Raw genomic sequence first — 57,671 nt, 5'->3', positions numbered from 1 at the left:
ATTTCTTCAGACTGCGAATCATCAAGCTGAACTGGCACATTTTTGATCATATGACCAGAAATCTGGATGTCTTTTTTAACGATCTCAGATTTATTAGGCATGTTGTTTGTGTCAAATGCAGGAACACGTCTAAATTTAACCATGGTATTCTAAACCCTCCTTGAAAAATTACTTATCATTTTACACATAGTAAATCACGAATGCAAGGAGATTTTCAGAAAATCAATGTTAAACAAATCTTAATAACTGTCAAAAATACAACGTTTTCAAGGGTTGGAAGCGGGTGTATCAAAGTTAATGAATGTTACCCACTAGTTTAATCTTTTAAGATATGCTAAGTTGAAAATTATGGAGTGATGCTAATCATTTCCAATAGCGGTCCCTACTTGGGCAGAAAGGTTACGCCAATAGAGAATATCGTTATTTTCGAGATCAGCCTCGAATGAATCAAACCCTTTGCGCGGATATACTTTGGCGACTGTTTCGCCTGTAGCACCGGTGATCGCTAGAACTTGACCTACTTTTTCCCAACCAGTCCCCCAATATGGACCTTCAAGTGCGGTATCGAGCATATCTTGTACGCCGTCTTTAGTCATATCATTGATGACGCTTGTACGGGTAGAGTTTTCATAGCCGTTTGCTTGAAGCCAAGCTAATTTTTCGGATACTTGAGCTAGATTATCTGGAATCAAATGAAACATGAAATCAGACCTCCTAAATATGATTTAGTTTCATTATAAGCAAGGATAGACAGATTTAATAGAGAAAGATTAATCTTTGGAGGTAATAACTATGAGTAACATTCAGACTACCCCCATGCCAGTTAAATTGGATTTAGTAAATGTGATCTGGTGCTATGAGCGCAAGACCGCAAGTGTTAAGATCTTACTCTTAAAGGATAATGGGTGGACGTTACCTAAAACAGAATTGTTAACTGAAGGTGATGCACCCAAGGCCATTATTCAATTAACTGAAAAACTAACAGGACAAAAAGTTGCACGGGAAAATGTTGAACAATTATATACTTTAACGCATCCAGAACGTCAAATTGATGGCGAAAGAACCATTACTTTGGCGTATATGACATACCTACCTGAATTTCCTGAGTTATCAAGAAAAGGAATGGACTTTTTTACCTTAGAATCAGCAGCCGAAGACTACTACTTCAAAAAAGATGATGAACGACTTACTTTGCCACGAACGACGAATGAGTCAAAATATCATCAATACGGCTTATCTGAACAAGCGTTATTCTTAGATGATGATTTGATCTTACAGCGAGCTTGTTTGCAAGTAAAAAAGAGTCTCCATTGTCGCCCTGAGATCCTAAAGATTTTAGGACCGGTTTTTACTTTACGTGAAGCGCGCAGTGTTTATGCGCCGTTTTTGATGTTGCATCTCAATCAAATCGATAATTCAAACTTTAAAAAGACACATCAAAAGCTATTTGAGGATGTGGGTCAAGCCATGCAAAAGTCACCCGGACGACCAGCACGGCTATACCGCTTAAGAGATAATTGATAAAGAAAAGCGTCTTTGCATTTTTGCAAAGACGCTTTTTGTGATTATTTTTGGAGTACTTGATAAATGGCGTCTGTTAAAGAACGACGCGTAAAGTAGCCATTTTGTAATAATTTAGCAAATTTTTTCGTATCAGCTTTCATCTGAGCATAATCTGCGGGGGATTGTTCAGCGATTTTTTGAATCGCTTCATCGATCGTCTCAACTACAAAACCCAGGTTATTTTTCAAAATCAACTCTTCATTTGAGATACCCTTAGGAACGATCACAGGAAGGCCAGCTGCCAAGTAAGTTCCTAATTTAAAAGCAATATATTTTGAAGTGTATTCAAACGTATAACCACCGTCATTCCAAACCAGACCAAAGCCCCCATTTTTAGAAAGTTGAGTTAGTAACTCTTGTGAGTTTTTCCAGCCTTCATGGATCAAGTTAGCCGGTTTAGGATCGGGAGCATCTTTAGCAAATAAATGAAGCGGTAAGTCGTAGTTCCAGTCATTAACAAAGGTGAATTTTTGGGGATCACCGGCAAAATTCAACACTTTTTGTGTAGGACTATCATATAAGGTTAAAGGATCAACTGGTTGATCCCACAGATGTTGTACGAGATATTTTTTGACCGTTAACCCATGCTCACATAAAAAGTCGTACATATTTTGTGAGGGTACGATCAAGAAATCTGCCCGGTTATAAAAAGCAATCGTTTCCTCTAAAAGGTAGCGATTCGTTTCAAACATTAAGGCACGAACATCGTGGATGATCGTGATAACTTTGACTTCGGGATACAATCTGATACGAGAAAGTAAAGCCTGGTCAAATTTAAGTGAATTCCAAGATGGAGATTGGAAAAATACGATATCGCCTGCTTCAAGCGCTGCAATGATCCCATCGAGCCGACCACTCAATTGCTCAGGCGTATCGGTAGAATCGCGATAACAGTAGATCCCCATTTCGTTAAAATCTAACTCTTTGCCGATTTGTGCGACCATGTTTTGGGCGATTCGGGCAGTCGAGTTTTTGGCCATACCATATATATTAGTAATGTGAATTTGCATTTTAATATCCCCCTAATAATTTAGCTTAATTATAAAACATTAATTATTAGTATGTCGAGCATGTGAATCGGCGGTCGGGGTATAGTTTAGGGCAACTTTCTTTAATAATCTAGCGAAAGTCTCGGCTTCTTCAGGGGTCAAGCTGGCTAAAACTTCATCACTTATTTGCGTTGAAAGTAATTGTAAGGTCGGTAAAATATCTTCACCTTTTTTAGTTAAATACAACTCGGAATTACGGTGATCATTTTTAGCCTTAGTCTTTTTGATCCAACCTTTAGCGACGAGCTTATTGATCTGACGTGTCACGACGCTTTGTTCACGGTGAAGCGAGTTGATGAAATAAGCCTGATTGAGCCCTGGTTTTTCGGCTAAAATTTCAAGATAAAAGAAATTTGCTTCACTTAACCCGAGTTTTTCAAAGTAAAAATTCAATTCGCGCCGTAGTTTATTATTTAAAATAGAAGCTACTTTGTCGATCCGAGGCATAGATTACGCATCCTTTCGTGGACTTTGGCGTAAGTAAAGAATGAAGAAAAACATCATCAAGCAAACTAATAAGACCGTGGTCCACATCGAAAGTCTCATCCCAGAAACAAAGCTTGCTGGTAGATCAGCTAAAACAACTAAAATCGTAATCGATGAAGCCCCAAACGATTGACGTAAGCTGTTGTTTAAGGCAGTTGCGTGGCTGACTTCATCTGGTTTGACATCAATAAAGGCTTCAGACATTGCAGGTGAAAAGACGAGTGCATTGCCGACCATCCGTAACATATAAGCCACGGTGATCAACCAGACTGGTGTTTGTTTGGAGATCATGACAAATGGAATGGCAGCAATCAACATCAAGATCCCACCAGAGATGATCAAATATTTTGGACCGTGTTTGTCGTAGAGACGTCCAACTAAAGCGGCACATAAAGCGTTAGCAATCGCACCAGGTAAGAGGATCATCCCAGAAACCATACTATTTAAATGTAAAACATTTTGTGTAAAGATTGGTAACATTTGTTCCGTCCCAATAAGCACCATAAAGGCACAGATCCCAACTAAAGTCATTAATCTAAAGGAACGGTTCTTAAAGAGTTGCACTTTAAGCATTGGTTGTTTGAGTTTTAATTGCCGTTTGACAAAAACAGTCAAGATTCCTAAACCAACAAGTAACATGACCCAACCAATCATTGGTGTTGTTTCAAAGAAGGTCAAACTGGCCAAGGTCAAAGTTGCCCCAACTAATGAAAGACTGACTGAGGTTAAGTCGATCTTGATATCTTTTGGTTGCGTGAAGTTAGGAAAGACGAAATAACCGATCAACCAAACGATGATCATCATTGGTAAAACAAAGATAAAGATATAACGCCAGCTAAAGGCATTGATGATCCAACCAGAAAGTGTTGGTCCGATCGCAGGTCCAAAGGCGATAACTAAACTAGACATTCCTAGGATCGTGCCCCGTTTTTGGAGAGGATAGATCGAGATCATCGTGGTCATTTGAAATGACATCAAGATCCCACCAGCACAAGCTTGGATCAAGCGAGCTAATAGCAAGATCCAAAAGTTTGTGGCAAAGCATCCGATCAAAGTCCCGACAATAAAGGTTGCGATCGTACTTAAAAAGATCGTTCGATTCTTGAATTTTTCATACATATTAGATGAAAGGGGCGTAATGATCCCGATCATCAAGGTATAACCGGTTGTGAGCCATTGAACGAGATTTAACGAAGTATTCATTTCATGCTCGATCACGGGTAAAGCCGTAACCATCATTGTTTGACTAGCTAAGCTGACAAAACATGAAAATAAAAGCAGAATAGTAACGATCGTCCGAATCTTAGGATCGATCGTTTTTGAAATGTTAGACATTGATATCATATCCTCCAACTAAATAATTGTATGCATTTGCATCTAATTTCATAATACATGCATTTACATGTAAATGCAATAGATTTTTTTCAATCTTATTGCGCAATCAAAAAGTTAATTATATATTATATGTAACGTTGATAAAAAGAGTCATATTTGTAGTTGCTTATGGTTTGAAAATTTAGAGGTGTATACATATGAAAGCAATTTTAACAGTTGTAGGCCAAGATAAAGTCGGGATCGTCGCTGAGGTCAGCCGCTTTTTAGCCGAAGAACAAATCAATATTTTAGATATCAGCCAAACGATCTTAGATGGTTACTTCACGATGATGATGGCGGTAATGGTACCTGAAAATAGTGACGTTAAGCAGATCGCTACTAAGTTAGCCGAGTTAGGTCAAGCATTAAAAGTTGATATTAACTTGAAAAATGAAGAAATCTATCGGGCAATGCATCAATTGTAGGAGGAAGTTAAATGGAGTTTGATAAAATTTTAGAAACGATCCATATGATTTCCGACCAGAATTTGGATGTCCGGACCGTTACCATGGGAATCTCACTGTTGGATTGTATTGATAGTGACAGTGATGTGGCTTGCCAAAAAATTTACGACAAGATCACGACCAAAGCAAAAAATCTTGTTAAAGTTGCTGAACAAATCGAAATGGAATATGGGATCCCGATTGTCAATAAGCGCGTTTCGGTGACCCCGATTTCCTTAGTCGCGGGAGCATCAAATGACCGTGACTATGTGAAATACGCTAAGACGCTTGATAAAGCAGCCCAAACATTAGGTATTGATTTTATCGGGGGCTTTTCTGCGCTAGTGCAAAAAGGGATGACTAAAGGCGATGAGATCTTGATCGCTTCATTGCCACAAGCCTTGACTCAAACAAACCTAGTGTGTGCCTCAGTTAATGTTGGTTCTAGTAAGAGTGGGATCAATATGGATGCAGTCAAGCAAATGGGTCAGGTGATCAAAGACGCTGCCGAGCTTGATTACATGAATAATGCCAAATTGGTCGTCTTTTGTAACGCCGTTGAAGATAATCCGTTTATGGCTGGAGGCTTTCATGGTGTCAGTGAACCTGATATCGTGATCAATGTAGGGGTCTCAGGTCCAGGCGTGGTTAAAACAGCCCTTGAAAAAGTTAAGGGTAAACCACTAGATGAAGTAGCTGAAACGATCAAGCAAACGGCCTTTAAGGTTACACGCATGGGACAATTAGTTGGTTCGATCGCTGCCAAACGCTTAGGTGTACCTTTTGGGATCGTGGATCTTTCCTTAGCCCCAACACCAGCTGTTGGTGATTCGGTAGCACAGATCTTAGAAGAGATCGGGTTAGACCAAGTTGGAACGCATGGGACCACGGCTGCTTTAGCGATGTTAAATGATGCGGTCAAAAAGGGTGGTATCATGGCATGTAGTCATGTTGGTGGCTTGTCAGGTGCATTTATTCCGGTGTCAGAAGATGCGGGAATGATCGATGCCGTCAATGCCGGAACGCTTAACTTAGCTAAGTTAGAAGCGATGACAGCGGTATGTTCCGTTGGTTTAGATATGATTGCTTTACCTGGTGATGTTCCCGCTGAAACCCTTGGAGCAATGATCGCTGATGAAGCTGCAATCGGGATGATCAACAATAAGACAACTGCTGTGCGTGTTATTCCAGTGCCTGGTAAAAAAGTTGGAGATACGGTTGAATTTGGTGGCTTATTAGGTCACGCACCGATCATGGACTATACGCATGTTTCGAGTGCAGCCATGATCCAACGAGGTGGTACGATCCCTGCGCCGATCCACAGTTTTAAAAATTAAAAGGTTTGCAGTAAAAACACCAAAATCGGTCACGGTTTTGGTGTTTTTACTGCATTTTAAAGGTCTGGATAACTAAAAATGACTGAATTCGCGTGAAATGTTTGGCTATTTTTGACGTTTTTTGACAATTTTTGATTGATTTTTTCAAAGGTAGATGATAATATAATTTAGGAGGTGTAATGAAAGTGCTTGCAGAAGAGAGGCAACAACTGATCATCCAGTTATTAAAAGAGAATAGTGTCGTAAAACTCCAAGAGATCTGTGAACAGACTGATTGTTCAGAATCATCGGCTAGACGTGATCTTCAATTATTGGAAGAACGTGGCTTGTTAGTTCGGGTACATGGTGGCGCCAAGGTCAAACACTCGTTGCAACGTGAACTTGATATGAGTGGTAAGGCTGCTAAAAATGTTACTGAAAAAGAAATAATCGCTAAAGCAGCAGCCGCTTTAGTCGCAAATGATGATGTGATCTATTTAGATGCGGGAACAACAACTTTAGCCATGATCCCGTATTTAAAGGGTAAAGAACAATTAACGGTCGTAACTAATGGTGTCTTGCATGCTTCACGGTTGGCCGATCAAAGGATCAAAACGATTTTGATCGGAGGCGAGTTGAAAGCAACGACTAAGGCGATCATTGGAGTCAAAGCGGTCAAAGAACTGCAAGAGTTGCGCTTTAACAAAGCCTTTTTAGGAACCAATGGCATTCATCAAAAGTATGGGTTTACGACCCCAGATCCAAATGAAGCTGCCATTAAAAAGGTGGCGTTGGAACAAAGCGAAGCAACTTATGTTTTAGCCGACCCTAGCAAATTTGACGCTGTTTCTTTTGTGAAGATCGCTCGTCTCGCTGAAGCCACGATCATTACCAGCAGTCTAAAAACGCAAGTAAGTACGCGTTACCGTCGACAAACGACAATTCAGGAGGAAGCAAAATGATTTATACTGTGACTGTTAATCCTTCGATCGACTATATCGTTCAATTAGAACAATTGAACTTAGGTGAAGTCAATCGGATGGACTATGATAATAAATTGCCAGGTGGTAAAGGGATCAATGTTTCCCGCATTTTAAAAGAACTTGGCTTAGATAATACTGCGTTAGGTTTTCTTGGTGGTTTTACCGGTGAATTTGTCAAACAAGAGCTTGAAAAGACAGGCTTAAAGACAAACTTTACTAAAATCAAAGATGATACGCGGATCAATGTAAAGATCAAAGCTCAAGTTGAAACTGAGATCAATGGGCGTGGACCTAAATTATCTCTCGCTGAAATCGAAAGTTTTACCGCACAATTTGAAAAATTAACGGCAGATGATGTCGTGATCTTTGCTGGTAGTTTAGTTCCGAGCTTAAGTGATGATTTCTACTTTGATTTGATCAAGATCATTCGCCAAAAAGGTGCTCAATTTGTGATCGATACTACAGGTGAAAGTTTGCTTAAGACTTTGCCAGAAAAACCATTAGTTGTGAAACCTAACAACCACGAATTAGCTGAATTGTTTGGTGTCGAATTAAATAGCATGGACGATATCGTTAAATATGGTAAGAAATTATTAGATATGGGTGCCCAACACGTGTTGATTTCAATGGCCGGTGATGGTGGTTTGATGATCACAAACGACAAAGCTTACCGTTCATATGCGCCTAAAGGTACGGTGGTAAACTCCGTTGGTGCTGGTGATTCCATGATTGGTGGCTTTACGGGGACTTTTGCCAAAACAAAAGATCCACTTGAAGCTTTCCGCTATGGTTTAGCTTGTGGTTCAGCCACAGCTTTCTCAGAAGATCTAGCTGATAAAGCTAAAATTGATGAGATCTTACCAATGATCGAAATTGAAGAATATAAATAAGAAAAAGGATAGAATAGAAAAGGAAGTGTAATCATGGATATTCGCGATTTATTGATGACTGACATCATGATCATGGATCTTGATGCAACTACTAAAAATGAAGTTATCAATGAAATGGTACACAACTTCTACGAACATGGCATCATTGACGACGAAGACATGTACCGCAAAGATATTTTAAAACGTGAAGCAGAAGGCTCAACTGGGATGGGTGATGGGATCGCGATCCCTCACGCACATGATGCTGCGGTCAAGAAACCAGCTGTAATGTTTGCGCGCAGTGTTGATGGGGTTGACTATAACTCAATGGACGGCCAACCAGCGCACTTATTCTTTATGATCGCTGCGCCAGAAGGTGGGGATAACACCCACTTACAAGCTTTAGCTGCTCTTTCCCAAGTGTTGATGAATCCAGATGTAGTGAAAGCTTTGAAGGCTGCCGATACACCTGAAAAAGTGCAAGACATCTTTGCTCAAGCCGTGGCTAAAAAAGCAGCTGAAAACAAGGCACAAGAAGAAAAAGAAAAGGCACAAGCAAACCAACCAATTGACGAATCTCGTCCTTACATCGTTGCAGTTACAGCTTGTCCTAATGGGATCGCTCACACTTACATGGCGGAAGAAAACTTGAAAAAACAAGCCGAAAAGATGGGCGTTGATATCAAAGTTGAAACAAACGGTTCTGAAGGTATCAAGCACCGTTTAACACCAGAAGAAATCAAACGTGCTAAAGGTGTTATTGTGGCTGCCGATAAAAAGGTCGAAATGGCACGTTTTGATGGTAAAAACTTGGTCAATAAACCAGTTACAAATGCGATCAAAGACCCAGAAGCTTTGATCGATGAAGTTTTAGATGGTAAGGCTCCAGTTTACCATGCAAGTGCAAGCGATTCTGCCGACGAAGGTCAAGAATCAAGTGGCTCTGTTTGGGGCGACATCTATAAGCAATTAATGAACGGGATCTCCCACATGTTACCATTCGTTATCGGTGGTGGGATCTTAATGGCCCTTTCCTTCTTAGTGGAACAATATATGGGCGGTTCTAATTCACAAGCATTTATTTTCTTAAATAATGCTGGTAATATGGCATTTGCCTTCATGGTTCCTGTGTTAGCTGCTTACATTGCCGAAGCTATCGGTGATCGTCCAGCCTTGATGCCTGGTTTTGTTGGTGGTTTCATGGCAACAGTGTATAGCGGTTCATTTGGGGGCGCTTATACAGCTAACGTAATGTCTGATGCTAAATCCGCTGCTGGTTTCTTAGGTGGGATGGCAGCTGGTTTCATCGCTGGTTACTTGATGGTCGGCTTAAAGAAACTTTGCGCTCACTTACCTAAGAGTGTCGAAGGGATGAAGCCAATGTTGATCTACCCAATTTTAGGGCTCCTGTTCATCGCTTTGATCATGTACTACATCATCAACCCGATTTTCTCCACGATCAACATTTGGATCACAAACTTCTTGAACCACTTGGGTACAGGTAACTTAGTGGTTTTGACCCTTGTGTTGGCCGGAATGATGGCAGTCGATATGGGTGGCCCATTCAACAAGGCGGCTTATGTCTTTGCTTCAGGTGCATTTGCGAACGATCCTAAGTCTGTTGTCGCTGCAACCTTGATGGCAGCTGTTATGGTCGGCGGGATGATCCCACCATTTGCAACAGCGATCGCTACCGCATTCTTCCCTAACAAGTTCCCAGAACAAGAACGTCGTGCTGGTGTTTCTAACTGGGTCTTAGGGTTCTCATTTATCACAGAAGGTGCAATTCCATTTGCAACAGCTGATCCTGGTCGTGTGATCCCATCATGTGTGATCGGTTCTGCGATCGGTGGTGCTTTAGTTGGGCTTTGGCACGTATCTGTTCCAGCGCCACACGGTGGTTTCTGGGTAACACCTTTAGCAACTAACCCATTTGGTTACATTGCAGCCGTTGTGATCGGTTCGATCATCGCTGGTGTGATCTTAGGATTCTGGAAAAAAGAATACAAAGGTGAATAATTAAATATAAATAATAAAGCAGCCTCTCCAGTGTGGGGAGGCTGCTTTTTTGTGGGAAAATTGCGAATATAACCAGGGAAATTATATTGTAGCAGAGATATTTTATGAAGTTTGGTAATAAAAAGAAGTTAAAATGTAACATAGTATATAGCTTTTTTATAGTATAATTTGATTCAAAGCGCAATTAATATAATTAAATAGACCTTAAATTTATTAGGTCAAAATTACTATTTCAAAATTTCTTTAACAGGAAGAAGGCTAGAAATTGAAAGAGAAAAGTGAGAGCTTTGGAATAAAGCTGTATTTGATTGGAGTAAGTTATTTTTTTATGATGCTTACTCTTTTGAATAGCTTTTATTGGCAAAAAGAGCCTGCGATATTATCAAGTGAGACAGCGAACTTAAAATTAGCACTTGCAAACATTATTCATGGAGCCACCTTAACTGGAATAAATGTATTATTACTCTTATTTGGCTACCTATTAGCTCGGCATAAAAAACTTGGTGGCGCCCAACTTTGGAGCTATTTATTTATTTTTGGATGGGTAATAGTATTAAGTTTATATTTTATCAAAGATTCAATTGAAATAAGTGTATTATACAATGCATTTTTCCCCATGTTGCGTAATGCCTACCCTTTAATAACGGGGATTATTTTTGGGTGGTTGACAGTTGAACCCTTTCAAAAATTATTTGAACGTTCAAAAATAAGTTATTATGCATTTATTGTGATTGCAATTGTTGTACCAAGTATTTTTGATAAAGATATTTTTTATTATGATAGTGGAGCAACGATTAGTTATGCATGGGTTCTTTTTATTTTAGGAGCTACACTAACGACTAATGTTACTAAAAAAAGAGCATGGTGTGAATTTACTATTTTAGGAATACTTGCTATTCTTGCTCTAGGTTTAATGCCTTCGATTTCACAGGCAAGTCATGGAAGTTTAACAACTGCTTATCGTTTAACTAGTGCTGCAAATGCTGTGATTATTTTACCTAGTTTGGCTTTAGTTAGACTATTGGTCAGCAATCCTAAATTAGCGAAGATGAAGATAAAAACACAATTTTTGTTGAGCTTTTTAGGTGTGGTCATGGTCGCATCTTTTCCAACTATTAGTGAAGCATTAAATGAGTTGAATGATAAGTCGGCATGGGGGACGCGTTATCTAGAAGCGTTTCAAGCGGTTAGTTTACCAGGGATTATATTTTTTGTTACATACCTATTGTATCTATTACCTGTATTTAAGCATGCTAAAGCTTTAGATGTTAAATTTATCCCAAGGAAACTATTAAAAATTCATCCTAAGCAGCTAGTTTTATCCTTAAAGAAATGGGGAACTAACCATAAAGTTGCATTATTGGTAGGGGGAACTTTACTATTTTTATCATATTTATCATTTGTGGCTACAAATGTTGATTGGCGTGTTGCCAATACGATTGAAGGTAATAAGTCATATAACGCTTTTATTTATTGCATCTTACAACGTCCACAGCTAATAGTAGTAAATGCATTGTTACTTGCTTGCTTATATTGGATTTTACGAGCTTTAACAAATAATTTTTGGTTTTCATTTTTGACGAGTGATTTTTTGATTTTAATTTGGGTGATTGCAACGCATTTAAAAATTGCTAGTCGAAACGAACCAATTTTACCTTCTGAAGTTGTTATGGTTGGTGCGTATACTAATTTATTAAGCATGGTTCCTCATTGGATCTTGATAGTCGCAGTTATTGTGTTAGTTGTGTTGGTTGGCTTGATTATCTGGTTGAATTTAAAAAAGCCGATTGCCAAGTTGTCTTGGAAGAGACGTTTATTTTACTTAGTAATCCCTTGTGTAGTAGTTGGAAGTAGCTTTTATTGGAATCACGACGCTTTTCCTTTGAAAAAACCAATGCAAACTTTGGGAAATGATCCAGCATTTTACAATCAATTATACGCAGCTCAACTTAATGGTCCAACATTACAATTTATGAATAATTTGGATGTAGTTATTATGAAAGAACCGTCTAACTACTCCAAAGCAAAAGTTGAAGAAATTGTTGCAAAATATACGGCATTAGCTAAGGAAATCAATCAAACACGCACTAATAATTTAAGTGAACAAACGATTATTTTTAATTTAAGCGAAAGTTTTAGTGACCCGAACCATGTAACTGGAACCAAGCTTAAATCTGACCCGATTCCGTATATCAACAGCTTAATGAAAAAGACTACTTCAGGCTATATGATCAGCCCAGGATATGGTGGTGGGACAGCTAATATTGAATATATGACTTTAACTGGCTTTAGTTTAGGAAACTTCTCGCCAACGCTAAGTATTCCGTACACGCAACTTGTTTCAAGTTCAACTTACTCACCTTCGATTGCTAATTATTTTCCAAGTTCAGTTGCGATTCATCCGTATGTTGGCACTTTCTATAGTAGAACAGAAGTATATAAGAAGTTTGGTTTTGATGATTTCATTTATGATGGCAGTAAAACACCGCTTAAACATAAAGAGAAGATTCAAAACAGTCCTTATTATTCCGATCGTACGGCTTATGCTAATACGTTAGATATGATCAACAGTAATAAAAAATCTGGTCAATTTATTAATTTAGTTACGATGCAAAATCATATGCCTTATGATCAAGATACGTATGCAAGTAATGCTAAAATCAGCGTCAAAAAGGCAGTTGGTTTAGATGATTATGTGGCTAAAATGATCAATAACTTTACGATTGGAATTAATTATACTGATAAGTACGTAGCCGAATTTATCGCTAAGATCGATAAGATAAATAAGCCAATTACGATTGTCTTTTATGGAGATCACCTTCCGGGAATTTATTCTAATGATATGAATAAGGATTCACTGAACTTGCATGAAACTGATTATTTTATTTATTCTAATAAGTATGCTCGTAAACATGGTGCTACGAATAAATTGACCAATTCAAGTTACGTTTCACCAAGTGAATTTCCCGCAATGGTAGCTGAACAAACAAATTCTAAAGTTTCACCATACTATGCTTTATTGACCAAGATATATCAAACTACGCCAGCTGAATTTTTAGGTGGAGAGTCTTCAAGTAGCACTGAACGTAAAGTTGACTATGTTAACAGTGAAGGAAAACTGATTTCTTCCAAACAGTTGACTAAAGAACAAAAAGAGGTTTTAGAAGATTTGAAAATCATTCAATACGATATTACCGCTGGAAAGCATTATGTAAAGAATACTAATTTCATGAAAATGTTACAGTAAAAGATAGAAAGACCATCTGGCTTATATGACGAGTCAGATGGTCTTTTTTAGGTCTATTTTCTATTTTTTGTTTTTTACAAAGAAGATTACGCTCAATAAAATCAAGAAGATCGCCCCGACCGAAACGGAAACACGAGTATCAGGATTGATAAACATAAAGATCGTGATCACGATCAACGAGATGATCGCAAAGTAGTTTGAGAAAGGATAGAGCGGCATTGTAAACGGATGTCCTTGTAATTCATGTTTATTTTGACGACGGAAGCGTAATTCCGAGATCAAGATCACAAACCATGGCACCATTCCTGGTAAAACACTAGAGCTATAAACTACCACGAAAAGATTAGCTGTACTCTTGCTAAAGGCAGTTAAAAGTGTGTTTAAGATAAAACCAAGTAAGATCCCACCAGAAATCGTTAAGATCGCAACGTTAGGAACAACGTGTTTTGAAAGCTTGCTAAAGATCGTAGGAGCTTCATGGTCGATCGAAAGCTTAAAGAGCATCCGACTGGAACTATAGATCCCTGAGTTAGCCCCTGACATGGCAGCTGTTAAGACAACAAAGTTAATGATTCCAGCAGCACCAGTAATACCGACTTTGGAGAATGTTTCAACGAATGGAGAACCAAGTGAAGCAAGTTGATTCCAAGGGTAAATTGTGACGATTACAAAAATTGCTCCAATATAGAAGATCAAGATCCGCCATACGATCGATTTAACGGCTGCTACGATTGCATGTTTTGGGTTCGCCGCTTCCCCAGCTGTGATCCCTAACAATTCGATCCCTTGATAAGAACCGACGATGATCGATAAGGAGAACATAAAGCCTTTAAAACCACCAGGGAAAAAGCCACCGTGAGACCAGAGATTAGATAAGCCAAGTGGTTGCCAGTTATTACCAAAACCAAGGAAGATAACCATTAAACCGACAATGATCATTAAGATGATCGTGACAACTTTGATCAAAGCAAAGTAAAATTCTAAAGTCCCGTAAGCTTTAGCCGAGGCCAAGTTAGCTAAGGTCAAGGTGATCACGACAACTAGGCCAGAGACCCAATCAGGGAGATTAGGCCACCAGTAATTTAAATACTGCGTCACGGCAATAACTTCACTGATCCCAACTACAATATATTGGAAAATGTTGCTCCATTTTGTAAGGTAACCAGCAAGAGGGTGGATATAATCGGTCGCATAGTCAGCAAAAGATCCAGTCCCAGGTTTGATGTAAATCATTTCCCCCAAGGCGCGCATGACAGTGTATAAAACAATTCCGACAAAGGCGTAGGCGAGTAAAACGGAAGGCCCAGTCCATTTGATGGTGGAAGTTGACCCCATAAAAAGTCCGACCCCGATCGTGCCCCCGAGGGCGATCATTTCCATTTGACCTGATGTGAGCGAGCGGTTTAAATGATTTTTCGGCTGCTCTTGCTTATCCTTGCTCATAAAAAATTCTCCTTTTCCTGTCTAATGCAAAAAAGCTAACTGCCAGAGATATCTTGATAACTTAATGTTAAGTGATATTGTACTGGTCAGTTAGCTTTATTAATTGACATTTGTTATTGTTCTCAAATAGCCCCAACCAGCTTAAATAGTAGTGGTTGAGGTGGTGGTTGTAGTAGCTTCAATAGAAATGATAATAGCTGTTTTCATTGTGACAACCTCCGTGAGAATTTATAAAGTTAGAATACCATTAAATCTTTTATTGTGCAAGGTCAAATAATATTTTAAGCCAAAAGAAAGTAAGTAAAATAAAAAAATAGTAGTTTCTATGAATGAGAAATTAAGCTTAATTTGTTTATTTTTTAATAAAAATTTTAAAGATTGCAATAAGTGCTTAAATAGGTTATATATAATTTAGCGTGTAATGGTTTCACGTGAAACTATTACGGTCAAAAATATAATGGAGTGGGTAGTGTGAAAAAAAGAATCGAGTGGATCGATCTAGTTCGAGCTGTGGGGATGTTCATGATTGTTATGGGACATACCTTAGAAGCATATACATATAGTTGGATTGCGAGATTGATCTTTGCAGTACATGTCCCAGTATTTTTTATTTTATCAGGGTATTTATTTAGAGAAAAATCAATGGGACAAGTAATCAAAAACGGAGCACGAAACTTATTACTGCCATATTTAGCAACAGTTGTTCTTTTAATGCTAGGGACACGCTTAGCAGTTTTTTTCCCAAATATAATAAACAATGTTAATTTACATGATTTAGCAATCAGTGCCTTATACGGCAGTGGGACAACAATTTCGTTTTTTTTGAATAAAGCAATTACAATTAATGCTATTGGGGCTATTTGGTTCTTACTAGCAATGTTTTTAGGAAATATTATTTTTAATGCATTAATGAGCTATACCAAGCAACATCTAGCTATTCGTTATGTTGGAATAATATTATTGACAGTGTTAGGCTTTGCTTTAAGTGCTGAAGGTATCATTTTACCATGGTCTTTGAATGCTGCCTTGGCTAGTCAAGCTTTTTATTTAGCAGGGTATGAAATAAAATATTTTGCCATGGTTGAAAAGAGAGGCTGGTTTTATTTTATTTTAGGGCTTTTACTTTGGGGAATATCAGCTCAGAGTGGGTTCTTCTATCTAAACATTGCGTATGCAAATGTTCCGTTACTTGCCGTTTTAGGCGGTATCGGTGGTAGTTTTGTGCTGATGTTTTTAGCAGCTGAGATTACAAAATTTGCGTTTAATTTCAAATATGTTGAATACTTTGGTCAAATGTCTTTGATTGTTTTATGTATCCATTTATTAGATCTTAGTGGTTTAAGCCTTGCTGGAAAAGTTTATGGAAGTGTTTTACAGAGCACAGGTAACGTAATGCTTGCAGTTAGTTTGGAAATATTGTATCGTCTAGTGGTTACTGTGATAGGGATAATTGTGATTCCTAAAATTCCATATCTCAGATCTTTTTATCTTAATCGAAAGTATCCATTTTTTAGACAAGCATAATAATTATTCTATCGTTTTTATTTTGTGAAAAATGCAAATAAAAACGATATTTTTTATTTTAGTAAATTTTGTGAGATACTGTAGCTTGCTAAAAGATAAAATAAAACCGATAATAGGTAAGAAACATCGATAGAGATAAATATGATGATAGACATATTTTAGGTTAAAGTTAATACATACATCTGGGTGTTACATAGAATTGTGAGAGGATTAGTTATAAAAATGAAAGAAATTAAACAAAAAAAGTGGTTCACTGATTTTGGGGTACTAGTAGCATTTATAATCCTTAGTGTACTGTTTACTAGTTTTTTTATATCAAGTGGACGAATCGCTTTAGCTTCCGATGGAAGTTTTCATTTTTCTAGGGCAGAAGAATTATATCAAAATTTAAAGTCAGGTAGTTTTTTCACCTTTATCGCAACACATACCTTCCATGGTAGTGGCGTAGGAACTTTTCTTTTCTATCCCGCAGTTTTTATATATCCATGGGCATTTTTACGCTTTTTATTTAATCCAATAACGGCTTTTTATATTTGGTATGGCGTATTTATGTTTTTAACATTGGTCATTTCGTACTATGTTATGGTTAAGTTTTCACAAAATCGCCTACGTGGTTTTGTATTTGCATTATTTTATACAGTTGGTAGTTATCATTTATATTTAGGAATTAAGAATTACGTTCTTGGCGAATTTATTGCATATACATTTGTTCCCATAGCAATGTACGGTTTTTATGAAGTTGTTTGGGGAAATTCTAAAAAATGGCCATTTTTAGCGGTAGGCTGTATTTTATTACTTTATAGCCATTTGTTAAGTGTTGTTATTGCGGTAGGTATAATGGTAATAATATTTATTATCACCCTTATTTTAGGAAAACGTTTAGAACAAGCAAGGTGGTTTGCACTATTAAAGAGTATTGGGTTAGCTACGTTATTAGGATCATGGGTAGTATATCCTTTTATTAGCGATTATTTAAAGGATGAATTAGGTGGTCCAACACCTGGCTTTACTTGGATAAGGAGTGCTTCAGTAGTTTTTGATGCATCTTTAAAAAATGTTGCAAGTAATAAGGGTGTGGGGTTAGCTTTACTAGTGGCTGCACTTATCGGTTGGTATTTTGTAAAATCAAAGACGCAAGAAAAAATATTCTACATTTTAGGGATTTTTTTCTTATTAGCGGTAACTAATATCTTTCCTTATGTTATTTTATGGAAGTACAATATTTTTCCAGCGTTACAAGTTATTCAATTTCCATATCGCTTTTTGACCTACGCTTCATTTTTCTTAGCAATCGTAGTATCGGAAATAGTTGTAAAGCTAAGCAGTAATTTATATAAATACCATGAAATATTGTTGGCAATGGCAATGCTACTACTATCATTTTGTTTATATTGTAGTGCAGTGACTCCGGTACTTGAGCGAATTTGGAATCAAAATCCGCAAGCTAAGTTGCAAAATGTACATGATTATTACGCTTCAGTGCCTAGTGGAGGAATTATAGATAAAGAAAATTATCAGTCGTTATTTAGTTATGTTATTTTATATGGGGAAACAGACTATTATCCTAAGGAATCTTTTAGTAATAATGATATTTTAAGTAACCAAGGAGCAAAGAGTATTATTTCACACGAAGCTAAGGTTGGAAATCAAACTGAACAGCTACAAGCGATATCTTTGCCTAATGCGTTATTATTTAACATAAAAGTTACAAGGGCAACTACTATTGATTTACCAGTAGTTAGCTATGCAAGCGATGTGGTTTATGTTGATAATAAAAAAGTATCTTTTAAAACTAGTGATCGTGGAACTATTAAGATAAATGTAAAGAAAGGAACGCATCAAATTAAAGTTCAATATCAGATGAGCTCACTGTTTTATGTTCTTTTTGGCGTATCATTGTTAGGCTGGATAAGTATTTTTCTAGTATGGGTACTTAGAAAAGTTAAACTTTATTGCAGAGAAGGAACGGTTAGCTAGAATTTGTTTACATTGAATATTATAATGAATAATAAATGTTTTTAGAGAGGAGGCCGCGTGAGAAACCAATATTTCTCACCATAAATATTGAAAAAATTATCGATTATTGTGCCTTGTTATTTTGAAGAAGAATCTGTGCCGTTATTTTATAAAGCCGTTGAGAAGATAAAGCCGCAATTAAATGATGTAGAGTTGGAATATTGCTTTATTAATGACGGCTCAACAGATAATACACTAAAAGAAATGCAAAAACTACAAGCTGAGGATCCTGAACATGTGCATTACGTATCTTTTTCACGTAATTTTGGGAAAGAAGCTGCGCTTTATTGTGGCCTTAGAGAAGCAACGGGGGATTACGTGACGGTGATGGATGTTGATCTTCAAGACCCGCCAGATATGTTACCCGAAATGTTAAAAATCGTTGAAACAACTGACTATGATTGTGTGGGTACAAGACGGATCGACCGTGCCGGTGAGCCGCCAATTCGTTCATTTTTCTCACGAATGTTTTATAAATTGATCAATCAGATTTCGGATACGGAAATTGTGGATGGTGCTCGTGACTTTCGCTTAATGACTCGACAAATGACCGATGCGATCCTCTCCATGAGTGAATACAATCGTTTTTCCAAGGGAATTTTTAGTTGGGTCGGCTTTAAGACTAAGTATTTAAATTATGAAAACCAAGAACGAGTTGCTGGCAAGACAAGTTGGAATTTCTGGAGTCTTTTTCGCTATTCCATTGATGGAATCGTTAATTTCTCCCAGTTTCCATTAGATATTGCCGCTTTTATTGGTTTTATCTCTTCGTTGGTCTCAGGTTTAGGAATTCTATTTATTATTGCACGCTACTTGATTCAAGGAGATCCAACTAGTGGTTGGGCTTCTACGATTTGTATCATGCTTTTTATTGGTGGGATTCAGCTCTTCTGCTTAGGAATCGTTGGTAAATATATTGGTAAGATATTTACTGAAGTTAAGCAACGACCGGTTTATATTATTAAAGAAAAGAAATAGGGGATAAAATGGCAGAAAAAAAGAAACGACTATACTATATTGATGCATTAAATTGCATTGCGATTTTCTTTGTTTTAGTATTACATTCCGCACAACTATCTCACTTTGGGGATGAGAGTTATACAAACTTGCAACTAGCCAATGTATTGCAGGCACTCTGTATTCCAGCTGTATATATTTTTTTCATGAATTCAGGAGCAACATTGTTAAATTATCGAGCACGTCAAACAACTAAAGAGTTCTTTAGACGACGGACTCAGCGAGTTTTAGTGCCCTTTATTTTTTGGTCTATTTGTTATTACCTATTTGATATATGGTTTCGGGCTTTTCCAGGACCAATAGATCATTCTACAGATGCAAGCTTTAAAGGTTTTATAAATGCATTTCTCAATAATAATATCAATAATCTTTTTTGGTTTTTCTATACGATTATTGCGTTGTATTTAGTTGCACCAATTTTATCTGTTTTAGCAGATAAGCATAAAGATGTTTTGGGATATGTCGTGATCATATATTTCATTGTTAATGATGTATTAAATTATCTAGGAAATATTTTAGGAAAAGATTTAACTACAGAATTTATTTCCCAGCCACTACTAACGTCATCTTTTGTAGGTTTCTTTATCATGGGATATTTAATTAAAGAAAATTATTTTTCCATCAAAGTTCAAAATTGGTTGATTATTTTAGGTATGGTAACGTTACTGGCTTCGCTCATAAATATTTTTACAGCAGGAAAATATAGCTTTCTTAGTGGCTATAGTCCTTTTCTTTATTCGGTCTCGTTATACTTAATAGTGAAACGGATAACTGAACACGTAAAGAAAGAAAAAGTTTTACAATTTTTTGCACTTTGTTCTGGGGCAAGTTTAGGAATATATATCCTTCATCCATTATTTTATGCTTTATTTGATAAAATTGTTTATCGGACAACGATCAACGATTGGACCGCTTACCTAGATGTATTAAATGATCCAATTCATATTTTGATTTTACCGATTGTAGCATATATTATCTTAGTAGCAGGAGTTTTATTACTCAAACGAATAAAACTAATTGCCAAAATTTTACCGTAGTAAAAAGTCAATTCTAAGTCCTAACTTGGAATTGACTTTTTGATTAAGTGGACTATTAGACTATTTTAGGCTAAAATTATTCCATAAAATCATGTTAGGGACTGATAAAGATTATTAATAAATTTAAAAATTTATTTGATGCGACTATGCTCAAGTTTATTTTAGTCGGGATCGTTAATACGATTTTTGGGATGGGAGTCATGTTTATTTTTTATAACTTTTTCCATTTCAGTTATTGGATATCTTCAGCATCAAATTATATTTTTGGGAGTATTTTGAGCTACTTTTTAAACAAGTACTTTACTTTCCAAAATAAATCTAAGAGTTGGATAACGATTATTAAGTTTACAGTCAATATTACGGTTTGCTATTTGATTGCATATGGCGTTGCCAAGCCACTCGCAATTTGGGTATTTAGTGGCTTTAATACGCATGTCCAAAATAATATTGCGATGCTAGCCGGCTCAGTCTTTTTTGTTGGTTTAAATTATTTGGGGCAACGCTTTTGGGCTTTTAAAGAATAGGAGGATAAGGTGTGCTTGAAAAAATAAATTGGCAACGAGATAACCTGGGAAATTATCTGTATATGTATAGTCTCACGTTATATCTAATTGTTAATTTTGCGGCAGGAACTACTTTATCAAAGACATTAGGTTTAGGAACGATGGTTGTTTTGTTGCGTCTTTCGCAACTTGCAACTTTAATTGTGTTTTTAAAAATCATTTTTTTAGACAAGCATAAATTTAATACATTATTAGCGTTTATTGCCGGTGCGGGCTTTTTATTAGTAGCTTGTAAGCAGGCACGCGAATTAGAACCACTGTTTATGTTTGTTTTTATGGTTGGTGCTTATAACATAAATTTTAAGGAAATCTTAGATAAGTACATCTTGGTTATTTTGACCATGTTTTTACTGACGTATGTTGCTACATTGATTGGTCTAGTGCCTAATAATGTTATTTGGCGTGCAAATGGTGGGCCGATTCGTGCTGGTCTTGGGTTATCCACCTCTTCGGATATGGCGGCCCATTCCTTTTATTTGATGTTAGCTTACGCTTTAGTGCACAATTTTTCATTAAAGCGCCAACAAATCGGCTTTTTAGGTTTAATAGCAGTTTTGATCTTTGCGCTGACTAATAGTCGCTTAGATGGGATCTTGATGGCACTGCTATTATTGTGCCTTTATTTTAGACGCCAAGTTTTTCAATTTATGCGTTTTATTGGAAAAAAAGGTGTCACACTTTTCGTAGTTCTTTATGCGCTAGGTGATTTAGCATTGACGTATTGTTTTGATGTCAATAATCGCTTTTATGCGTTATTGGATACATTTTTATCGCATCGATTGCTATTTGGAAAAATTGCCTTTGAAAAATATCCTTTGCGCTTTTTAGGACAATATATTTATCAAAATGGTAATGGCGATCCACGAGGGTATGTGAAGTATTACTTTATCGATTCAGCCTTCGTCCAAGCGTGGATAATGTTTGGCATCTTATTTTTCATTTTTATGATGTGTGTGCTTTGTTTTTTGATTTTTAAAGCATATAAGCATATGTACTATGGGTTGATTTTAGCGGTCATTTTGATCGTTATCAGTATGGCGATCAACCATCATTTTTGGAACATTTCGTATAACGTAATTTTATTGGCTACTTTAGCTAAAATGCCACGGTATGAGAGTGATTAGGCGAAGTTTTTCATCTGTGGTATAATGCAAGGGGGATTACCGTCAAAAAGACGGCTTTTTATTTAATATTAGAGAATAAATGAATTTTATTTGGAGGATGTACATTATGTCTAAGTATTTAGTTGTTGGTGCGGGACTCTTTGGTGCAGTCTTTGCAAACGAAGCTGCTAAGCGCGGTCATGAGGTAACTGTGATCGAGAAACGCGATCATTTAGCAGGAAATATTTATACTAAGGAAGTTGATGGAATTCAAGTTCACCAATATGGGGCACATATTTTCCATACTTCAAATAAGCGTGTTTGGGACTATGTTAACCAATTTGCGGAATTTAATCGTTACACTAACGAACCGGTCGCAAATTACAAAGGTGAAATCTACAACTTACCATTTAACATGAATACTTTTAGTAAACTTTGGGGTGTAGTCACACCACAAGAAGCACAAGCTAAAATCGAAGAACAACGTACAGTTTTAAATGGTAAAAAGCCAGAAAACTTGGAAGAACAAGCTATTTCTTTGATCGGGACAGATATTTATGAAAAATTGATCAAGGGCTACACTGAAAAGCAATGGGGCCGTAAAGCGACTGAATTACCAGCTTTCATCATCCGTCGCTTACCAGTGCGTTTGACATACGATAACAACTACTTCAACGATACATATCAAGGTATTCCGATTGGTGGTTATACTCAAATCGTCGAAAAGATGTTAGATCATGAAAATATCACAGTTAAAACAAATACTGATTTCTTTGACAACAAGGAACAATATTTGAATGATTACGATAAAGTTCTCTTTACCGGGATGATCGACCAATTCTTTGACTACCAATTGGGTGAATTGGAATACCGGAGCTTACGCTTTGAAACAGAAAAATTAGCTGTTGATAATTACCAAGGAAATGCTGTGGTTAACTATACTGACGCTGAAACACCATATACGCGAATCATTGAACACAAGCACTTTGAATTTGGTAAAGGTGATAAGAATAAGACGGTTATCACGCGTGAATATCCAGCTGATTGGAAACGTGGCGATGAACCATATTACCCAGTCAATGACCAGAAGAATAATGCTTTATATACTAAATATCAAGATCTTGCTAAACAAAAAGCTGATAACGTGATTTTTGGTGGTCGCTTAGGCCAATATCGTTACTACAACATGGATCAAGTTATTTCAGCCGCTTTAACAACGGTAGAGCAGGAGTTTGGTGATTATAAATGAAAGTTATCCGCAACTATTTATATAATGCGGGTTATCAGGTGTTAGCCATTATTGTCCCCCTGATAACAAGTCCATATATCAGTCGTGTTTTGCATGCTTCTGGGGTTGGTGATAATGCATACACGAATTCGATTATTCAATATTTTGTTATGTTTGCGGCACTAGGGGTTGGCTATTACGGAAATCGAGAAATTGCGTATGTCCGTGAAAATCGTCAGAAGATGTCTGAGACTTTTTGGGAAATCCAAATTTTAAAAACTTTGACAACTTTGGGAGCTTATTTAGCTTTTGTGATCTTTGTCCAAATATATACTGATTATAGTTGGTATTTATGGGTTCAATCGATCAATGTGATAGCGGTAGCTTTCGATATTTCATGGCTATTTATGGGGTTAGAAGATTTCAAGCGTACTGTAATTAGAAATACGATCGTTAAAATTTCTTCGTTGATTTGTATTTTTGCATTTGTACGAGACGCTAATGATGTAGCTTTGTACATTTTCATTGTTGGGGCTTCAACTCTTTTTGGTAACTTAATTTTATGGCCATATTTAAAAGGCATTTTAGTACCAGTGAAATGGCGTAGTTTACACCCATTAAAGCACTTTAATCCAACAGTTTCTCTTTTTATTCCGCAAGTTGCGACCTCAGTATATTTGCAACTTAACAAAACAATGTTAGGTGCAATGATTGGGGCGGACTACTCAGGATTCTATTACAATGCTGACCAAATTGTAAAAATGGTGCTAACATTAGCGACTTCGTTAGGGACTGTTATGTTACCTCATATGGCTTCAGCTTTTGCTAAGGGGGATCATAAGCGAGTAAATGAAATGCTCTATACTTCGTTTGATTTCATTTCGTTGCTATCAGTGGCGATGAGTTTTGGACTAGCAGCTGTTTCACTACACTTGGGACCATATTTCTTTGGTAAAGGTTTCGGTCCTGTTGGTCCTGCGATGCTGATCGAATCGGTCGTTATTTTACTGATTGCCTGGAGTAACACGGTTGGAGCACAATACTTATTACCAACAAATAAGGTCAAAGCTTTCACGACTTCAGTTGTGTTAGGGGCTATTGTTAATGCAATCGCCAACTTGCCATTTATTTATTTCTGGGGATTAAATGGTGCAATGTATGCAACAGTTTTATCAGAACTTGTTGTGACTGGTTACCAATTATGGTATGTTCGTAAATTAGTAAGTATGAAAAAATTATTTACAAATGTATACAAATACCTATTCGCGGGAATTGTGATGTTTATTCCAGTATTTCTCATTGATAATGCTGTCAAAACGAGTGTCATATCTCTTGCCTTAGAAGTTATCTTGGGAATTGTTATTTACGTAGTGATGATTCTTATTTTACGTCCAACATCATTATTGCAGGTCAAGGAAATGATCGGTGGCCGTCTCAAGGGAAATAAATAATTTTTAGCGTGGTAGGGTAGTTTATATATTGAATTACCATACCATGCTTTTTATATATTGTGACAGGAGAGTTAGGTATAATATAATTACGGAAGCTAGTTATAATAGGTGAAAGGAAAATAATGAATGAAAAATTACGTGTTATTATGGCATGATAGTGCACGGGCGACAGGTGGTATCAAAGCTAAAGAAGACACGAATGCCTTTTTTAAGCAAGAAAATTATCAAATCATTGATACACCAACTGGAAAAATAGCAAAAGTTTTATACGTATTTTGTGTATTGCCATTTATTTTTTTAAGTATTAGAAGTGGTAATATTATTGTACAATTTCCTTCAGGTAAGCCATTTCTACAAAAAATGATGCTTAGAAGCATAAAATATCTTTCGGGTGCTAATCTATTATTGATTATTCATGATATTGAAGCATTAAGGATTCATGTTGGCACTGAGTATACTAAGGAAAATAAAACTGAATTACAGCTTTTAAAGTTAGCGGATGGCTTAGTGTCATTAAATAAAGTGATGACAAAGTGGCTTAGACAAAATGAGATTAACGTTCCAATCACAGAGCTTAGAGTGTGGGATTACATCAACCCAGCACCAATTCATACACAGAAAAAGTATGCGGGAAGTGTTTGTTTTGCTGGAAACTTAGATAAATCAGAATTTCTTTATAAATATGATTTAAAGCATACTTTGACAGTGTTTGGTAAAAAAACGGTCGAGCGTTCTTTTCCAAATTCAATCAACTATGCGGGGGTATTTACCCCTGAAGAATTACCTAGTAAATTAAATGCTAATTTTGGCTTGATTTGGGATGGTAATGAATTAACAACTTGTGCTGGTAATTATGGCACTTATTTACGTTACAATGCCCCACATAAGACATCATTGTATCTTAGCTCTGGTCTACCAGTTATTGTTTGGAAAGAAGCAGCTGTTGCAAGTGTGATCGAGCAGTATAAATGTGGTTTGACGATTGAAAGCTTAACTGACTTGGATCGAATTTTGGATGAACTTACGCCAAGTAAATATGAGCAATTGTATAAAAATACAGTTAAAGTTGCTGAAATGATGCGTCAAGGTACGTTTATGAAAACTGCAATTGAAAGTTTGATCGGTAAAATTGAAGGGAAGAATAATGGGTAAATATATTTTAACAATTGAGGACTTACATAAGAATAATGCGGGTCCAAAAGCTAAAGAAGATGTATTACGTTTCTTAAAGGAAGAAGGCTATCAGGATTTACCGCTAAAATTAAAGCTGGATCCGGAAGATCATAGTTTAGCTGCAAAATTACGAAAAATTTATGATACTAAGGTCGTTATTCCTCGAGCATTAAAACATATTGATGCAGATGTGATTATTTTGCAGTACCCTATTTATTCAACATTTTTAACTTCGAATATTATTAAAGCTATTCGTAAATACACTAACGCTAAATTATATTTTGTGATTCATGATGTTGAGACTTTGCGTCTTTTTAGTGATGATGAAAATTTTGTAAAAGCAGAACGTGAAATATTTAACAGTGTTGATGGTTTAGTTGATCATAATAAAAAAATGCATGGATGGTTGAAACAACAAGGAATTACAACTCCTTGTGTAGATTTGGAAATTTTTGATTACTATAATCCAACTGAATTGGTGGAAACATACCAATATGATAAATCCTTAGTATTCGCAGGGAACTTATCTAAGTCGAAGTTTTTATTGCATGAAGATTTTGCTAAATTACATTTTGATTTAGAACTTTATGGTCCTAATCCAGCTGAAAATTATGCTGATAATATTAAATATCGCGGTGTTTACCCACCAGATGAATTACCAACTCATTTAAAACAAAATTTCGGTCTTGTTTGGGATGGGAATAGTATTACAGAATGTGATGGTATTTTTGGTGAATATACTAAATATAACAATCCACATAAAGCCTCACTCTACTTAAGTAGTGGCTTGCCGATCATTGTGTGGAAACAAGCGGCATTAGCTGATTTTGTGACAGAAAGAAATGTAGGGTTTGCAGTTGAAAGCTTGACTGAAGTGGAACGATATCTCACTCAAATGCCACAGGAACAATATTCTGTTATGAAGAAAAATACTTTGGAGCTTGCCCATGAATTACGCCAAGGTAAATTTGTTAAAGTGGCAGTTTCAAAACTAGAACATGCAAAGGATGAACAATGAAAAATATAGTACTTTTTAGAGAAAATATTCGCACTAAAATAGTGACATGCTTTCCCAATTTAGGTGAATGGGTTTATCTTAGTGCTTTTGCACTGTACTTATTAGCAATGGCACTAAAAGGCACGATGTTAGTCAATTTTTTGATTACAGAACGTGGAATTTTCTATCTTTCTGCAGTTCCTGCATTATTTGTTATGGGAAAGATTTTGTTTTTAGATGATTATGACTGGAAAGAGTTAGTTATTTATCTATTATTAGAAACACTTTTATTTGCTGTGGGAACGAATGCGAATGAATACATGATTTTTTACTTACTCTTCTTTATAGTAGGAGCTAAGGGGATTAATGTCGATCGCATCTTACAAGTTTACTTAATTGTCAATCTTAGCGTAATTGCTTTGGCATTTATTTTTTCTTCTAGTGGTTTTGTAAAAAATGTGACAGTAACACGTACAGATTCACCAGCCGTACGCTTTGCCTTAGGAGCCGTTTATCCAACTGACCTAGCTTCTCGTGTCTTCTTTATGATGATTGCTTATGCAGCTTTGAAGCGCTTTAGTTTTTCATTGGCGGAATATTGTTCATATGTAGCATTGACTGCGTTGACATATATTGTGACGGATACACGAATTGATTTAATGCTCATGGTTTTATTATTACTTTGCATTGCTTTGTATCGTCCAATTGAAAAACTCTTAAATCATCTTAGCGCTTGGATGCTTACAGCTATTTCAACTTTTTACGTCTTTCTGATAATTATTATGGGATATTTATATAGTCCACATATTGGTATTTTAGAAAAAATCAATCATTTCTTATCAGGACGCCTTTTTTATGAACGGCTAGCTTTTACTAATTACAATGTTACACCATTTGGACAATTTATTTATCAGAATGGTTTTGGCGGTGGATTTAAAGTTGTAGACTATTTCTACATTGACGCTTCATATGTACGAACTTTAATGATGCATGGTGTGTTGGTCTTTATGTTGATGTTAATACTATTTTATTTGTTGTTTGCACGTTTTAAAACAGAAAAACTAAATTATTGGATTATTTGTTTAGCATTGGTCTTATTAACATCAGGAATTGATCAGCACCTTTGGGATATTTCATATAACTTTATTTTCTTAGCATTAATGGCCACTCTTGTTCCAATTAAAACTAAAAAAGCTAAATAAAAAAAACTTCACTTGTGAAATTATATTTAAACGATTGACAATATAATTTCATTTAAGTGAAGTTTTTTATTAGCCTACATAGTAAGTTGATGTAAGGCATTAGCGAATTTTTTAAAGTAGTTTTGCGGATAAAATTTAGTAATACTTTCTTTTACTGACGCAGTTGGAAGGGGATTAGTAGCAATTTTTTTCATTTGAGTAGCTAAGCTATTAACGTCTTTTTGTGGGTAACTAAAACCATTTACTCCTTCAATAAGCACATCTTGATAACCATTGAATTGACTGGAAATAACGGGTACTCCGTGTGCAATGGTTTCTAACATGATCATCGGTAAGCCTTCATATTTTGAGGTCAATAAAAGCGCGGTTGGTCGTGTATCAATCTGGGACCAAAGATTTTTTGTAAAGCCATGCCATGTAATACGCGCATTAATGCCTAATTTTTCGGCATAAGATTGACATAACGCTAAATCATTCCCCGTACCATAAACATCCAAGGTTGCATTAGGAACTAAGCTTAATCCATCAAGCATTTCTTTTAAATTTTTTTGTCCTTCAAATATAATTCGACCAGCGTAGAAAAAGTTAGTCGTATCTGTTGCGGAGAGTTCAGTAGTTACAGGTTCAATTGGATTGAAAATTAGAAAGATTTTTTCTTCAGGTATACCGTAACTACAAAGCTGATTTTTGATAACAGAGCTGATTGCTAAATGACCATCAGCGTAAGGAAGATCCGCTTTGGCATCGAACATATCTTGATCATCTAAAGAAAAGTGGATCCAAGAAATAAGGCGATATTTGCGTTGGAGACTTGCACGGATCTTAGCTCCCAATTTGATCATCTTGGGACTAAGGGAGATAAAGCAAGTATCATTTGTAGCTGTTAAAAAACGACGTGAGATATTAAATAAGCGATTGTATTTTCCGGCATAAATCGTTACTTTTACTTTAGGATCAAATTTTTCAATAAAAGCTGGTTGTTCAGGTTGGCTAGTAAGAATCAACTCAATATCATGTTCACGGCAAAGATAGTTCAACACTTTTACCAGAACTGTCTCCGTTCCTCCAATTCCAGAAAGTTCCATACATAAAAATTTTAACTTCATTAATTCGTATTCTCCCGAATTTGATTTTGTCTACTTCTAATTTTAAATAATAAAATAGCAAATTGTGGCAATTTGAGTTTTAAAAATAACCCAGGAAGTAGATGTGGGGTTAAGCAAGCTTTGAGTGGTAAACCATTCAAAGCTTGCTTAATGATAGGATCTTGGCAAACTTCAAGTAATGTTTGCTTTTTTTGCTTCATGGAAGCCGGATTAGTGGCTACATAAATAAATCTGACCGCAATAATATTTAGTTGAATCAAAGTGAATTTAAAAAAACTTACTTGAAGTTCTTTAGGTTGTGACACCATAAAATTATTCATTGCGACTAATGTTTTTAAATAAGCACTAATTTTTTCCTTAGCAAAAATCCGTGTGGCAGATGGCGTATCAATTGAATAATGATACATGATCAAATTAGAACTGCAAATTTTAGAGCAACATGCAGAATAGCGAATTAAAAATTCACTATCTTCTGCCATAGTTAGTTCTTCATCAAAGTAGAGCTTTCGTGTAGCAATGATTTCACGTTTGAAAAATTTTCCCCAGACGGTTAAGTAGTTAGTCGGTTTTTCAAGCATTTTGCAACGAGCAGAAAGGCTTGTGAGTGTGGTTTTAAAGGACAAGTCAATCGTTTTTTGCCCATGTTCAAAACTAAAAATTTGTAAGTCTGCATCATTTTTATGAGCTATGTTTAACGCTTGTTTTAAAGTGTCAGCGATATAAAAATCATCAGCATCTAAAAAGGCGACCCATTGCCCAGTAGCGTGCTTAAGGCCCACGTTACGTGCTTGTCCAACTCCATTACCAGCTGTTAAAACTTTCAGTTTAGCTTCTTTTTGGGCGAATTTTTTAGCAACAGCTACAGTATTATCTTGTGAACCGTCGTCAATAACTAAAATTTCATAATCAGTAAATTCTTTTTGTGAACAGATACTATTTAGAGCTCGTTCAAGTGTTTCTTCAGCATTATATGCAGGAATAATAAAAGATATAGCGGGCATAAAAAAACCTCCTTCAAAAAAGGCGCATGATATACACCATGCGCCTTTTTATACTTTTAATAGGCACTATTAGGTTTAAATAGGATTTTTATAGTCATAAATAAAATCTTTATATCAAACCAAATACTGCTTTTTTGAATATATTCTAAATCTAATTGTACCATTTCATGAAAGCCAACAGAATTACGTACAGTAGCTTGCCATAGGCCGGAACAACCAGGGACAACTAAAAGACGTTGCATATCATAATCGGTATACTCTTTAACTTCAGATGGAAGAGGTGGGCGTGGTCCGACTAAACTCATTTCTCCCCGTAAAACATTAAATAGTTGAGGTAGTTCGTCAATACTTGTTTTGCGGATAAAATGACCAATTCGTGTAACACGAGGATCATTTTTCATTTTAAACATAGGTCCCTCAACTTCATTTTGTTTTTTTAACTCAGCTAAACGTTTATCAGCATCAACGTGCATAGAACGGAATTTAAACATATTAAACTCACGCTGATCTTTACCAACACGCTTTTGTTTATAAAATACAGGACCGCGGTCTTCTAACTTAATTAAAAGTGCAATCACTAAGAATAGCGGACTTAGGATAATTATCCCAAGAAGACTGGCACAAAAATCAAAAACACGTTTGATAAAATGATAATATTTCTTTTTAGATAGCAAAGATTTGTCGATGATGATTTTAGTCGACTGCTTCAAATTTCCCTCACTCCAACATTAAAAACTATTTTCGTAACGTTTATGGAAAAATTTTGCCTTTAAAAAGGCGACTCCTTTTTTCCACCAATTAACGCCTTCAATGTAAACTAGTGGTAACTCTTTAATTCTATCAGGGGAAATAGTTCCCAACTTAATTTGTTGTTGTAGCCAAACATTGAAAATAATTTCGCTGACACGGCCATAAAAACGTTGTTGGAACGATGATAATTTTTCAGACCCCATTTTCTTTTCTAAAGCAAATAAAATATTAAATAACCAAGTACAGTATTGATCAAATAATTCTTTTTTCATGACAACCATATTAAACATATAACCCGATGTTTGTGCTAAAACTTGATCGTAAGTATCTAAATAATCAGGATATAACTCACTAATAACTTCGCGAGTTGCATCTAATTGATTGGCATAATGTGTATGTTTATAGTGGGAATATAGAGATTCAATATAATAATGTCTCTTTTTAGGCAAGATAATATCATAGTCATCTAACAGCGGTAAGAGTTCATCACTTTTAATGATCCAATCCATTCTATTTTTCCCACGATGATGTTTAGCTCCAAAATGACGACGATAATGAGCTAGACCGATGTACGGAGCATCAAGATTTTTCCAAGCCCAATACAAGCCAGTTAGTTCACTATAGCTATCATTTTTTTCAGAAATATTATCGCCAACATTATCTTTTTGGTATCCTAAGTCAAGATCTGGATGTAGTGTAGCTCCCACATGTATGGGAATATACATCTCATCGGTAGGCATTGCGTATGCTTTATGCGTAGCAACGACTATTTTAACTTTATTTTCCAAAAGGTATCTCCTCATTCATATCTATTTAAAAAATAGAAATATATCTTCATGATAGTGTATTAAACGAATCAGCGAAGGTGATATAACGGTAACACTACCCATACTAATATAGCACAAATCAGCAAAAATTTCTTTGAAAATTAACATAAGATTGATATTAACCAATTTAATTTCCATTTTTTTGATCAAGTTTATTAATCAAGCTATGAGAATATTTAGTTTCTAATTTGCGAGCAAAAAAGTAATCACCCTCTAAAATAGTTGATAAGTCACGGTCATCTAAGATAGCAGGATAGCTTTCATTTTGTTTTTCCCATTTTATATAGCGATGATGGTCGTTGACAATTCGGTCTTTAAATTTCGAAGAATTGCATAAAATTGTTTGCATCCAAAATTCGTCAGAAAAACAACCGGTTTGAAGCATTTTTTGAAGATTAGGATGATTATCAAGATAGTTAAGGCAATAAGTTGCGGCATCGCGAGGGAGATCAACCCAATTAGCACCTGCATAGATTTCAAGATCAATATTTAATTTCTTGAATTTATTCACACGTAATAACGTCTGACCTAGCAACAAGGCACGATGGTAGAATTTTCCAAAAAAAGTTCGGCGTTGAATCTGATCGTAATTGAAATAATATTTTTGCCACCAAATAATAGGCTCACCTGATTTTTTAACGTCTTTAGCTTTTTCATAAGTCATATAGATTTTTGAATCTTTATCAAAACGTTCATAAAGTTTATCAACGCTTTGGGTAATCCAATCTTGCCCCGAAATGACATGGATATAAGAAATTTTGGGGTCATCTAGTGCTAAACGCATTAAACGAACTGTTGCCTCACCAATACTCCAACTTCCCCAGTTAACTGCAACTTCTGAAAGGTGATGAATGTTATTATCATCTAGAATTTTCAAGTCCGCTTGTGTGAGAACCATTTTTTTGTCAAAGTGAATATAGACTTTAAAGCGACGATTAAGTATCAAGGCTAGTTTAGTTACTTGTGGCAAGTCTTTATGTGCCAAAATTAAAATAGCTTGCATTTTTTTATTGTTGCCAAATAACGGCATCCTTTCGTTGATAGTTATTATTTACTATCTTATCTATAACCATACTAAAAAACAAGTTACACAAAAATAATAGATGTAACTTGTTTTTTTAAACTACTTTTCATGCGAGAAACGTGCTCGTAAGCCCCATAGGATCGAAACGGTATCAATCACTTCTTGGAATAACGCCCCAATGATTGCCGGGATTGCCCCAGTACTTGCGACTAACATCAAGAAGACGCAGATAAAGATCCCTAACAAAACAGCTTGACGGGCAATTTTTAAGGTGTCCTGGGCAATTTCAACGGCTTTAGCAACTTTCAAGAGATCATCTTTTAAAATAACAACATCGGCTGATTCACTAGCTGCGGTAGCCCCGTGAGCGCCCATTGCGATCCCGACATCGGCGACTGCAAGTGCAGGTGCATCATTGACGCCATCACCAACCATGATCACAGGATGTTCATCATTTGGAATAGCTTTTAGGGCATTGATTTTTTCTTCTGGTAAAAGTTGTGCTTTAACTTGCGTGATCCCAACTTCTTGAGCGATCTTATCGGCAATTTTTTGTTGATCACCCGTTAGCATCATTAATTCATTAACGCCACATTTTTTAAGAGCGCGCATCGTTTCAGCTGCTTCAGGACGTAATTTATCAATAAAAGTTATCTCTCCAAGATATTTACCATCTAAAGCAACAAATACACTTGTATGGGCGGCATTTTGCGTAATTTGCTCAGCTACAAAACTTGCCTTACCAACTTTTACGGTATGTTGTTTGACGGTCGCAATAACACCGTTTCCCGTCACTTCAGACAGATCAGTGACTGAAAATAACTTGATTTTTTGTTTTGTGGCATAAGCTAAAAGTGAGCGCGCTAAAATATGACTTGAGGAACTTTCCGCACTAGCAGCATAGGTCAAAAGAGTTTCTTTTGAGACACCTTCAACTGGTAAAATTTGGTCAACAAACAGCTGTCCACTTGTGATCGTTCCCGTTTTGTCAAAGGCTGCCGTTTTTGCAGTTGCCATTTTTTCTAAAACATTACCAGTTTTTACGACGATCCCATTGCGAGAAGAACGACTCATCCCTGAAACAAAGGCAACAGGTGCCGCCAAAATAAGCGGACAAGGTGATGCGACCACTAAAACTTCCGCAAAACGGACTGGATTTTTAGAGATAAACCAAGCAAAACCAGCAATTATAAACGCAATTGCCGTAAAGGGCACAGCATATCGATCAGCTAAGCGTACAAAACGAGCCGGAGTACGGTCTGCTTCTTTAACAAGCTGGATCAAACGTTGGTATTGACTATCTTGAGCAAGTTTATCTACGACCATAGTCACTGCCCCATCTCCGTTAATGGAACCAGAATAGATAGTATCACTGATTTCTTTAGCAACTGGTCTTGATTCACCAGTTAAACTAGATTCATCAAAAAGACTACTACCGGAAATAATATGACCATCGACAGGGACTGTTTCGCCAGGTTTGACGAGCAATTGATCTCCCACTTTAGCTTCGTCAATTTTGACATCAATAATTTCTTTTTTGACAATTTTATGTGCAACTTGAGGAGAATTGTCGAGTAAAGCTTTTAATTCCGTATGAGCTTTTTTAGAAGCGTAGTCTTCAAGTGAATCGCCCCCAACTAACATGATCAAAACAATCATCGCTGCCCAGTATTGACCTACTGCTAATGTTGCAGCAACAGCCGTGATAGCTAATAGATCAACCCCATAATTACCTGAACGTAGCGTTTTGATCATTTCACGTAACATCGAAAGGGCAATGATCGTTCCTGTTATCGTAATAATTACTTGTGCCCAAAGGCTAAGTCCAAAGGCAAATTCAAGTATTGCAGAAATAATAGCGATCCCAATTATTAAATTTAATTTAGTAGAGTGTTTCATGGTGTCCATCCCTTCATCATCTTATTCATGATTACCGTAACACCAAAAACAACAACTGTAAATTAGAATCATTCTAAATAAAAATGATTCTCAATTAGAAAGATAAAAACCTTGATTTGAATGCATTCTTACTTTTAACCAGTAAAATTCCCAATTGAAAAGGATTATCAGTTAGCACAAAAAAAGCAAACTTCCATCCATGAAGAGAGAAGTTTGCTGTTGACTAAAATGATTGAAATTATTTAATTAATGTTAGGGGATCGATCCAAGTTCCATCATCAATAAATGAACTATTAATCGCTTTAGCCATATTCTTTTCGCGTGTGATCCCTAAGTGGAGATGTTCAGTGTCACGAATGCCGATAACATCTCCAGTTTCAACTTCTTGGCCGACCGAGACACTGATTTTGCTAGTGCTAGAGAAAGCTTCTTGGTAGACGAAAGTATATTCATCTGATTGGACAACAACATAATATTCTAACCCAGAAAGATAGCCAATTTGGGTAACTGTTCCAGCATGAACTGCATGGACTTCACTACCAGGGTGATCATAGGAACCAAAGTCTAGTCCATTATGGAAGCCGTTTTGCCGGAATTCTCCACCGGTGTTAGTTCCAAAGAGCTGACCAGAAGAGAAGTAACCTTTGCCTACAGCAGGGAAAGGCCAACCCCAAGTTTCTTCTTGCCATTGTCCTTGCTCATTAAAAGTTTGGGTTTTTCCATCAATCCTGGTCGACCCAGTGGCCATTTGTCCACTAGCTTTATCAAAGTAATATTTGTGTCCTTGAATTTCTTGCCAACCATATTGCATTTGTCCATCTTTGTTGTAATAGACAGTTTTATTTTGGCCGTATTCATTTAAATTTTGGAAGCCAGTTTGCATTGCACCGCTGACTTCATCAAAGAGATACCAATGCCCATCGATCTTTTGTTGACCGTAAAGCATTTGCCCATTATTTTTGTCATAGTAAACAGTTTTGTTTTGACCATAACTCGATAGATCGGTAAATCCAGTTTGCATTTCACCGGTATTTTTATCAAAAAGATACCAATGCCCCTCAATATATTGTTGCCCAGTTGCCATAACAGCAGTATTAGGGTCAAAATAATAGGTCTTACCGTCAATTTGGTGCCAGCCATAAAATATTTGTCCGCTTTGTGGATCATAGTAAACTGTCTGATTTTCACTGGTCTTTTGGAAGCCAGTCAATTGTTGACCAACATTTTCTAAGCGTGAAGTACCAGTTGTTTGAGTTTGTTGTTGAATTGGATATGTTTCTGTTAAAGTGTCTGCTTCAGCAGTTTGTGGAATGGTAGTTATTAAAAATGATGTAGCAGCAACAGAACCAAGTGTTTGAACGACTAGTTTATGCTTTTTGTGTTTCATATAAATTATATGTACCCCTCATATTTTTTCTACATCATATCATGAATATCTTGGTAATTACCATTTTGAGCTAATATGTTTCAAATTTTAAATATAGTAATCTTAACTAAAAACGCACCCTTGAGAGATTTGTCTCTCTTTAAGGGTGCGTTAGTTTATTATTTAAATAAATAGATTAACGATTTTCTTCTGGTTCAGGATTTTTTGCTAAAGTGATTACACCGACTGCGTTTAAACCAGTGTGGGTCATAATGATTGGACTAGTTAAACGCGCAATGTAAGAAGCATCACTGTTTTCAGGTAAAATTGTATCTTTGATTTTTTCTAGAAAGGCTGGATCAGTTCCAACGTTGGAAAGCGAAAGAGCCTCGATTGGATTATTTTCGTGTTGTTTAGCGATTTCGGTACAATGCTTGATAAATGTTTTGCGACTGCGCCCTTTAGTGTAGACATCAAGGCTATGTTCGCGTAAACGGACGATCAATTTTAAGTTGATCAATTTCGTTAAAGCCCCAGCAAAGCGACTTACCCGACCACCCGCTACTAGACAATCTAAGTTATCGACTAAAACATCGATCGTCGTGCGAGAATAGATATCTTCACAATGTTCTTTGATCTCTGCGATCGATTTGCCCGCAGCCGCATCTTTAGCAGCGGCTAACACTTGAAAAGCTAAGCCACGGTCAGTTGATTTGCTATTGATGACAGTTACATCAGAATCAGACATATCGGCTGCCGATAAAGCTGTTTCAAAAGTCCCACTCAAAACATCAGAGATCATGATAGCCAAAACTTGGCTACCATCTTTGCCTAATTCATTGAAAGTATCAATGAATCGCCCCATCGCTGGTTGACTCGTCTTAGGGATATTGCCGGCCCGTAATTGTTCAACTAGTTCCTCACGTGAGATATCCTCACCATCGATATAATTTTTCCCATTAACTTCAACGGAAAGGGGAATGATTGTTATATTATGTTCTTTGATTTCTTCTGGTGTTAATTGAACAGAAGAATCAGTAACGATTTTGATCGGTTTTGTCATAAAAATTACTCCTTGGATCAAGCTATTTAATCAGTTACATTATATTATAACTTTTAGTGCTTGTGAACCAATAAGAAATCGGATTATAGTCCGACAAGTAAACATTTTCAAGCATTAAATACGGTCATAACGTTGTTTTAATTGTTGAGCGATCAGCGAGTTTTTTGCTTGATCACTACACCCATCGGTATGATAGATCAAATCAACGATCAAATTTAAATAAGCATCAAAAATAAACGATGTTGCACGGGGGTCAACGAGTGTGGTCGAAGATGGAAATGAAATGTCATAGGTAGGCCCAGAGAGATCAAACTCGGTGACTAGCTCCTTGATAAGTTGATGTAATTTGGCATAAATAAATGCGGTCGTCTGTAAATTTGTAAGATAAGTTTTTTTGTTGACAGGGATCAAGTAACGTACAGCTTGATCGGCTTTAAAAATAAAAGAAATGAGTGATGGAGTTGCAAAGTAATGGTAATGAACATGGTTTAACATGAGCCAATTCGTCGCATGACGTGTGTAGCCCCCTAAAGGCATGAGCTCAGTTTCACCCCAAACATAAGGTAAACAGGGTAATTTTTTCTTTCCTTGGGCACAGAGAATAGCACGCGCAGGCAAAAAGCCCACACTTTGTTTAGCGACAAATTGATTTACTAAACGGGTCGTTTCTTTTTCGCTGATAACGACCCCACGTTTAGCATCAATGATCAATGAACGGCAGTGGGGCAAATTTAATAGATGGCAATCTAAAACCAACAGCGCGGTTTGCGGGTCGATGGTTGCTTCTGCATCTAAATATCCTTGCTTATAGAGCTTTTTAAGACCTGGGTCATCCAATAAAATAGTTTCCATGTGAAACACTCCTTTTTTAATGGAGCGGTGATAGGTAATGTACGATGCATTTGTACCATAAATTTGGGACAAAAACGTCTTTCTGAGAGAAATATAACCTACATATAATCTAAAAATTATTTATAAGTTAAGATAGGATGCAAGTAATAAATAGTTGGATTACCAAGAAAAAATCGTCCTAGTAAATTTGCATACATATTTTTATAGATCACTGACAAGTTATAGTTATGGCAATTTTGTATTAATTTAACTTTATCTTGAGGCCTCTAGGTGAGTTTCATTAAGAAAGGAACCTAGTTATTATGTATGAAAATGGATTTAATTACTTATTGCAAAATGGACACGAAAAGATTATCTATGGTGTTATAAAAAAATTACATGTTGATTACAAAAACAATGATTTTGAAGATTTAATTGAGGAAGGGAAAATTGCTTTTGTATTGGCATATGAAGATTATGTAGCGCGGAATAATGTGACTGAATTTCAAAAGTTAAATGCTTTTATTTTCCAAAAAGTTAAGTGGCATTTATTAGATGTTTTGCGCAAAAATTACAATGTATCGCAACACATTACTTGTTGGGATGATAGTGATGAAGTGTTATTGTTACAGGATGATTGTGCAACTTTAGAAGAAGATATAGCCACTAAAGAAATCTTTGAACAGGTTTATTTAAAGTGTTCAGAGATGGAACGAAAATTTCTTGATTTGCGTTTAAATACAGAGTTATCATTAACAGCTATTGCGCAACAATTACATGTTAGTCGGAAAACAATTTATAAATATAAAAAAGATATAGCTTTAAAACTTTATAAATATAGCACTGGTAATTTTAGTACAGACAATTATAATAAAAGGGGTAGTATACCTAAAAATAATTAGGTAGTCGAAAAGCTATTTAGGTAAAAAATATTTAAGGGGTATGTTATTAAAATGAAAGGTATTATTTTAGCTGGCGGAAGTGGAACACGACTTTATCCAATAACTCGTGGTATCTCAAAGCAACTGATCCCAGTATATGATAAACCAATGATTTACTATCCATTATCCACTTTGATGTTAGCGGGAATTCGTGATGTTTTGGTGATTTCAACACCAGAATTCACACCACTATTTAAAGATCTTTTGGGTGATGGATCTGATTTTGGAATCAATCTTTCGTATAAAGTTCAAGAAAAGCCAAATGGATTGGCGGAAGCCTTTATTTTGGGCAAAGACTTCATCGGTGATGATTCTGTTTGTTTGATCTTAGGCGATAATATTTACTATGGTAGTGGCTTAAGTCAACTATTAAAGGATGCTTCTGCAAAAGAAAAAGGAGCAACAGTCTTTGGTTATCATGTTAATGATCCTGAACGCTTTGGTGTCGTTGAATTTGACAAAGACTATCATGCTTTATCCATTGAAGAAAAGCCTGCAAAACCTAAGAGCAATTATGCCGTTACTGGGCTTTATTTCTACGATAACGATGTCGTTGAAATCGCTGAAAACCTAAAACCTTCTGAACGTGGTGAATTAGAGATCACTGATGTGAATAAGGAATACTTGAAGCGTGGAGCTCTTGATGTGAAGCTTATGGGGCGGGGTTATGCTTGGCTTGATACAGGAACGCATGATTCACTTATAGAAGCTGCTAGCTATATTGCAACGATTGAAAAACGTCAAAATCTCCAAGTTGCCTGTTTGGAAGAGATCGCCTACCGTCAAGGCTGGATCTCAAAGGAACGCTTAATCGAATTAGCACAACCAATGAAGAAAAATGACTATGGCAAATATTTATTGCGCTTAGCCAATGAAGATTAGTAGGAGTTGTTGAATAATGGTTAAAGTTATTGATACAAAATTACAAGATGCCAAAATCATTGAAACAGATGTTTTTGGTGATCATCGTGGTTTTTTCACAGAAACATATACAAAACAAAAATTTGTTGAAGCAGGAATTGATTTTGATTTTACCCAAGACAATCAATCACTTTCTGTTGAACCAGGCGTTTTAAGAGGATTACATTACCAACGTGCACCTTACGCACAAACAAAATTATTACGTGCAGTTACAGGTGTTATCTATGATGTGATCGTTGATATTCGTAAGGGCTCACCTACATACGGTCAATGGCAAGGATTTATTTTAAGTGAATATAATCACCGTCAATTATTAGTGCCAAAGGGCTTTGCTCATGGTTTTGTGACCTTGACACCTAACGTTAATGTGGCATACAAAGTTGATGGCTATTATAATCCAGAAGCTGACGGGGGAATTGCTTTTGATGATCCTGATTTGGCAATTGATTGGCCAATGCCAGTTGAACATTTGATTTTATCAGACAAAGATAAAAAGCACCCACGTTTGAAGGATGCTGATTTGAACTTCACATACGGAAAGGACTAAGTTATTGATGAAAAACTTACTTGTAACAGGCGGTGCCGGTTTTATCGGTAGTAATTTTGTCCGCTACATGCTTGAAAAATATCCTGAATACAAAATTGTTAACCTTGATTTGTTAACATATGCTGGTAACATCCACAATTTGGATGACTTAAAGGATAACCCTAACCATGTATTTGTGCATGGCAACATTACTAACCGTGAATTGGTTGAACATTTAGTTAGAGAACATGATATTGACACGATCGTTAACTTTGCGGCTGAAAGTCACGTTGACCGTTCGATCTTACATCCAGAAGTTTTCGTTGAAACAAATGTTCAAGGAACTTTGGCATTGTTACACGTTGCTAAGACAATGGGCTTAGAAAAATATCTTCAAGTTTCAACTGACGAAGTTTATGGTACTTTGGGTAAAGAAGGTTACTTCAGCGAAACAACACCTTTGGCACCAAACTCACCATACTCAGCAAGTAAAGCATCAGCTGACTTATTAGTTCGTGCTTACTATGAAACTTATGGGTTAAACGTTAATATTACACGTTGTTCAAATAACTATGGTCCATATCAATTCCCTGAAAAATTGATTCCATTGATGACATCAAACGGGATGGATGGCAAGAAGTTACCGATTTATGGTGATGGTAAGAATATTCGTGACTGGCTTCATGTATATGACCACTGTCAAGCAATCGACCTTGTATTGCACAAAGGTCGTAAGGGTGAAGTTTACAATGTTGGCGGTCATAACGAACGCACAAACAATGAAATCGTCCACTTGATCGTTGAAAAACTTGGCTTAGGTGAAGAAGCAATTGAATACGTTGAAGATCGTCTAGGTCATGATCGTCGTTACGCAATTGACCCAACTAAGATCGAAACAGAACTTGGTTGGAAGCCAAAATATACTTTTGATACAGGTATCGTAGAAACTGTTGATTGGTATTTGAATAATGAAGACTGGTGGCGCCCATTGAAAGAGCGTGCAGCTTTAAGTTAGAGTAGGTGGGTTGTCACGGGCAGTGCCAACCTTTTTACATATATTTTAAAAAATATAGGAGTTAAATAATGAAGATATTGATCACTGGTGGTAATGGACAATTAGGTCAAGAATTACAACATTTGTTTGATGAACGTGGTATTGCTTATGATGCAGCTGATGTAGATGTTTTAGATATTACCGATGAAGCTAAAGTTGATAAATATTTTGCTGAAAATAGACCAGAAGTTGTTTATCACTGTGCTGCTTATACTGCAGTTGATAAAGCTGAAGGTGAAGGCAAAAAGGTCAACGAAATGGTCAATGCTGTCGGTTCAGATATCATGGCAAAAGCATGTAAAAAATACGATGCTTTGATGATCTATGTCAGCACAGACTATGTTTTCGATGGGTCACGGACAGAAGGCGAATATATGCCAGACGATCCTAAGGGTCCACGCAATGAATATGGTCGGACAAAATTGATCGGTGAAGAAGTGGTTGAAAAATACTGTGATAAGTACTATATCGTACGGACTGCATGGGTTTATGGTAAATGGGGACCTAACTTTGTTTACACAATGTTGAACTTGGCTAAAAACCATGACCGTTTAACCGTGGTGGCAGACCAAGTTGGTCGTCCTACCTGGACTAGAACATTAGCTGAATTCTTAACATACTTAGTTGATAACAACATTGAATATGGCGTTTATCAATGCAGTAATGATGGCCAATGCTCATGGTATGAATTTGCTAAAGAAATCTTAAAAGATACTGACGTTGAAGTAGCTCCTGTTTCATCTGATGAATACCCAACAGCAGCTTTCCGTCCTCACTATTCAGTAATGCATTTAGCTAAGGAAACAGGCTTTGAATTTCCAATGTGGCAAGATGCGTTAGCTGAATTTATGAAACAGATTGAAAAAAGCGAGTAATAGTAGAGGTTTTAAATGGGTGAAGAATTATTAACAGTTATTATTCCAATTTATAATGTTCAAGACTATTTACCTGAATGCTTAGAATCGATCGCCAAACAAACTTTTCGTAACTATACTGTAATTTTGATTGATGACGGCTCAACGGATACGAGTGGTGAAATTTGCGATCAGTGGGTCGAAAAAGATAGTCGTTTTAAAGTTATCCATAAGCAAAATGGTGGTGTATCTAGTGCTAGAAATGAAGGCATAAGGCACGCTAAGGCTAAATATACGTTATTTATTGATCCAGATGATTATATTTCCCAGGAAATGTTTGAACAAATGATTACAGTAGCTGAAAAAGAACAAGCTGATATGGTCATTTGTCAATATTTTGAAATTATGCCTAACGGAGAAATTAGAAAACATTTTGATGGGATAAATGAAACTGAAGTGTTAAATCAAATGGAATATATGGATTTACTTTTGGCAGATCAAGCGATAACAGATCATTTTTGGCGAAGATTATTTAAAACTGAGAAAATTCGAGACCTTGAATTTACATCAGGAATGAATTTTGAAGATACGCACGCAATTGTACGTTTTTCGCAAGATTGCGCTAAGATAGTTTTGTTAAATGAAGGTTACTACTATTACCGCTATAATCCTAATGGGATTGTAAGAGAGATAGTTATTACTAATTTTGATGATCATTATCGTGCCATGTATGAGAAGTATACTAGTATCGGACAACTGTTCCCCACTTTGAAAGAAAAAAGTGATAGCTACTTAGTTACTAAGACAGTTGATATCTATGGAGATTTGATCAGAGAGAATATGTCTGGAGAACAGAGCGATGCGCTGAAGAAAGAATTAAAATCGGTGATTTTACAGTATTCTTTAGTGCAAGTTCAAGGTAAATTAAGACGTATTTTTGCTTGGTCAATTTTACATGCAACACCATTGGCTACGTTGACTTATAAATGTTTGCATGTAGTTAGACCAAATGCGATTTAATGAGGAGATTGGGGATAGTTTTTTATGAAGTTAACAGTAGTTTCAATGACCGATCCAAAAGATAAAAAAACTTGGTCGGGAACAACAAGTAATATGTATGAAGCCTTACGACGCAATGGAATCGAAACGGATACGATTACGTTAAAAAATTGGTTTACTCGCTTTTATATTCGACTAGGGCTATTTTACTTGCAGCGAATAAGAAATATTGCAGTCGCAAATTTTGAGACCACGACACTTGGAGCAAAATATTGGGGCAAAAGGGTAGATAAGCAAATTAAGGCGCAAGCCAGAAAGTCAGATTATTATCTTTGCCCTGGTGGAGCAGCGGTAATTGCTTACGCTCAAGCAAAAGAAAAGTTTGTAGATATTCCTGATGCAACGTATGCTCTAATGAATGATTATTATTATTCTGGTGTAGATAAACAAAGCGTGGATAATGGCGATGAAATTGATCAATTAGCGTTGCAAAATTCTACTAAAATTATCGTACCAAGTAAGTGGGCTTATCAAAGTGTAGTGAAAGATTATCATCAAGATCAAGAAAAATTAGCTTTAATACCATTTGGGGCTAATTTACCTCACGTTGAAATTGCTCCACGTAAGTTAGATAAAAAACAAGTAAAATTGCTACTAGTGGGGGTAGAGTGGGAACGTAAGGGCGTTGATACAGCATTAGAAACTTTAAAATTATTGAATGATGATGCTAAGAGTGAATATGAGTATTATTTAACAGTAGTTGGTGTATCTGCACCTACAGGTTTTAAACAAGAAAATGTTGTTTTTAAGGGACGTTTAGATAAAAATGATCCACATGAATTACAGCTGTTAGAAAAAGAATATCGTAACGCTGATTTGTTTATTTTACCTACACAAGCAGAAGCTGCAGGAATTGTTTTCGCAGAAGCAGCGATGTATGCTTTACCGGTTATAACTTATGAAACTGGTGGGGTACCACAATATGTCTTAAATGATAAGACTGGCTTCACTTTGAAAAAAACAGCAACTAGCAAAGATTTTGCCGATACTATTAAAAATCTTGTGCAAGATTCTCAAAAATATACTGAATTTTCAAGTAATTCGGTGAAATATTATCAAAGTACGTTAAATTGGGATGCTTGGGCAAGTAAGGTGAAAGAATTTTTGCAAGGGTAGGAGGAAAATGAAATGAAAAGGGTGTGTGTTGTTTTAGTAACATACAACAGACTACCTTGTCTAAAAAAAGTTTTACAAGGGATCAAGGCGCAAAATCATCAAGTAGCGCAAATTTTTATTTTTGATAATGATAGTAGTGACGGAACCAATGAATACTTAAAGGAAAATGGTTTCCAAATTATAACTAACAGTTCGGAATTAGCGAATGTTTCGAACGATCAATTTGGTATTTGCTTCCGCAGTTCTGAAAATCTAGGGGGAGCTGGGGGATTTGCGAATGCGATCAAGATGGCCAAAGAGCTTGAGAGCGATTATTTATGGATCATGGATGATGATGTATATCCAGAGCCTGACTGCCTAGAAATATTGTTGGACAAGATGGAGAAAAAACATGTTCAAGCAGTCATTCCAAGTAGAAATGATGAGAATTATCAAGATTTAGTTTGTTTAAACATTGATTTTGCTGATTTTAGAAAATTTTGGACTTGGTGGCGTAAACAACCTGCCAAGTATCCTTTAGATAAAGATCAATATTTTGTCTCTGATATGCCTTTTGAAGGACCATTATTACAAACAGAACTGGTTAGAAAAATAGGTGAACCTGACCAGGGATTCTTTTTAGAATATGATGATTCGGACTATGCACAAAGAATTTTGAAGCATTCTAAGATTGTATATGCAACAAATGCTATCTTGCATCGACAATTAGCAAAGAAGACGGCGACAAATGCTACTAAGAAAAAAGAACCTTACTCTTGGAGAATGTATTATACTTTGAGAAATAATATTATTTTTGACCGTCGTTATGGTAAAAATTGGGCTGTTAGAAAGGTAAGTCCGCGTTTATTATTATTGCAAACCTTAGCTACTTCAATTAGAGATGGACATCTTAAACAAAATGCACCATTGATTTTTAAAGCATATAGTGATGGAATTCATGAGCGCATGGGAAAAAGAGTTGATCCTGACTACTAAAAAGGTGGGAGTTTATGAGAGAGAAAGAGTTAACTTTTATCATGCCTACATATAATTCTGCTGAATACATAGAGAGGACGTTACAAAGTTTAGAGGCTTCAATAGCAGATCATAATGATAAAGTTGAAGTGCTTTTTGTAGATGATGGTTCAACAGATAGGACAGTTGATATTCTTAAAGAAAAAGTCAAGCAACAATCAATATATAAACTAATTCAAAATAAGCATGGTGGAGTAAGTAAGGCTAGAAATTGTGGAATAAAAGAAGCTGTTGGTAAATATGTAACATTTATTGATAGTGATGACATTTATGCTAGTAATTTTGTAGAAAAATTTTTAAAACAAATAACTTACTTGCCAGATATTTTGTGGGTAGATATGCAACGATTGCCAGCTGATAAAAATCTAGTGATAAGCAAAGATGAGCAACGCTTGGAATTAATGAAGATGGTTTTGGGGATGACAACACCGTCTATCCAAGAAGGGATCGCATCAAAATTTTATCGTCGAGAATTTTTATTGGATAATCAAATTTTCTTTAATGAAGATGTTGTTATTTCTGAAGATACGTTGTTTATTTTACAGGCTCTAGATAAAGTTAAAGAAATTTATCTGTCGTCATATAATTTTTATAAAATTTTAGACGAGCATTCGTTATCACGTTTTAATGAGAAAACGTTGGTAGGGGAACTTGCGTATGAACAACAAGTAGATAAACTATTAGCTAAATATCTTTCCGTGAGAGCTGGTTTTGAAATTATATCTCGTATTAAGTTAAATGGGATATGTACGTTGGTTCGCAGATACTATGGTGCAAAAATTATTAGAGGTGAAGTAAGTATATCAAATGCAACCTCACAACTGAAACGAATCATCAATAAGTATAATTATGCTCCATATCTTAAATGCAAAGCAGGAGTTAATAGCTTACCAAAAAGGTATCGTTTATTTTATTATTTTATTAAAGTAAAAAGTTATCAATCAATGATAAGATTTAACGTTTATTTAGATAAGCTAAAAAAGTTGGATTGGAAGTAGAAAAGGAGATAGGGTTTAGTGAAGGATATATTTGTCATAGGTTCTAAAGGAATTCCAGCTAATTATGGTGGTTTTGAAACTTTTGTCGATAATTTAGTTCAAAGACAAGAAAATCGGGATATTAAATATCATGTGGCTTGCATGACCTTTGAAAAAGATACTAAAAATTACGAATATGCTAAGGCGGAATGTCAAGAGATAACGGTACCAAATATTGGTGGGGCAAAGGCCATATTATATGATTTGAAAGCTTTAGATTGGGCTTTGAAAACAATTAAAGAACGTGATCTTCGAGATGGAATTGTTTATATATTAGCTTGCCGAATTGGTCCCTTCTTGCACTCTTATGTAAAAAAATTCCATAAGTATGGCTTTAAAGTATGGGTAAATCCAGATGGACATGAATGGAAACGAGCAAAATGGTCTGCGCCAGTTAGAAGATACTGGAAATTATCTGAAAGGCTAATGGTAAAAAATGCTGATTTTTTAGTTTGTGATAGTAAGTCAATTGAATCTTATATTAAAGAAGATTATGCTAAATATAATCCTAAAACTACATTTATTGCTTACGGGGCGGATATTACAGAATCTAAACTAACTCATGAAGATTCAAAAGTTAGTGAATGGTTAAAAAAACATCAAGTTAAAGAAAATGAGTATTTTTTGATTGTGGGACGATTTGTTCCTGAAAATAATTATGAAACGATGATTCGCGAATTTATGGCGAGTGACGTAAAAAAAGATTTAGTTATTATAACAAATGTTGAGAAAAACAAATTCTACGAAGAATTAAAAGAAAAAACTCATTTTGAAAAAGATCCACGAATTAAATTTGTGGGAACAGTCTATGATGCTGAATTGTTAAAATATATTCGTGAAAATGCTTTTGGTTATTTGCATGGACATTCGGTTGGAGGGACCAATCCGTCTTTATTAGAAGCTTTAGGTAGTACACCATTAAACTTACTTTTAAATGTTGGCTTTAATCAGGAAGTTGGTGAAAAAGGTGCACTTTACTGGAGCACTGAAGAAGGAAGCTTAAGTAGTTTACTTGAAAAAACAGTAAAATTAGATCAAGCTCAAAAAGAAGAATTAGGGAGGCGTGCAAAAAACCAAATTAAAAATTACTATTCATGGAATAAAATAGTGTTTGATTACGAATCTATGTTTATGAAGTAAGGAGCCAACAAGTGAAAAATATACTCTATTTGCACGCAGGGGCCGAAATGTATGGTGCTGATAAAATTTTATTAGAGTTAGTTACAAATTTGGATAAAACAAAGTTTAGACCAATTGTAATTTTGCCAACAGAAGGCATCTTAGTGGATAAGCTAAAAAGTAGGGGGATTGAAACTTATGTAGTCGAATACCCCATTCTACGAAGAAAATATTTTAATATACACGGTATTTTTAAATATTTGACCTCATATGTAGGAAGCTCTAAAAAAATAATAAAACTATTACAGAATAAAAATATTGATATTGATATTATTCATGTAAATACAACTGCTGTGTTGGAAGGAATTTATCTTAAAAGAAAACTAGGCGCTAAATTATTGTGGCATGTTCATGAAATAATTTTAAAACCTAAGATTATTTATAAGTTTATAAGTTATTTAGTGGGGAAATATGCGGATCAATGTATAGTTGTCTCAAAAGCAGTAGCTGACCATTTGATTAAATCTAAAATGGTTTCTCCTCAAAAAATAAAAGTAATCTACAATGGTATAGATTCAAAATTATTTAATCCTAATACGCCTTGTGAATATTTGGCACAAGAATGGGATGTTCCTAAAAACGTAATTAAAATAGGAATGATTGGCCGTGTGAATGCTTGGAAAGGGCAAGACGATTTTTTGAAAGCAACTGTGCCACTATTGGAAAAGTATCCTAATTTATATTTATTTATTATTGGGAGTGCTTTTGATGGACAAGAATGGCGAGTAGAAAAACTAAAAGAAAAGATAGCCAGTCAAAGTAATTGTGAACGCATAATTTTTTCAGAATTTAGAAAAGATAATGCTGCTATTCATAATTTTTTTGATGTACTATTGTTACCAAGTATCAATCCAGATCCGTTGCCAACTGTTGTTTTAGAGGCAATGGCAAGTGGAAAACCTGTTATTGGATATAATCACGGTGGTGTGACTGAAATGGTCGTCAATGGGGAAAATGGCTTGTTAGCAAAAGTTAAGGATCCAAGCGATATGAGTAAAAAACTAGACAAGTTAATAAGCTCAGAAGGTGAACGTATTCGAATGGGGAAAGCTTCAAGAAGTAGGCAAGTAAAATATTTTTCCTTAGAGTCATTTATTAAAAATTTCGAAAAGCAGTATGATCTATTGTGATAAAAGTGAGGCAATGTTTGATGGTTTTTTTTTAGTGAATTAGGTGGATAATATATAATGACAAAACTCATATTTAACAAAGAAAATTTGTTTTGTGGTGCCTTCTTTGTCTGGTGTCTATATATGGCTTTGTTTATAACGACAAATTACTCGGCCAAATTAGGGGGCATGCTACAATATATCATGGTGGCGTTTGCGATAGGAATAATAATCATTAAGGAACTATTCACGTTATCAGAGATAAAAGAATATTCTTTCTTTAGATTTAGTTTGATGATATTATTTCTACTAGTTGTGATAAAAATAATGGGGCACTCTTATGGTACTATTTTTCTCTCATCAATGCTATTTGTGATATCTGCAAGAGATGTTAGTTTCGATAAGATCTTAAAAGCCTTTATTTGGGTAGTTTTGATATTATTTTTATTAACGATTGTGGGAAGTAAGATAGGGTTAGTAAGTAGTATGTACTCGGCACAAAATGGTAGATATAGAAATAGTTTGGGATTTTCATATGTATCATTTCCTAGTCAGTATGCATTCTTCTTTACTGCTGCTTGTTTAGCATTAAAGAAAAAAAGTATTAGTTACTGGTCCTTGATAGGGTTGTTAATACTGGATGTATATATTTATAAGAATGCTGTGACAAGTAGCCCATTTGTACTATCAATGGCGTTGTTAGGTTATACATTTGTAGTAAAAATACTTAAAACAAATATAATGGTGAAATTCACCTTTACGCGGGCGATAGCAACGTGTACGTTTATTTTAGCTCCTTTGTGTTTATGGTGGCTTTGTTTTAAAGCTCCTCTTGCACTCTTTACGGAGGTTGACAAATTTGTAAACAATCGATTGCAGTTGAGTGTGGACGGAATAAAGAATTTTGGAGTAAGTCTTTTTGGACAAAAAATTTCTTTTATAACGTTGGATAGCGTAGGACGCTTTTCGTCAAATTATAATTATATTGATAGTTCTTATTTTCAAAATTTAGTAGTTAATGGAATTGTTTTTACAGCGTTCATTATATTTTTATTTACATATGTAGCGTATAAAAGTGTACATTATCGTAATGATATATTGGCTGTTGTTTTAATCGCTTTGTCTATACATGCAATGTTTGACCCGCAGCTTGTAGTTCTTTGGTATTCACCATTTGCAATGCTACTAAGTAAATATTTCTCAATGGATGATTCAGATTTTATCGTTGGTAGTGAAGTAATAAGCAAAAAGATTTTATGACTAAAATAGGAGGGTCAATGTGGAAACTGTAGATAAAAATAAATTTATTAGCGTGAAAAATGTTTGGGGTATCTTAAAAAATAATTGGGTAATAATTACCTGGTGTGCAGTTATTGGTGTAATAGCAGCAGCCATTATTTCTTTTGTTTTTATGACGCCTAAATATTCATCTAGTAGCGATTTATTAGTCAATCAAAAAGTTGATAATAATAGTGTTCAGTATGCAGTTCAACAAGCCGATCTGCAAGCAATTAACACGTATAAAGATATTTTGAAAAAACCAATTATTTTAAACGAAGTTCTTAAAGAATTAAAGGAAAAAGACAATTATGCTGGTAATGTTGAAAGTTTATCGGAAGCAATTTCAATTTCCAATTCAACTAATTCTCAAGTAGTAACAATTACAGCAACTGATGCCAATGCCTATGTTGCTGCTGATATGGCTAATGCGGTTGCTAAAGTTTTCAAAGATAAGATAAAAACGATTATGAAAGTAAATAACGTCACAATTGTTTCAACTGCAAAGGCAAAAACAACTCCAGTGTCACCAAACAAAAAGCTAAATATTGCACTAGGGTTAGTAGCAGGGGCTTTAATAGGTGTCATTATAGGTGTTGTAAAGGATTTGATGGATAATACAGTTAAAGATACTGAATTTTTGACGGATGATTTAGCGTTAACAAATTTAGGTCTTGTTTATCATATTGAAAATAGAGATTATCAAATTGTTGAAGTATTAGAAGATAGTAGCGAAGATGAAGATGACACTAGGAGGGTTTAAGAGTAGATATGGGTATTTTTAAGAAAAAGAAAAAGTTAGAAACAAATAGTATGGAGCAAGGTGTTAGACTGATTACAGTTTCTGCACCTAGTTCGGTTAATACTGAGCAATTTAATACAATCAGAACAAATATTGAGTTTTCTAATGCCGATGAGCAGATTAAGTCATTAGTTATGACGTCTGCAACAGCTTCTGAAGGGAAATCTACTGTTGCCGCAAACTTAGCTGTTGCTTTTGCTAGACAAGGAAAACGCGTGTTATTGGTGGATACAGATTTGCGTCGCCCGACAATTAATGCAACTTTTAGTATCAGTAACCCGATTGGCTTAACTAATTTTTTGACCGAACATAGTGTCTCAGTCAATGATATTTTTTATAAAACTTCTGTAGATAATCTTTATGTTCTTCCGAGTGGGCCAACACCACCTAATCCCTCTGAGTTGATAGGGTCAAAAAGAATGAGTAATTTAATTACTGCTTTACAAGACGCTTTCGATTTAGTTATTTACGATGCACCACCTGTTTTATCAGTAACAGATGCGCAAATTTTGTCTACTAAAGTTGATGGAACAATTGTAGTAGTTAGAGAAAATAGAGCCGAAAAAGAAGCCGTTCGCCAAGCGGTGAAATTGATAAAGCATGTGGATGGTAAGATAATTGGCTCTATTTTGAATGATGCAGATGGTGATTCTGTTGGTTATTATGGTTACTATGGCTATTACGGCAAGTAGATATTTTATGTAGAAAGGTAATAGGCTGTATTTAACTATGGGTAAAGAGAGAAACTCAAATTTTGAGTTATTGAGAATTGTTTGTATGTTTTTCATTGTGCTACATCATTTTTCAATTCATGGTATAGCAACTAATGGGAATTTTGTAGCTTTTAAAGGATCGTTTGGTAATCTTTTTGTTGCAGAGCTTTTAGCTTCCTTAGGTAAACCTGCAGTTATGATATTTGTTTTTATTAGTGGTTTTTATCTGATAAATTCAAAGTTTAAATTAAAACGTATTTTGAATTTACTTTGGAAAGTTTTTACATATAGTGTTTTGATTTTGCTATTAGTTTGGCTTTTGCAAATTGGAAATCTCTCGCTAAAAAATATTGTAGTAAGTTTTCTTCCGACAAGTTACGGTGCATATTGGTTTATAACTGATTACGTAATTTTATCGTTATTTGTACCATTCATAAATAAATTTATTCTAAGTAGCGATAGAAGATTTTTTGAAATGTTTATACTTACCCTGTGGCTTGTTAGTTCACTGATACCAACATTTTTAGCTAAGAGTGCATTATCAAATAATGAATTACTATTATTTTTGTTATTTTATAGTGTTGGAGCGTATATCAGACTATATATTACCGATAGAGTGGAATTGAAAAAATTCGCGAAGTACTTTACCTTAATAGGATCTTTAGCATTGTTTGGTGGGATTGTTGTACTAAATATTCTTTCACTTATTTCTTCTAGGAATATTTTCAGTAGAAGTGCGATGCACTTGACGACTATAGACTCAACAGTGGCTTTGATTTTTGCGATCGGAGTATTTCTGTACTTTACAAGTCGCCCCAAATTTTCCAGTGCTATAATAAATGTAATTTCGGCATCTTCATTAGCAGTATATATTATTTCAGATAACCCACTCTTACGTGGCGTTATCTGGCAATCTATTTTCTATGTAAATGTTAATTCGCAAACTATGAATCCGTGGATGCTATTGTTATATGGATTAATGAGTACAACACTAATCTATATATTCTGTACAATTATTGATATTATTAAACTAAAAGTATTGGATACTTGGTTGAATCCTATAAAATTATTAAATGAAAATACAGTTGATAATTTGTATAAAAAGTTTATTGTGCATAAATAGTCTGTTAAATTTGGGAGTTAGATATGCAATTAGAAAAACTAGTGGATATACATTGTCATATTTTGCCAGGGATTGATGATGGATCACCTAATCTTGAAAGTTCGCTTGGCTTAGCACATGCAGCAATTGAAGATGGTGTTACACATATTTTAGCAACACCACATCATTTGGATAATAATTATATTAATCATCGTCAAGATGTTATCGAGAAAACTAAAGATTTTCAAAATGAGTTAGATGTAAGAAATATCAATTTAAGTGTATTTCCAGGACAGGAGATACATATTAACGGAGATTTGACACAACGATATGATGATTTACTCGGAACAGATGAGAAAAAGAAATACATGTTGTTGGAATTTCCACATAGAAATGTACCTGCTTACGCACAACGTTTAATTTTTGAATTACGAAAATTGGGTACGACACCAATTATTGTTCATCCTGAAAGGAATAAAGAGATTCAAAAAGATTTAAATCTGCTATATGATTTTATTCAGCAAGGTGCCTTGGCACAACTTACTGCAACAAGTTATGTAGGTGGTTTTGGAACAGAGGTAGCAGATATTTCAAAAAAATTGGTCGAAAATAATTTGGTTCAATTTATTGCTTCTGATGCACACGCACTTAAAGGTAGAAATTTTGTTTTACGTGAAGCTTTTGAGCAGGTGGCAACAGATTTTGATGAGACATTAGCGTTTTCTTTTGAAAATAATGCAGAAAATGTCTTAAACGGTAAAAGTGTAATTGCTAGAAACTATCGAAAAATTCAAAAGAAAAAGCGTTTCTTTTTCTTTTAGGAGTATGTGTTTAAGTAACTTGATATGAGTTTATGCAATTAATAATTGGGGGTAGGCATAAATTGCCAATTGCATGACTCTATATTTGCTTTTTTACAAAGTTAGGGAGAATTATGGATAAAATAGATTTCGTTGTAACGTGGGTAGATGATAGTGATCAAGTTTGGCAAGAAAAACGAAACGAGTATCAACCAAAGTTACAAGCAGACAAAGCAACAAGTGGTGATAAGGCATATCGTGATTGGGGAACTTTTAAATATTGGTTTCGAGGTGTAGAAAAATTTGCACCTTGGGTCAATAAGGTTTATTTAGTAACAGATAATCAGGTTCCAAAATGGTTAAATACAAATCATGAAAAATTAGTTGTGGTGGATCATAAAGAAATTATTGATGAACAATATTTGCCGGTCTTTAATAGTAATGCAATTGAAATGAATTTGCATAAAATCAAGGGCTTAAGTGAGAATTTTGTTTATTTTAATGATGATATGTATATAACCGCTCCAGTGGAAAAGAAAGATTTTTTTAGGGAAGATCTCCCAGTGGATATGGCTGTTTTATCACCGATTGTTCCTGAATGCTACGGTACGGCAAATTATCAAGTGAATGATATGGAAATAATTAACAAGTATTTTAGCAAAAAAGAAATAGTTAAAAATGGGAGAATGTTATCACTGAAGTATGGTAAAAATATTATTCGGACGCTATTACAGCTTCCTGGTAAACATGTTTGTGGTTATTTTGAACCACATTTACCTCAAAAATTTAAAAAAAGTACGTTTGAAACTTTATGGCAAAAAGAACCAGAACTTTTTCGTGAAACAGTAGCTTCAAGGTTTCGTGAAAAGAATAATCTAAATTTATGGTTGTTTAGATATTGGCAATTAGCTAGTGGGCAATTTATTCCTGAAAATACAGATAAATTAGGGAAACTGTATTCGCTTGATGGCAATAATGATGATATTTTTCAAGCTTTAAGAGCTGGTAAAGATAAGATAATGTGTATCAACGATGGCTTTGAAGTTGTTGATCTAGACAGACAGATGAGTAACTTGCAAGAGAGTTTTAAGTATCGATTCCCAAGTAAATCTGCGTTTGAAAAGTGAAAGTAGGCTGACATGAAAAAAGATATTTCATTTATTGTTCCGATGTATAATGCGGAAGAATACTTAGAAAGAACCTTAAATAGTATTGTTGAAATGGTTGGCGAAAAGCAAAATAAGGTGGAAGTTTTGTTGATAGATGACGGGTCAAGTGATGAGACAGTGATGTTAGCCAAAAATTTTAGTACTAATTATGATTTTTTTAAAGTTATTCCTGGGAAGCATCAAGGAGTTAGTGGTACCAGAAATACAGGGATAAAGTTAGCAAAGGGTGAATATGTAACGTTTATTGATAGTGATGACACTTTTAGAAAAAATTTCGTTACAATTTTTGAATCCTTGATCACTGAAAAACCAGATATTGTTTTGGCAGATATAGAAGTAATAAAACATACTAAAAGCATGATGAACTTAACTATTGACCAAAAAATAGCTCTCTTTAAGTTAATTAACCGTGGTCGAGGCAATACAGGTATAGGTTCTAAATTCTTTAAGCGTAGTTTTTTAGAAAAATATGCATTGATGTATGACTCACAAATTATGATCTCAGAGGATGCATTATTTAATTATCAAGCGATTGATAAGGCAACTTCGGTTGTTTTAACTCCAGAAGAATTTTACTATGTTTTGGCTTCACATACATTACCCTATTATAATCCTAATATTTTAACGTCAGAATTACGTTACCGAAAACAAACAGCAAAAATTTTTGCCAAATATTATCCATATGATGAAAATGGCGAGCTTTTATGGACTGATAATAAAATTAAACTTCTAGGGTATATTAAATTAGTAGATCGCTACTATGGGCCACTGTATATCAAAAAAGAAATTTCATTATCTGAGGCGACTAAAAAATTACGTGAAATAGCAGAAAATTTTGACTATACTGGTTGTTTTAAATCTAAAGCACATGATAATGTTTTGGGGATGCGCTACATTGTTTTTCGAAACATGTTAAAGTGTAAGTTATACAGGACAACGTTAGTATTCAATAAATACATGGATAGAATAAAAAAAACACAAAGGTGGAAATAGTTTAAATGGACGGAAAAGTTGGCGTAATCATTGTTACCTATAATCGGTTGAAATGTTTAAAAAAGGTTTTAAAGGGATTAGATGAGCAAACGTACCCACTTGAAAAAATCTTAGTGTTTGATAATAATAGTACTGATGGAACGATTGAGTACTTACGCGATGAAGGTTTTAGTGAATATGACAAGGCTAAAGATTCCAAAAAGAAACTTTACTTTGCTAATGATACTAATTTAGGTGGTGCAGGTGGTTTCGCCAAAGCTGTAGGATTAGCACATCAATTAGATATAGACTATTTATGGATCATGGATGATGATGTTTTGCCAGAACCAGCTTGTTTAGAAAAATTGCTAGCTAAAATGGCAGAAAAAAACGTTGAGGTAGCTTTACCAAGTCGAGAAGATGAAAGCTATACTGATCGTGTTTGTCTTGATATTGATTTAAAATCAGGAAATAAATTCTGGACAACTTTGCGCAAAACTTTTGCTCCTCATCCACTGACAAAAGATGATTACTTTGTGAAAGATATGACTTTTGAGGGACCTTTATTGACATTAGATGTCTCTAAAAAAGCAGGATTACCTGATGAAGGGTATTTTTTGTTTTTTGATGATACTGATTATGCGCAAAAATTATTAAAATACTCAAAAATAGTTTATGTAACAAATGCTAAACTGCATCGCCAATTAGCGGCTAATGCTAAAAAGGATGGTGCCGATCAAGCTTATACTTGGCGGAATTACTATACGATCCGCAATAACATTTTGTTTGATAAAAGACATGGTGAGAGTTGGGCAGCAAGAAATATTAGTCCAACATTATTAATGGCACACATGTTAGTTATTTCTAAACGTAATAAACATTTGAAAAATAATTTCCCGATTGTTATGAAAGCATGGTTTGATGGTATTCGCGGTAAAAATGGGAAACGTGTTGATCCGAATTATTAAGTGATATAGGAACCAGAGAGAAAGCTAGTTATTACTAAATCTCTCTGGTTCCTATATTATTTTTAACTGAGTTATTTACTGCAATTTGGCAATTAAAAAATAATAGTTCATTAATTAAAAGTATTGAAATAATAAAAAAGTAAAATTAATATAAAGATGTTAAGAAAAAACAAAAGAAGAAAAGGGTGAGCACTTTGGAAAATAATGAACTAAAAAAGCGCTATAAAATGTATAAGTCTGGTAAAAACTGGGTTGTTGCGCCTATCGTTTTTATAGGGCTAGCATTGGGGTTAAGTGCAAATATTGATCAAGTTTCAGCAGATGTAAATACGCAAAGTGATCAAACAGTAGAAGTTCAAACCACTCAAAGTGTGGCAGAGACAGATGAAAATAAGGCAGCTACCACTCAAGAAGATGAACAAGCCATTTCTAGTCAAGCAACTGAAGCTACTTCAGAAGAAAGTTTAGCACCGGTAAAAACAACTGAAGATACGAGTGAGACAAATTCAACAATTGATGAGGCTCAAACCGAAGCTAAGACAGCAGCTGCGACCGTAAGTGAAGATAAGCAACAAGAGACAACAGAAGCAACTACAAATGTGACCGATGATCAACAAGCTACGGCAGAAGCTAATGAAACAGACACAAGCGAAGATAACCAACAAGTTGCCACAAAAGCAAAAACGGCAGATACAGTTGCAAATGAAAGTGAACAACCAACGACAGCTATGGCTGAAAGTTCACAAGACAAACAAGAAAGTCAAACCGAGGATACGGCAGATACGTTCCCAACACCAACAAATTATGTAGAAAAACAACAAGATGGTTATTGGTATCTTTATGATACACAGACAAACACATTTTATACTGGCTTTCAAAAATTAGCAGATGGTCGTGTTGTTTATTATAATGCAGATGGTCAAATGCAATATGGCTGGCAATGGATAGATAATGCAACTCATTATTTTAATACCTTTGATGGTAACATGGCGATAGGTCAACAAAAGATTATTGATCACTGGTATCTATTCAATGAAAAAGGTGAGATGCAACGAGGTTTCCAATATATAGCTGATCAAAATAAGAC

The 57,671-nt window shown here is 35.4% G+C and carries 53 protein-coding genes (1 of these 53 running past the window's edge); 38 read left to right on the top strand and 15 right to left on the bottom strand.

What is annotated here, in order from left to right; all coding sequences use genetic code 11:
• Together FC32_RS00265 and FC32_RS00260 are read right to left on the bottom strand one after the other, a co-directional pair.
• Positions 1-143 carry the 5' portion of a hypothetical protein gene (locus tag FC32_RS00265; RefSeq protein WP_025087195.1) on the bottom strand. The gene continues 103 nt to the left of window position 1, outside the view, so the window shows 143 of its 246 coding nt (coding positions 1-143); it begins with the start codon at positions 141-143; the stop codon falls past the left edge of the window.
• 216 nt (positions 144-359) lie between these two features.
• Complete coding sequence (locus FC32_RS00260; protein WP_025087194.1) at positions 360-701, bottom strand: hypothetical protein; 342 nt, start codon at positions 699-701, stop codon at positions 360-362.
• Positions 702-792: 91 nt separating this feature from the next.
• Between FC32_RS00260 and FC32_RS00255 the strand changes: the two genes are divergently transcribed.
• On the top strand, positions 793-1,521 hold the full coding sequence (locus tag FC32_RS00255; protein WP_025087193.1) for an NrtR DNA-binding winged helix domain-containing protein: 729 nt from the start codon (positions 793-795) through the stop codon (positions 1,519-1,521).
• 44 nt (positions 1,522-1,565) lie between these two features.
• On the opposite strand, the gene FC32_RS00250 is transcribed toward FC32_RS00255, so the two are convergent.
• The 3 genes from FC32_RS00250 to FC32_RS00240 are packed head-to-tail and all read right to left on the bottom strand — an operon-like array spanning position 1,566 to position 4,433.
• Entirely contained in the window at positions 1,566-2,573 is a 1,008-nt protein-coding gene (locus FC32_RS00250) for a sugar transferase (RefSeq protein ID WP_025087192.1), read from the bottom strand.
• A 39-nt stretch (positions 2,574-2,612) separates the two neighbouring features.
• Complete coding sequence (locus FC32_RS00245) at positions 2,613-3,059, bottom strand: MarR family winged helix-turn-helix transcriptional regulator (RefSeq protein WP_025087191.1); 447 nt, start codon at positions 3,057-3,059, stop codon at positions 2,613-2,615.
• A 3-nt stretch (positions 3,060-3,062) separates the two neighbouring features.
• Positions 3,063-4,433 carry an MFS transporter gene (locus FC32_RS00240; protein ID WP_025087190.1) on the bottom strand — a complete coding sequence of 457 codons (1,371 nt, stop codon included), beginning with the start codon at positions 4,431-4,433 and terminating at the stop codon, positions 3,063-3,065.
• Between the two features lie 197 nt (positions 4,434-4,630).
• On the opposite strand from FC32_RS00240, the gene FC32_RS00235 reads away from it, so the two are divergent.
• The 6 genes from FC32_RS00235 to FC32_RS00210 all read left to right on the top strand — a co-directional run bounded on the left by FC32_RS00235 (position 4,631) and on the right by FC32_RS00210 (position 13,349).
• On the top strand, positions 4,631-4,897 hold the full coding sequence (locus FC32_RS00235; RefSeq protein WP_025087189.1) for an ACT domain-containing protein: 267 nt from the start codon (positions 4,631-4,633) through the stop codon (positions 4,895-4,897).
• Between the two features lie 11 nt (positions 4,898-4,908).
• Positions 4,909-6,252, top strand: coding sequence for a PFL family protein (locus tag FC32_RS00230; protein ID WP_025087188.1), 1,344 nt, complete (start codon positions 4,909-4,911; stop codon positions 6,250-6,252).
• 185 nt (positions 6,253-6,437) lie between these two features.
• Positions 6,438-7,193: a DeoR/GlpR family DNA-binding transcription regulator gene (locus FC32_RS00225; RefSeq protein WP_025087187.1), complete on the top strand. Its 756-nt coding sequence runs from the start codon at positions 6,438-6,440 to the stop codon at positions 7,191-7,193.
• Entirely contained in the window at positions 7,190-8,104 is a 915-nt protein-coding gene (pfkB, locus tag FC32_RS00220; RefSeq protein WP_025087186.1) for a 1-phosphofructokinase, read from the top strand. Before FC32_RS00225 ends, pfkB begins: the two co-directional genes overlap by 4 nt.
• Positions 8,105-8,137: 33 nt before the next feature.
• The gene (locus FC32_RS00215) at positions 8,138-10,102 is read left to right on the top strand and encodes a PTS fructose transporter subunit IIABC (RefSeq protein WP_025087185.1); all 1,965 of its coding nucleotides are present in this window, start codon (positions 8,138-8,140) and stop codon (positions 10,100-10,102) included.
• Between the two features lie 664 nt (positions 10,103-10,766).
• Entirely contained in the window at positions 10,767-13,349 is a 2,583-nt protein-coding gene (locus FC32_RS00210) for an LTA synthase family protein (RefSeq protein ID WP_235722507.1), read from the top strand.
• A 60-nt stretch (positions 13,350-13,409) separates the two neighbouring features.
• Here FC32_RS00210 and FC32_RS00205 read toward each other — a convergent pair whose 3' ends face one another.
• On the bottom strand, positions 13,410-14,792 hold the full coding sequence (locus FC32_RS00205; protein WP_035459795.1) for an amino acid permease: 1,383 nt from the start codon (positions 14,790-14,792) through the stop codon (positions 13,410-13,412).
• Between the two features lie 471 nt (positions 14,793-15,263).
• Between FC32_RS00205 and FC32_RS00200 the strand changes: the two genes are divergently transcribed.
• From FC32_RS00200 to FC32_RS00150, 11 genes are all read left to right on the top strand, one after another.
• On the top strand, positions 15,264-16,316 hold the full coding sequence (locus tag FC32_RS00200) for an acyltransferase family protein (protein WP_056957175.1): 1,053 nt from the start codon (positions 15,264-15,266) through the stop codon (positions 16,314-16,316).
• A gap of 222 nt (positions 16,317-16,538) precedes the next feature.
• Positions 16,539-18,293: a glycosyltransferase family protein gene (locus FC32_RS00195; protein WP_025087183.1), complete on the top strand. Its 1,755-nt coding sequence runs from the start codon at positions 16,539-16,541 to the stop codon at positions 18,291-18,293.
• An 84-nt stretch (positions 18,294-18,377) separates the two neighbouring features.
• Positions 18,378-19,310 (top strand): glycosyltransferase family 2 protein, encoded by a 933-nt coding sequence (locus FC32_RS00190; protein ID WP_025087182.1) that lies wholly within the window; start codon positions 18,378-18,380, stop codon positions 19,308-19,310.
• 8 nt (positions 19,311-19,318) lie between these two features.
• Complete coding sequence (locus FC32_RS00185) at positions 19,319-20,386, top strand: acyltransferase (RefSeq protein WP_035459792.1); 1,068 nt, start codon at positions 19,319-19,321, stop codon at positions 20,384-20,386.
• Between the two features lie 146 nt (positions 20,387-20,532).
• Positions 20,533-20,910 carry a GtrA family protein gene (locus FC32_RS00180; RefSeq protein WP_056957174.1) on the top strand — a complete coding sequence of 126 codons (378 nt, stop codon included), beginning with the start codon at positions 20,533-20,535 and terminating at the stop codon, positions 20,908-20,910.
• An 11-nt stretch (positions 20,911-20,921) separates the two neighbouring features.
• A complete protein-coding gene (locus tag FC32_RS00175; RefSeq protein WP_025087180.1) occupies positions 20,922-22,073 on the top strand; it encodes a hypothetical protein in 1,152 nt (383 codons plus the stop codon).
• A 106-nt stretch (positions 22,074-22,179) separates the two neighbouring features.
• Positions 22,180-23,301: a UDP-galactopyranose mutase gene (glf, locus tag FC32_RS00170; RefSeq protein WP_025087179.1), complete on the top strand. Its 1,122-nt coding sequence runs from the start codon at positions 22,180-22,182 to the stop codon at positions 23,299-23,301.
• Positions 23,298-24,731: a flippase gene (locus FC32_RS00165; RefSeq protein ID WP_025087178.1), complete on the top strand. Its 1,434-nt coding sequence runs from the start codon at positions 23,298-23,300 to the stop codon at positions 24,729-24,731. Before glf ends, FC32_RS00165 begins: the two co-directional genes overlap by 4 nt.
• Positions 24,732-24,857: 126 nt before the next feature.
• Positions 24,858-25,883 (top strand): glycosyltransferase, encoded by a 1,026-nt coding sequence (locus FC32_RS00160; protein ID WP_025087177.1) that lies wholly within the window; start codon positions 24,858-24,860, stop codon positions 25,881-25,883.
• Positions 25,876-26,922, top strand: a complete 1,047-nt coding sequence (locus FC32_RS00155) for a sugar transferase (protein WP_025087176.1) — start codon at positions 25,876-25,878, stop codon at positions 26,920-26,922. The genes FC32_RS00160 and FC32_RS00155 overlap by 8 nt, the downstream gene beginning before the upstream one ends.
• Positions 26,919-28,103 carry a hypothetical protein gene (locus FC32_RS00150; RefSeq protein ID WP_025087175.1) on the top strand — a complete coding sequence of 395 codons (1,185 nt, stop codon included), beginning with the start codon at positions 26,919-26,921 and terminating at the stop codon, positions 28,101-28,103. Before FC32_RS00155 ends, FC32_RS00150 begins: the two co-directional genes overlap by 4 nt.
• A gap of 74 nt (positions 28,104-28,177) precedes the next feature.
• Here FC32_RS00150 and FC32_RS00145 read toward each other — a convergent pair whose 3' ends face one another.
• The 9 genes from FC32_RS00145 to FC32_RS00105 all read right to left on the bottom strand — a co-directional run bounded on the left by FC32_RS00145 (position 28,178) and on the right by FC32_RS00105 (position 37,991).
• Positions 28,178-29,209: a glycosyltransferase gene (locus FC32_RS00145; protein ID WP_025087174.1), complete on the bottom strand. Its 1,032-nt coding sequence runs from the start codon at positions 29,207-29,209 to the stop codon at positions 28,178-28,180.
• Entirely contained in the window at positions 29,209-30,210 is a 1,002-nt protein-coding gene (locus tag FC32_RS00140) for a glycosyltransferase family 2 protein (protein ID WP_025087173.1), read from the bottom strand. Before FC32_RS00140 ends, FC32_RS00145 begins: the two co-directional genes overlap by 1 nt.
• A gap of 56 nt (positions 30,211-30,266) precedes the next feature.
• Positions 30,267-30,920, bottom strand: coding sequence for a sugar transferase (locus FC32_RS00135; RefSeq protein WP_025087172.1), 654 nt, complete (start codon positions 30,918-30,920; stop codon positions 30,267-30,269).
• An 18-nt stretch (positions 30,921-30,938) separates the two neighbouring features.
• The gene (locus FC32_RS00130; RefSeq protein WP_025087171.1) at positions 30,939-31,748 is read right to left on the bottom strand and encodes a DUF4422 domain-containing protein; all 810 of its coding nucleotides are present in this window, start codon (positions 31,746-31,748) and stop codon (positions 30,939-30,941) included.
• Between the two features lie 166 nt (positions 31,749-31,914).
• Positions 31,915-32,790, bottom strand: a complete 876-nt coding sequence (locus tag FC32_RS00125) for a beta-1,6-N-acetylglucosaminyltransferase (protein WP_025087170.1) — start codon at positions 32,788-32,790, stop codon at positions 31,915-31,917.
• 120 nt (positions 32,791-32,910) lie between these two features.
• Positions 32,911-34,710, bottom strand: a complete 1,800-nt coding sequence (locus tag FC32_RS00120) for a heavy metal translocating P-type ATPase (RefSeq protein ID WP_082587115.1) — start codon at positions 34,708-34,710, stop codon at positions 32,911-32,913.
• 238 nt (positions 34,711-34,948) lie between these two features.
• Entirely contained in the window at positions 34,949-36,097 is a 1,149-nt protein-coding gene (locus tag FC32_RS00115) for a peptidoglycan DD-metalloendopeptidase family protein (protein ID WP_025087169.1), read from the bottom strand.
• Positions 36,098-36,272: 175 nt separating this feature from the next.
• Positions 36,273-37,139 (bottom strand): DegV family protein, encoded by an 867-nt coding sequence (locus FC32_RS00110; RefSeq protein WP_025087168.1) that lies wholly within the window; start codon positions 37,137-37,139, stop codon positions 36,273-36,275.
• 114 nt (positions 37,140-37,253) lie between these two features.
• The gene (locus FC32_RS00105) at positions 37,254-37,991 is read right to left on the bottom strand and encodes a hypothetical protein (RefSeq protein ID WP_025087167.1); all 738 of its coding nucleotides are present in this window, start codon (positions 37,989-37,991) and stop codon (positions 37,254-37,256) included.
• A 302-nt stretch (positions 37,992-38,293) separates the two neighbouring features.
• Here FC32_RS00105 and FC32_RS00100 point away from each other — a divergent pair, with 302 nt between their 5' ends.
• From FC32_RS00100 to FC32_RS10475, 20 genes are all read left to right on the top strand, one after another.
• Positions 38,294-38,872, top strand: coding sequence for a sigma-70 family RNA polymerase sigma factor (locus FC32_RS00100; RefSeq protein WP_025087166.1), 579 nt, complete (start codon positions 38,294-38,296; stop codon positions 38,870-38,872).
• A gap of 51 nt (positions 38,873-38,923) precedes the next feature.
• A complete protein-coding gene (gene rfbA, locus FC32_RS00095; protein ID WP_025087165.1) occupies positions 38,924-39,793 on the top strand; it encodes a glucose-1-phosphate thymidylyltransferase RfbA in 870 nt (289 codons plus the stop codon).
• A 16-nt stretch (positions 39,794-39,809) separates the two neighbouring features.
• Positions 39,810-40,379, top strand: a complete 570-nt coding sequence (gene rfbC, locus FC32_RS00090; protein WP_035459791.1) for a dTDP-4-dehydrorhamnose 3,5-epimerase — start codon at positions 39,810-39,812, stop codon at positions 40,377-40,379.
• A gap of 7 nt (positions 40,380-40,386) precedes the next feature.
• The gene (rfbB, locus tag FC32_RS00085) at positions 40,387-41,373 is read left to right on the top strand and encodes a dTDP-glucose 4,6-dehydratase (protein WP_025087163.1); all 987 of its coding nucleotides are present in this window, start codon (positions 40,387-40,389) and stop codon (positions 41,371-41,373) included.
• A 68-nt stretch (positions 41,374-41,441) separates the two neighbouring features.
• The gene (gene rfbD / locus FC32_RS00080; RefSeq protein WP_025087162.1) at positions 41,442-42,287 is read left to right on the top strand and encodes a dTDP-4-dehydrorhamnose reductase; all 846 of its coding nucleotides are present in this window, start codon (positions 41,442-41,444) and stop codon (positions 42,285-42,287) included.
• Between the two features lie 15 nt (positions 42,288-42,302).
• A complete protein-coding gene (locus tag FC32_RS00075) occupies positions 42,303-43,286 on the top strand; it encodes a glycosyltransferase family 2 protein (protein ID WP_025087161.1) in 984 nt (327 codons plus the stop codon).
• 24 nt (positions 43,287-43,310) lie between these two features.
• Entirely contained in the window at positions 43,311-44,441 is a 1,131-nt protein-coding gene (locus FC32_RS00070; RefSeq protein ID WP_056957172.1) for a glycosyltransferase family 4 protein, read from the top strand.
• Positions 44,442-44,453: 12 nt separating this feature from the next.
• Complete coding sequence (locus tag FC32_RS00065; RefSeq protein ID WP_025087159.1) at positions 44,454-45,416, top strand: glycosyltransferase family 2 protein; 963 nt, start codon at positions 44,454-44,456, stop codon at positions 45,414-45,416.
• A 14-nt stretch (positions 45,417-45,430) separates the two neighbouring features.
• Positions 45,431-46,453 (top strand): glycosyltransferase family 2 protein, encoded by a 1,023-nt coding sequence (locus FC32_RS00060; RefSeq protein ID WP_025087158.1) that lies wholly within the window; start codon positions 45,431-45,433, stop codon positions 46,451-46,453.
• Between the two features lie 18 nt (positions 46,454-46,471).
• Positions 46,472-47,632, top strand: a complete 1,161-nt coding sequence (cps2T, locus tag FC32_RS00055; protein WP_025087157.1) for a beta 1-4 rhamnosyltransferase Cps2T — start codon at positions 46,472-46,474, stop codon at positions 47,630-47,632.
• 11 nt (positions 47,633-47,643) lie between these two features.
• Positions 47,644-48,801, top strand: coding sequence for a glycosyltransferase family 4 protein (locus tag FC32_RS00050; protein WP_025087156.1), 1,158 nt, complete (start codon positions 47,644-47,646; stop codon positions 48,799-48,801).
• A gap of 57 nt (positions 48,802-48,858) precedes the next feature.
• The gene (locus FC32_RS00045; protein ID WP_025087155.1) at positions 48,859-50,040 is read left to right on the top strand and encodes a hypothetical protein; all 1,182 of its coding nucleotides are present in this window, start codon (positions 48,859-48,861) and stop codon (positions 50,038-50,040) included.
• A gap of 19 nt (positions 50,041-50,059) precedes the next feature.
• The gene (locus tag FC32_RS00040) at positions 50,060-50,821 is read left to right on the top strand and encodes a YveK family protein (RefSeq protein WP_025087154.1); all 762 of its coding nucleotides are present in this window, start codon (positions 50,060-50,062) and stop codon (positions 50,819-50,821) included.
• 8 nt (positions 50,822-50,829) lie between these two features.
• On the top strand, positions 50,830-51,552 hold the full coding sequence (locus FC32_RS00035) for a CpsD/CapB family tyrosine-protein kinase (protein WP_025087153.1): 723 nt from the start codon (positions 50,830-50,832) through the stop codon (positions 51,550-51,552).
• A gap of 37 nt (positions 51,553-51,589) precedes the next feature.
• The gene (locus FC32_RS00030) at positions 51,590-52,696 is read left to right on the top strand and encodes an acyltransferase family protein (protein ID WP_025087152.1); all 1,107 of its coding nucleotides are present in this window, start codon (positions 51,590-51,592) and stop codon (positions 52,694-52,696) included.
• 23 nt (positions 52,697-52,719) lie between these two features.
• A complete protein-coding gene (locus FC32_RS00025) occupies positions 52,720-53,496 on the top strand; it encodes a tyrosine-protein phosphatase (protein WP_025087151.1) in 777 nt (258 codons plus the stop codon).
• A gap of 113 nt (positions 53,497-53,609) precedes the next feature.
• Positions 53,610-54,602 carry a Stealth CR1 domain-containing protein gene (locus tag FC32_RS00020; protein ID WP_025087150.1) on the top strand — a complete coding sequence of 331 codons (993 nt, stop codon included), beginning with the start codon at positions 53,610-53,612 and terminating at the stop codon, positions 54,600-54,602.
• A gap of 12 nt (positions 54,603-54,614) precedes the next feature.
• Positions 54,615-55,637 carry a glycosyltransferase family 2 protein gene (locus tag FC32_RS00015; protein WP_025087149.1) on the top strand — a complete coding sequence of 341 codons (1,023 nt, stop codon included), beginning with the start codon at positions 54,615-54,617 and terminating at the stop codon, positions 55,635-55,637.
• A 5-nt stretch (positions 55,638-55,642) separates the two neighbouring features.
• Entirely contained in the window at positions 55,643-56,584 is a 942-nt protein-coding gene (locus FC32_RS00010; protein ID WP_025087148.1) for a glycosyltransferase family 2 protein, read from the top strand.
• 194 nt (positions 56,585-56,778) lie between these two features.
• A partial coding sequence (locus tag FC32_RS10475; protein WP_169816518.1) for a KxYKxGKxW signal peptide domain-containing protein occupies positions 56,779-57,671 on the top strand: 893 nt, incomplete at its 3' end.

Origin of the sequence: Ligilactobacillus apodemi DSM 16634 = JCM 16172, assembly GCF_001434405.1 — a bacterium.
GTDB lineage: Bacteria > Bacillota > Bacilli > Lactobacillales > Lactobacillaceae > Ligilactobacillus > Ligilactobacillus apodemi.
The sequence above is the reverse complement of the archived record's forward strand: the minus strand, read 5'-3'. Positions and strand labels throughout refer to the sequence as shown.

Coding starts and splice junctions, on each gene's coding strand:
- FC32_RS00260 (WP_025087194.1), bottom strand. CDS start 701: ATGTTTCATTTGATTCCAGATAATCTAGCTCAAGTATCCGAAAAATTA.
- FC32_RS00255 (WP_025087193.1), top strand. CDS start 793: ATGAGTAACATTCAGACTACCCCCATGCCAGTTAAATTGGATTTAGTA.
- FC32_RS00250 (WP_025087192.1), bottom strand. CDS start 2,573: ATGCAAATTCACATTACTAATATATATGGTATGGCCAAAAACTCGACT.
- FC32_RS00245 (WP_025087191.1), bottom strand. CDS start 3,059: ATGCCTCGGATCGACAAAGTAGCTTCTATTTTAAATAATAAACTACGG.
- FC32_RS00240 (WP_025087190.1), bottom strand. CDS start 4,433: ATGTCTAACATTTCAAAAACGATCGATCCTAAGATTCGGACGATCGTT.
- FC32_RS00235 (WP_025087189.1), top strand. CDS start 4,631: ATGAAAGCAATTTTAACAGTTGTAGGCCAAGATAAAGTCGGGATCGTC.
- FC32_RS00230 (WP_025087188.1), top strand. CDS start 4,909: ATGGAGTTTGATAAAATTTTAGAAACGATCCATATGATTTCCGACCAG.
- pfkB (WP_025087186.1), top strand. CDS start 7,190: ATGATTTATACTGTGACTGTTAATCCTTCGATCGACTATATCGTTCAA.
- FC32_RS00215 (WP_025087185.1), top strand. CDS start 8,138: ATGGATATTCGCGATTTATTGATGACTGACATCATGATCATGGATCTT.
- FC32_RS00205 (WP_035459795.1), bottom strand. CDS start 14,792: ATGAGCAAGGATAAGCAAGAGCAGCCGAAAAATCATTTAAACCGCTCG.
- FC32_RS00195 (WP_025087183.1), top strand. CDS start 16,539: ATGAAAGAAATTAAACAAAAAAAGTGGTTCACTGATTTTGGGGTACTA.
- FC32_RS00185 (WP_035459792.1), top strand. CDS start 19,319: ATGGCAGAAAAAAAGAAACGACTATACTATATTGATGCATTAAATTGC.
- FC32_RS00180 (WP_056957174.1), top strand. CDS start 20,533: ATGCTCAAGTTTATTTTAGTCGGGATCGTTAATACGATTTTTGGGATG.
- glf (WP_025087179.1), top strand. CDS start 22,180: ATGTCTAAGTATTTAGTTGTTGGTGCGGGACTCTTTGGTGCAGTCTTT.
- FC32_RS00165 (WP_025087178.1), top strand. CDS start 23,298: ATGAAAGTTATCCGCAACTATTTATATAATGCGGGTTATCAGGTGTTA.
- FC32_RS00160 (WP_025087177.1), top strand. CDS start 24,858: ATGAAAAATTACGTGTTATTATGGCATGATAGTGCACGGGCGACAGGT.
- FC32_RS00155 (WP_025087176.1), top strand. CDS start 25,876: ATGGGTAAATATATTTTAACAATTGAGGACTTACATAAGAATAATGCG.
- FC32_RS00150 (WP_025087175.1), top strand. CDS start 26,919: ATGAAAAATATAGTACTTTTTAGAGAAAATATTCGCACTAAAATAGTG.
- FC32_RS00145 (WP_025087174.1), bottom strand. CDS start 29,209: ATGAAGTTAAAATTTTTATGTATGGAACTTTCTGGAATTGGAGGAACG.
- FC32_RS00140 (WP_025087173.1), bottom strand. CDS start 30,210: ATGCCCGCTATATCTTTTATTATTCCTGCATATAATGCTGAAGAAACA.
- FC32_RS00125 (WP_025087170.1), bottom strand. CDS start 32,790: ATGCAAGCTATTTTAATTTTGGCACATAAAGACTTGCCACAAGTAACT.
- FC32_RS00120 (WP_082587115.1), bottom strand. CDS start 34,710: ATGAAACACTCTACTAAATTAAATTTAATAATTGGGATCGCTATTATT.
- FC32_RS00115 (WP_025087169.1), bottom strand. CDS start 36,097: ATGAAACACAAAAAGCATAAACTAGTCGTTCAAACACTTGGTTCTGTT.
- FC32_RS00110 (WP_025087168.1), bottom strand. CDS start 37,139: ATGACAAAACCGATCAAAATCGTTACTGATTCTTCTGTTCAATTAACA.
- FC32_RS00105 (WP_025087167.1), bottom strand. CDS start 37,991: ATGGAAACTATTTTATTGGATGACCCAGGTCTTAAAAAGCTCTATAAG.
- FC32_RS00100 (WP_025087166.1), top strand. CDS start 38,294: ATGTATGAAAATGGATTTAATTACTTATTGCAAAATGGACACGAAAAG.
- rfbA (WP_025087165.1), top strand. CDS start 38,924: ATGAAAGGTATTATTTTAGCTGGCGGAAGTGGAACACGACTTTATCCA.
- rfbC (WP_035459791.1), top strand. CDS start 39,810: ATGGTTAAAGTTATTGATACAAAATTACAAGATGCCAAAATCATTGAA.
- rfbB (WP_025087163.1), top strand. CDS start 40,387: ATGAAAAACTTACTTGTAACAGGCGGTGCCGGTTTTATCGGTAGTAAT.
- rfbD (WP_025087162.1), top strand. CDS start 41,442: ATGAAGATATTGATCACTGGTGGTAATGGACAATTAGGTCAAGAATTA.
- FC32_RS00075 (WP_025087161.1), top strand. CDS start 42,303: ATGGGTGAAGAATTATTAACAGTTATTATTCCAATTTATAATGTTCAA.
- FC32_RS00070 (WP_056957172.1), top strand. CDS start 43,311: ATGAAGTTAACAGTAGTTTCAATGACCGATCCAAAAGATAAAAAAACT.
- FC32_RS00065 (WP_025087159.1), top strand. CDS start 44,454: ATGAAAAGGGTGTGTGTTGTTTTAGTAACATACAACAGACTACCTTGT.
- FC32_RS00060 (WP_025087158.1), top strand. CDS start 45,431: ATGAGAGAGAAAGAGTTAACTTTTATCATGCCTACATATAATTCTGCT.
- FC32_RS00045 (WP_025087155.1), top strand. CDS start 48,859: ATGACAAAACTCATATTTAACAAAGAAAATTTGTTTTGTGGTGCCTTC.
- FC32_RS00035 (WP_025087153.1), top strand. CDS start 50,830: ATGGGTATTTTTAAGAAAAAGAAAAAGTTAGAAACAAATAGTATGGAG.
- FC32_RS00030 (WP_025087152.1), top strand. CDS start 51,590: ATGGGTAAAGAGAGAAACTCAAATTTTGAGTTATTGAGAATTGTTTGT.
- FC32_RS00025 (WP_025087151.1), top strand. CDS start 52,720: ATGCAATTAGAAAAACTAGTGGATATACATTGTCATATTTTGCCAGGG.
- FC32_RS00020 (WP_025087150.1), top strand. CDS start 53,610: ATGGATAAAATAGATTTCGTTGTAACGTGGGTAGATGATAGTGATCAA.
- FC32_RS00015 (WP_025087149.1), top strand. CDS start 54,615: ATGAAAAAAGATATTTCATTTATTGTTCCGATGTATAATGCGGAAGAA.
- FC32_RS00010 (WP_025087148.1), top strand. CDS start 55,643: ATGGACGGAAAAGTTGGCGTAATCATTGTTACCTATAATCGGTTGAAA.